Here is a 57,671-nt window from a genome sequence, read left to right as displayed (position 1 = left end):
TCGAGCGAACCAGCGGCGATCGCCGGTCGATCACTGACGAACCACTGATCGCCGCGACTCGAAATCGAGGCCTGCGAGCGGTTGGGTTTTTCGATAGCAAGACGACCGCGCGTTCGCACGGCAGCAATCGAGGCAACTCCGACGCGATTCGGTAGGCGGTCGCGGTCGGATCCAAGTCGGCATGAAAGGCTCGTAGCGCAGAGCGAATGCCGCGGGAGGAATCGAAAGCGTTCACGAGCGACGGCGGTTCGGCAGCAGCGACGGACAAGGCTTGGGCGTTTGGACGTGGTTTCTTGGTGTCAGCATCCGCGATGTCTTCATCCGCGGTTCCCATCGTCTTCCGAGCCGCGGCGGCAAAATCTCCGAGTGACTTCATTGCCAACAACACATCGCCGGCGGACAGCTCCGATGTTTGGATGATCACCATTCTCGCGAAGGACGGAGCCGGGAAAATCTCCACGCCCAACGCGGTTGTGGTTCTTGGTCCTTCAGGGGGTGGACCAGCGTCGTTTTGGGACCGATCGCCGGTGGAGTGGTTCAGTGTGATTGGGAACGAAGCCACCGATGGCGAAACCGCCTCGATCTGCGTTCGCAACCGGGCTCGGTCCAGTCCCGCGGCCACGGACTCATTGCGAACCAACATCCGAGGTTGTGGGAACGACGCGTCCTGAACGGCCACGGCTGCCGCCGAAAAAGTCTCGGCCAGGTGGAGCGTGAACCGGTGCAGGAAATCCGCTTGATCGCGAGATTCTTTCGCGATCTGCTTGACCATTTGTTGTGGCGAGACCGTCCCCGCAGCGGATTGACCCGTCGGGGCGGAAGCAGCGGCAGGGGCATCGGGACGGTTCATGCCTCCAGCATAATCCAGCCCCCCGAAATTGTGGGGATTGTTGCCTTGGCTGGATCTAGAACTGATCGGCCTTGTTCCGGGCTCAGTCCAGGCGAGCGAAGCGGCCCTCGGACCCGCACGCGAAAACTTTTCTTTTGCCGACTGACAAGGCGTGGAAGCCAACGTCGGAGAAGGACGTCCAGTTTGTTCCATCACGAGACAGGTCGGTTCCAGCCGGTCCGACCGTGATCAAGGAGCGGGCCAGCGGGCTGCCTTCGGGGATCGCCATGACATCGCTTCGGAATGACTCCGGTTGAACGGTGACACGCTGCCAAGTCTTTCCGTCGTCCAGACTGATGCAGGCCGTGACCTTCGATGTTTCCGAAGCTCGGTAGTCACCGCCCACGCAGAACAGCGGACCGGCGGCATCCACACCGACAATGGCTGGACCTCGGCAAACGGCGAAGATGCCGGAGGCTTGTGAGCTTGGCATGGGAACCGAGACAGGAACCCAAGGCTGATTCCAACCCGAGCGAGTGTACAACCGACTGGTGTCGGACGTGGCACCGCCGGTTCCAAACCACAATCGACCATCCTCACCGAGCAACAACGATGAGTTGCTGGCTGCGAACGCGGCTTCACCGAGACGGGAGAGCGGAAGTTCGGTGCTCAGCTTTTTCCAGGACAGTCCGCCATCGTTCGTTTCGACGACCAGCAATCGGCCATCGACGGGGTCGCTGACAGCCTGTCCGCGTTTGGCATCCCAAAACTGCATCGCGTCGAAGAAAGCCGCATCGGATTCGGCGCGATAGGTTTCCTTCCAACTGGTGCCTCCGTCTTCGGTTCGCAACAGCACGGCGGGCGTTCCTGCACTGGCGATGCACGCATCGTTGGCACTGAACGCACAAACGCAGCGGAACTCCAGGTCGTCATATCCATCCGGGCCACACGAATGCCAAGTCTCGCCACCATCGAGCGAGCGGATCACGGTTGCCTCCGCTCCGCTGGCCCAGATGACATCATCATCGACCGCGGACAATCCACGCAGGCTGACGTTCGTGCCCGTCTCGCTCAGCCGCCAACCGGTCGCTTGAGAATCCTCGCCGGACGAAACTTGGGCAAGCGAGGTTGTTGTCATGGTCGCAGTCAGGACAACCAAGAGGGCTGCCGCAGCGATGGATGTATGGTGCGGCATCAATTTCATTCCCGGCAGTTTGAAAACGCGGAAATATGAAAACGAATCCACTCCGCGACTCGGATTCTACTCTTCTGGATCCCCTGTTTCCTTGTTCCCAGGCTCTGCCTGGGAACACACTGTCTTGGAGGCTCCGTTTCCCGATTCTGTCTCAGCAGGCGGGGGATGTCGATTGATGAAGGGCAGCATTGGGTAGTGGACGAGGCAACGAGTCCCTTGCGTGGGGAAGGACTCGTCACCTCGTCCACTACGGTTCAGGTCCTGGGCGAAGGACGCCTCGAAGAACGTCAGCAATAAAATCGACATCCCGAGCCACTGCATGGGATAGCCTTGGGTCTCAACCCAAGGTTTGGGATGGTTGCTTCCTTGCTGAACATCGATCAAACGCGATCGATGTACTTGTTGATCATGTGCTCGAGGTACTCTTGGCGGCCGCTTTGGTTTGCGTCGACGTCGCCCTTTTCGAGCATGTAGGCTTCCAGTTCAGCGAAGCCGACTTCACCGGCCTCGATCTTGGCACCGATGCCGGAATCCCAGGTCGAGTAGCGGTTCTTCACGAAATCAGCCAATTCGCCGCTGGCACGAATCGCCGCGGCGATCTTCAGACCTTTCGCGAACGCGTCCATGCCGCCGATGTGAGCGTGGAACAAATCGATGGGCTCGAACGATTCCCGACGCACCTTGGCGTCGAAGTTCACGCCTCCGGTGCCGATGCCTCCGTGCTTCAGAATCATCAGCATGGTTTGCGTGGTCAGGTAATAATCGGTTGGGAATTGATCGGTGTCCCAGCCCAACAGCAAATCACCCGTGTTGGCATCGATGCTGCCCAAGCCATCTTGCATGCCTGCGTAATCCAGCTCGTGCATCATCGTGTGACCAGCCAGCGTCGCGTGGTTGGTTTCGATGTTCAGCTTGAAGTGCGAATCCAAATCGTAGGCACGCAGGAAGTTCATGCACGCGGCCGCGTCGCTGTCGTACTGGTGCTTGGTGGGCTCTTTCGGTTTGGGCTCGATCAAGAACTGACCGTCGAATCCAATCGATTTGGCGTAGTCGACTGCCATGTGGAAGAACTTGGCCAAGTGGTCCAGTTCTCGTTTCATGTCGGTGTTGTAGAGGTTCTGATAGCCTTCACGCCCGCCCCAGAAGACATAGTTTTCACCACCCAGACGTTTGGTGACTTCCAATGCCTTTTTGACTTGAGCCCCCGCGTAAGCAAACACGTCCGCGTTGCAGCTCGTCGCGGCCCCATGCATGAAGCGGGGGTTGCTGAACATGTTGGCGGTGCCCCACAGCAACTTCACGCCGGTTGCTTTCTGCTGTTCTTCCAGCACGTCGGCGACCGCATCCAGGTTCGCGTGCGTCTCTCGCAAGCTGGATCCTTCGGGTGCCACATCGCGGTCATGCCACGCGTAGTACGGCGCTTGCAGTTTGGTGAACAATTCAAAGGCGACGACGGCACGCTTCTGTGCATTTTCGACGCTCTCGGATCCGTCATCCCAAGGGCGAACCGCTGTTCCGGGGCCAAACGGGTCGGCTCCCGTTCCGCGGAACGTGTGCCAATACACGATGCTGAACCGCATGTGGTCCTTCATCGTTTTGCCTTCGATGACTTCGTCGGGGTTGTACCAGCGGAAGGCCAACGGGTTGTCGGACTGGGGACCTTCGTACTGAACGACAGGAACATCGGGGAAAGCGGTCATCGAACGGATTCCGTGGGTGCGACGGGGGAAAAATGCAAATCAATGGAGGGACCCAATATCAGAAGTTGGCCGAAACGCGACAAGGGGGTGAAACCGGTTTCAGTCGCTTAATGGGGCCTGCGGCGATATTCGAGCGTGTTTTAGGGTAATTAGGACGCTTTTGAGATGGCCGGGTCGCACCGGTTGATGCGGCAATCGACGCTGGTTCGCCAATTGGGGGCCGATCACCAGCGGCTTCGTCGAATCCAGATTGCCAATTTTGCTTCGGACTGCGAAACTGGCGTCCAGCGTCCCGCCGCCTGGAGGTGGTGGCTTTCGAAACTCGCACCGGCAAATGAACGACGTGTCTTCTGCTCCCTCTGAATCGCTCACCGAATTTTTCCCCGAAGATCTGCTGCACGTGGTTCGCGAAAACCAACCGCTGCGTGAAACGTTGTGGTTGGGCATTGGTGGCCCGGCTCGATTTTTAGCCGAACCGGTTGAGATCGATCAGATCGAAAAACTGTACGCCGTTGCTCGCGAAAAACAGCTGGTGCTGCGTGTGCTCGGTCAAGGCAGCAACGTGCTGGTCCGCGAAGCCGGATTCGATGGTTTGGTGATCACCTTGGCTGCCCCGGCGACCAGCGGGTTGGAAATCCAGGGCCAAAAACTGATAGCGGGCGCCGGAGCCAAGTTGACTCACGCGGTGATCAAAACCGTTGGCGAAGGCCTGGGCGGGTTGGAACACCTTGTCGGCATCCCCGGCAGCATCGGTGCCGCCGTCGTTGGAAACGTCTCCGCCGAAGGACGTGACATCGGATCGGTCGTGGAGTCGGTCGAACTGATCGACGAAGATGGCAAGCGCAAAACGATCACGGGCGAGGAAGCCGGATTCGCTCACCGCCAATCAACCCTGATGGGCACCGTGGTTTTGTCCGTGACATTCAACTTGGAACCCAAGGATGTCTCGGCGCTGACCAAGCGGATGCAGAAATTGTGGATTCATCGTGGCCAACGCCGGCCGTCGGAATCCAATCGAATCGCGATGCCGTTCATCGATCCCGATTCCATTTCCGCTTGCGAGTTGATCAACAGCACCGGATTGGCAGGCATTCGTGAAGGCGATGTCTCGCTGGATTCCGCTGAACCGCACTACTTGATCGCTCATGAAAACGCGACCAGTGACCAGTGTGTGAAACTGATCGGCCGAGTTCGTGAACAGGTCTTGATGCAAACCGGGATCGACTTGCAGTTGAATCTGCAAATTTGGTAAGCGTACTCGGATGAGCGAGACGTCCACCGCCGAAAAACGACCGCGATTGATTCGTCGCAAACGCGACTTGAACGCGGATGAGCCGACCACGGTGGGATGGGTGCGCAGTTTGATTGGCGCACCAGCGGTCTTGTCGATTCTGTGGCCTGCGATTTTGCTGGTCGCTGGGTATGCCGCTTGGCAAACCTGGTGGGCGGACTACTTTGCCGTCACGTTCCACGGCATCAACGCTCAACAAATCTCGGTGACACCACCGCCGGATTACGTTCGCACCGACATCATCGACGCGGTTTACACCGAAACGGCGATGAAAGACATGTCGCTGCTCGACCCTCAGGTGTCTGCGAAAGTGGCGTCGGCATTCGCCAGTCACCCCTGGGTGCACCGAGTCGTGGGGGTTCGCAAAAAAGCTCAGGGCAGGCTCGACGTGCGGTTGGACTACCGATTGCCAGTCGCAATGGTGTACGTCGTTGACCCGAAGACCGGTCCAGGTTTCTTGGTCGTCGACGGCGAAGGCACGCTGCTGCCCAGCGACTTTGCCCCTTCGGAAACCGATCACTACCTGCACATCATCGTTCCCGGCGCGTATCACACTGGCCGCTTGGGGTCTCCATTCGGCGACACCCGAGTGCATGCCGCGGCCCTGTTGGCTCGATTGTTGGCACCGCATCGCGAAGATCTGAAGTTGCAGAGCATCGGGGTGCACGGTGATTTGCGTCAAAACCCGATTGTGCAGCTGGAAATTGCGAATCAGGACGGTGAACGTTGGTTCTGGGGCAGTCCGCCTGGCGAAGAAGTCGCCGGCGAAATCCCCGCAATGATGAAACTACAAGCGATGCTGGCGGGAGTTCCCACGGGCACGGATCTTCGCCAAGTTCAATTGCAACCCTAGCAGGTACGCAGGTGTCATCGGGTATGTGAGCCGTTGGCGTTAGCCACGGTTTTCACGCGCAACCGGGGCTAGCGCCCAAACGGCTCACATGGTTGTGCCCGATCATTCCAGCCGACCTGCTTAGCAAGCACGCTGGCATCGGCCCGGCTAGAATCTTCCTTCGCAGTCAGTTTCTCTCGCGGAAGGAATGTTCGTTTGTACCGAATCCAGCTCGCCTTGTGGTTTGCCGTCACGCTCTCGTCGGCGAATCTTGTTGTCGCCGACCGCCCCAACGTCTTGGTCGCGATTTCGGATGATCAATCGTTCCCGCACACGTCCGCCTACGGGTACCAAGCGATCCAGACACCTGCGTTTGATCGCGTCGCACGCGCTGGCGTCCTGTTCAACAACGCGTTCACCCCGTCACCGGGTTGCAGTCCCATGCGGGCGGCGTTTTTGACCGGACGCAATATCTGGCAAATCGAACACGCCGGAACCCACGCCAGTTCTTTTGCAACGAAGTACGAGGTCTACCCGGACCGGCTGGAAAAGGCCGGCTACTTTGTTGGGTACACAGGCAAAGGGTGGGGGCCGGGGAACTGGAAAATCAGCGAGCGTTCTCGGAACCCTGCTGGGCCGGTTTTCTCGTCCAAGAAAATGAAGTCACCCGGCGGAATCAGCAGCGTTGATTACGCCTCCAATTTCGAATCGTTCCTGCAGCAAAAACCAGAGGACGCACCGTTCAGTTTTTGGTTCGGATGCCAAGAACCTCACCGCGTGTTTGAGAAAGGCATCGGGCTGAAAAATGGCATGGATCCGGCGAAGGTCGTCGTGCCGGAGTTCCTGCCCGACACACCGGAAATTCGAAGCGACATTCTGGACTATTGCTACGAAATCCAGTGGTTCGACCAACACCTCGGTCGCATGCTCGACACGCTTGAGAAAGCCGGTGAACTGGACAACACAATCGTGATCGTGACCAGCGACAACGGCATGGCGTTCCCTCGTGCCAAGGCGAATGTCTACGAGTACGGGATCCACATGCCGCTGGCAATCAGTTGGCCAGCCCAGGTGAAGGGCGATCGAACCGTTGATGACCTGGTCAACTTGATCGACGTGACCGCGACGATCTACGAAGCGACAAGCGTGGAGCCTCCGGCGAAAACACCTTTGAGCGGTCGCAGTCTGGTTGGGTTGCTCCAGTCGGGCAAACAGGGAACCGTGGAGTCGAATCGCGAGGCGATTTTCTCGGGGCGCGAACGGCATTCATCGGTTCGATATGAATCGCTCGGCTACCCACAACGCTGCATTCGGACGGATCAATATCTGTTCATTCGTAACTTCCGTCCGGAGCGTTGGCCCGCCGGCGCGCCGCAGAAATTTGGCTCGGGAGCCTACCCAAAGAACAAAGCGATTCTTGCCGAAGAGTTGGGGCCGATGCACGAAGGCTATCATGACATCGATGGTTGTCCGTCGCTCACCTTCCTGGTCGAAAACCACGATGACACGGAGCTTGCCAAGTACTTGCAGTGGGCCGTTGCGAAACGCCCGGCGGGAGAGCTTTATGACATCCAGTCCGACCCAGCCTGCTTGAATGATTTGGCCAACAAGCCCGAATTTGCAGAGGTCAAGCAGACTTTGAGTCGACGTCTAAACAATTACCTCGCTGAAACCAACGACCCACGAGTTTCCGGGCCCGACGGCGGCGACATTTGGGAGACTTACCCGCGATACAGCGGTCTGCGTTGGTTCCCGAAACCGGAGTGGGCGAAGCAATCGCCCGACCGGGTTCCAGAGCTGGATTGGTTGGACGAGCGTCGCCCAAAGTAGCCGCTCGTTCGGCAGCCATCGAATTCAGCTCGGTTCCATCTCAGCGTTCTGTTCGCGAACGTCGGCGTAGACAATCGCGGACAGCCAAACCAAGCAGATGACCTGGCCCACGAGCGCTGCCGCCGCGATTGCGATTGCACCATAGGTGCCCACGAAGGCGGCGGTCAAACCCAGCATCACGATCGCTGCGACGATTCGGCAACGAATCGGGGCCAGCGGTTTGCCTCGGCCTTTGACGTAACTGTCTAGCCCTTGCAGGATGCCTTTGATCGCCGAGACCGGTGCCAGCCACCAAGCGAACACAATCGCGGGTGCAAATTCCTCGCCGTAAACCAGACGCACCAACGGACCGATCACGATCATGAACGCGATCGTGGACACCGTTTGAATTGCGATCGAACCACCGAGGATCCGGTGCACATCCGATGTCTGCAAACGCTTGCTGCGATCGGCAGCGGTGTTGAACAGGTAAATTCCCAGTGTGTTGGGGATCACCGTCAACGGGTAAACGACCGGAACCATCGCCGCGTAGAAACCCTGCGTCAGCAACGGCACCAACCACATCACCAGCAACAAATCCAACCGCTCGAACAGATCAGTCGCCAACATGGAAACCCCGTAGGGGCGGCTTTCCTTGAGCAACTGGTTGACCGGCGGTTCGCTCTCCCCGGTGGCGATTTGAGGCAGTCCAACCACGCAGGCGGCCATCGAAAGCGCGGATGCGATGACGAACAGCACGCACGCGAGGGTCAGCGTCACTTCGGTTACCAATGCTGCGACCAACAACAGGGCCGGGAACGCTGCGGCGGCGATGAAACGGCGGACGTTGTACCGGGTGAAGTCGCCCGCTCCACGATCGACGGCGGTCATAATCAGCATCACGTGTTGGCCGATGACACTGAACGCACACAGGCAACCCAACGACATCAGGTACGCTTTTTCGTCGGGCAAGGCGATCACGTTGCAGGCCACAACCAATCCGGTCGTGATGACTCCGGTGGTCAGCCCCAACCACATCGCCGCTCGTCGAAGTTTGATTGTCTCAACGGTGCGATCCGCTGCGTAGCGACAGATGACTTCGATCCCGCCGAACAACCCGACGTAGAGCGCCATCTGCACGTACAACACTGTCGTTGCGTACTCGCCTCGCCCGATCGGGCCCAGCAATCGGGCCAACAAGATGCCTTGGCCCATTTGCAGAGCGACAATTGCAAACGCGAACCCAACCGTCTGGCTAAACGAAATCGCTTTCGCGAGTTTGCTGCGGGCTGGATTGCTGTTGTTTGGTGCTTCCGAGCAGATGCCATCCGCCGGCCCTGGCGTTGCCTCGCCAGCGATCGCCAGGCCAGAATCAGAACACGAAATCGAGGGGGAGCAGGTGCTGGTGCCTGAGCTGGATCCGTTGCACGACGCCGATTTCTGATCGAAGACGTCAGACCGATCGCCCGGGTGTCCGGACGGATCCGGCGAGTTCGGGTCGGTAGAGAGGGGATCTGAGGTCATATTGCGGAGCAGTATAGTTGCGATCAGTGCATCCGCCTTGACCCCCAGTCGTTCGAATCCATCAGTCAATTCCGTCGACAATTCGAACGTCGGGACCCTGCCAAAACTGCATGACTTGGTAGCCACCCAAGCCGAACAAGGCGATGGTCATCACGAGCGCGGCGAAAATCTTGATTTGGTTTCGATCGACCAACCTGGAATCGGTTGCATTTAGAGAAGGGGACTTTTGAGTGCCCTGGTTCTTCTCATGATCCGGATTTTTCTCGGTGGCATGTCTGTTCCCAAAGTCCTGGTTGGCTTCAGGATTTGGATTCTTGGAGTCTGTCATCTGGGGCGCGGCGTTGATACTCGATGACGATTGATCGGAGTCTTCCGCCGTTTCGTCATCGGAAAAGTCTTCATCGCTCTCGAAGATTCCCGATTCAGTTCCTTGTGGGGCGGGGTTGGAGGCATTGGCGCGGATATCGTCGTGACCAGCTTTTTGCGTGACCGTCGGGGCAACCTGTAGAAACGATGCGATGTCGATTTCTTGCCACGCGTCTCCCTCCAACATCGAAGCGTTTGCCGCGGTGGCAGCGTCGGCTGTTTCTCCAGTCGGGGCCTCCCGATCATCCAGTGAACACCGGGAGTCCGCGTTTCCAGCCGCAGCGATCGCGAGGGCGAACGTGATCTTTCCGCAACGAAGTTCGGCACCGTCAATCAACTCCACCCAGGTTCGGGCGGGGATGCGAGTTCCGTTGACCCGCGTGCCACTGGTGCTGTCCAAATCAAAGATGCGAAACCGAGGTTCCGAATCCGTGGGCGTTTCCCAGTGCAACAGGCAATGTTTCCGGCTGACGGAACGACTCTTGGGACGAATCTGGCATCCGCGGTCCCGACCGATCACGTAGTAGCCGGTGCGAATGGCGGCGACCAAGCCAGCTCGACTTCCGGAGGCAAGGATCAGTTGTGCGGAGCTTTCGGACACCAGTAACAATTGTTCGCGTTTTGGAGGAGAAGATCTGGTCCGACCGCTCTGTGGTCGTCCGCGAATTATGCAAAACCTCTGGGGAGGATCTCTGGGGAATCGATTTTGGCGTCTTCTGTCTCAACGGCGGTGTGTGTTCCTTCGGATGACACGCCGGACGGGTCCCGCCACTCCCCGATGACGAGACGATCCCAGAGAGAGGGATCATAGCAAAAGCGAAACTGATTTGCCGGTTTTTCGCGTCTGGTTGCCTTGCGTTTGACCGTCGGTCCACTTGGATCAGCTCAGCCGCCCGAATCAAGCTCATCCAGTTCAAAGACTTCGTCCGTGTAATCCACTCGGCACAGAAACAACCCCTGAGGCGGAGCGGTTGGACCGGCCTGCTTGCGATCGCGACTGGCGAAGACCTCGTCGATCCACTCCAGCGGTTTGCGGCCGCGTCCGACTTCCAGCATCGTGCCGATCAAGTTGCGAACCATGTTGTAAAGAAATCCCTCGCCTTCAATTTCAAAGCACCAGTGTTCGCCATCGAGTTCTGCCCCGGTGGGATCATTCGCGGTTCGGCGGAACCATCTGGCTGAATGGATCGTTCGCACGGTGGAGGGCCGTTGGGCACCCGTTCCTTGAAACGCGACGAAGTCATGGCGTCCGACGAACTTGGCCGCCGCCGCTTGCATCGCGGCATGATCAATCGGGCCGCCGACGCGGTGCACGAATCGATTGGCGAAAGGATCACGTCCACCACCAATTTGCACCATGTATTGGTATCGCTTGCCGGTGGCATCGGCGATGGGGTGAAACCGTTCTCGCGTTTCGCGGACGGCTTTGACGCGAATGTCGTCGGGCAACTTGCTGTTGATCGCTCGCAGCAAGGCGACCGGACCGGCGTTCCACTTTGGCAGCACGCACCGTGCGACTTGCCCGATCGCGTGGACGCCCGCGTCGGTTCGACCGCTGCCCAATATTCGAACCGGGCGTCCTGCCAGCGGCTGAATCACGCGTTCCAGTTCCGATTGGATCGACCGCTGGTCAGGCTGGACTTGCCAGCCACAATATTCGGTGCCGTCGTATGCCACCGTCAGATGAAACGTGCGAGGACGAGGCGTGCGAGTTCGATCGTTGGCTTGCAATTCAATTCTCTGTGGAGACCGGATCTCGATGACTCACCGCATTCGATTGCGCCGCCCCTGGACCCGCGAAATTTTTCGCGATGGACAATCGCTTCATCGAGCCGAGCGTGTCCATGTGCCGGACGCTTCGGCGAACGACGAGGTCTCGATGGCCGAAGTCTCTCGCGCCGAGAGCGGCAAGGGCGATCAATCGTCGGCTGAATATCATGCCATCTATCGCCGGCATTTCAATTGCCCCACGGGACTGGAAGAATCCGATCAGCTCTCGATCGAAATCATTCCCGCCTTGAAGGACCATTTCGTGGTTCGATTGAACGAAGTCGTCATCGGCTCAGGTGGCCCGGCAGGAGCTGGACAGCAGGAATCAAACCTGTTGCCGGTGCCACAACCGCGGAAGGGGCAAAACCAGATTGAGATCGAGCTGCGAGCTCAAACGCAATCGGACCTTCCACGCTGCGTCGCAGAAGTCGCCTTGCGAATCGACGCTGCAAGCTGAGGAAGAAAGTGGCATACGCTTCCAGCCTGTGACGGAACCGGAAGGTGTGCTGCTCGATCACAGGCGGAATCGTATGCCAAATTCGTTCCTACAGGTGTTGCTCGATCAATCGAATCATCGCCTGGGAAGATTCCACCGCACCCACGGTCGTTGTCTTTGGGAACAGTAACTTGGGGATCGTTCCCGAGCCCGCTCGTTGATACAGCTGCACGTGCTTTTGGATGTACTCGGTCGGGGTGGGACTGCTCATGGTTGATTTCAATTTCGCATCGTCGACCAATTGCGAGGCGTGTGACGTGGCTTGAGCAAGCGTCGGCTTGGATTCGAACATGTACGAATGGAATTCAGCGAACTTCTCCCGGTCGACGATCCAGACAGCAACCGCCAGCTTTGCCAAATCACAAGCTTCGCGGTGCATCGCGTTGGTGCTTTGAATCGCAGGGTTGCAGCGACCGTCCAAAGGAACCGGCAACACGATCACTGCCAATCGATCACCAAAGTGTTCTTGGGCGGCTTCCAGCGACTCGTGAGTGCGCTGGCAATGCGGGCAGGTGTAATCGAACATCTCCACCAGCACCATCTCCGCATCCGGCTTTCCGATGAGCGGCCAATCCTTGGTTGCCAACCGAACTCCGCCAAGAATCTCAGCCGTCTTCGGGGTCTGGTCTGGTTCCGCGGCAACCTCCGAGGTCAGCAACGACGCGGGATAAATCAACGCCATGGCCAAGCGAGAGGGATCGAAGCTAGCAACTTGATCGAGCCATTCGGTTGCTTCCCGGTTTGTGCTGACCGATTCGGGGGCAGCAAACAAGCCTTCGATCTCGCCACCTTGAGCGGATTCGCCGCTCGCAGGGGCTTCGAACACGCCCGGTGCTTCGAATGTTCCTGGCGATTCAACCGTTCCCGGCGCCTCAAACATGGCCGGTTGGGCGCTGTGATCGATCACCTCAAACGTCGGTGCCGGTTCCGTTGCCACTTGCAGTGTGATCATCGCGGCCAACCCGACTGCGGCGACTGAACACAGCAGACGCAGCGGCGGTGCCTGCGCGGGGCGGCTGTAGAGGAACGTACCCGCCAAGACGATTCCCGCGACGTGAGCGACCATGCAATACGGGCAAAGGTGGCCCAGAGCAAAGACTTGCAGTCCAATGAACCAAATCGCGGCTCCCCCGGCCGTCAGAGCAACCACGCCGAGAGCGCCCCAGCGAATGCGTTTCCAAAAAACGCTGATCGGACGGAACAGCAGCAGCGAGATCACGCTGAGATGAGTCAGGATGGCTGGCACACTGACCGGCAGGGCTCCCACCTTGGACCAGCGACTATGTAGCACGTGGCTGCAATCAAACAGACTCCCGCCGCCGCATCCTGCCACAGGGGACGACGTGAACGCTGTGAACGCGAGGTAGCTGCTCGTGCCCAACGCAACCATGCTGCACGCCAGCATCGTCCACCACGCACTGACTCGAATCCTCGGCAACGACGCACTCCCATCGAATCTCTCACTCCACGGGCGTTGGTGCTCGCGGGACTGCGAATGATTGCCGGCGGAATGCAGGTCGACGGTGGCCATGGTGGATCCAAGTGAATGTCTGGTGAGAAAATCTGGTTGCGTTGGATCGCTTGGATTGCAGCTTGTGTGCCAATGCCTGAACGACTTGAGGGAAATCGCCCAGATTGCTGAAAACGCCAGGTTTGACGCTACCAAGGGGACTTGCTCGGCCCCTCCGCAACCGATTTGAAAGCAAATGAACCAAACAGTTCCAGTTCGGCACTCGAACTGGAGTCTTTCGGTCCATCACGCCCGTCCCGAGTGTCGTCGAAAGTGTCGCATTTTCGGCTGCCATCCGTCTCAATTTGGGAACTTTCGGTGCGGCCTTTGCGATTCAAACCATCGGTAGGTCCCGGCGTTCACCGGGCAACGGCAACGTTCCAGCCTGTCTCAATCCAGCTGCTGTCTCACTCCAGCGGACTGTACATGCGACGATATTCCGTCGGAGTGATCCCGGTCGAGGATTTGAACTGCCGGGTCAGATGGCTCTGGTCGTAGAAACCAGTGCTGGCAGCGATCACTCCGACGGCTTCTTGGGTGGTCTCCAACAGGTGCCTGGCCACACCCACCCGGACTTCCCGAATGTAGTGGTTGGGTGTGATTCCAAACAAACGAGTGAATTCACGGTGCAATTGGCTCTGTGACAGGTTGGCTTCGCGAGCCAAATCCGACACCGAGATTTCATCGCCGTAATGTTGCGTCACGAACTGGACCACTTTCAACAGTCGCAAGTGCCCGCTCTCCGGTGCCTCGGAATCATGGTACGGCCGTTTCACTCCTGCCAACGCCACCACGTCGCCTGCTTGGTCGAGCAGAGGGATCTTGTTGCACGAATAGATCTGCGGCACGCCGCGACTGTCGGGAACCAACCATACCTGATCGGTCAGCGTTGCCCCCGATGCGACCACTCGCCGGTCCTCTTCGACGTACTGCGTCGCGATGGCGGGTGGGAAGAAATCGAAGTCGGTCTTCCCAATGATCGCCGATTCATCGTTCACCCCCACAACCCGGCAGACCACGCGATTGGCTCGCAAGTAACGTCCATCGGCAGCTTTGACGTACATGTAAACCTGTGGCAAATAATCGAATAGCTCCAAGCATGCCAAGGGATTGACAATGCTTCCGAAGACTTCGTTTCGCCAGTCTGTGACGTCAGGTGTGGGTTTGGCCATGCGAGGATTTTACAAATCGATGCAATGAATCAGCAAGACATCCACTCGTGAATGGACAATAATCAAAGCCTGAACGACGCCGTATCGCTGACTCCACAGTTGTCTCCGTTTTGCGTTGTTTGATCGTTCCCTGCCCTGTCACACCCATTGCATGAGTGAACTCATCGTCCCTGATCGCAGATGCCCGAACCAGTCGCCTGTGTCCCGGCAACCATCGTCACGCGAGATTCAAATGTCCGGTGCAGTGAAGGGCATGCGGGCAAAAAACAAAAGTCCATTGACTTGCCGATTCAGAACTCTTTGCGGGGCGCTCGTCGTTCTGTTGTCACTTGGATCGATGGATGCGTCCGTCGCTCCGGCCGACGAGGTTTCGTTTTCGCGTGACGTTCTGCCGGTTCTGTCGGATCGCTGCTTTCATTGCCATGGACCTGATGAAGGCAATCGCGAAGCGGACTTAAGATTGGACCTTGAATCGGCCGCCAAGGAAGACCGCGGTGGCTACGCGGCGGTGCAGGCCGGCGATCTCGACAACAGTGAGCTTTGGAATCGGATCGTTTCGGATGACGAAGACGCGGTCATGCCGCCGACGGATTCGCATCGGAAACCGCTCAGCGACAAGGAACGCGAGGCGATCCGGCAATGGATTCTGGATGGTGCCAAATGGGGAAAGCACTGGTCGTTCGAAAAGCTGACCCGGCCCAGCGTTCCTGACACGGCACCGCATCCGATCGACGCGTTTGTGGTCGAGAAACTCGCAGAGAACGGTCTGACGCTCAGTCCACTCGCGCCGCCAGTCACACAGTTGCGGCGTTTCGCGTTTGACTTGACGGGCATGTCACCGACGCCGGCGCAAATCGCGGAATTGCCCGAGGACATCGATGCGGCGTGGATGGATGCTCAATGGCCCCGGTTCGTGGATCAGTTTCTCGAATCGCCGCATCATGCCGAACGCATGGCGATGTGGTGGCTCGACGCCGCTCGCTATTCCGATTCCGACGGCTTTCAACAAGATGGGACTCGCGAAAATTGGCCTTGGCGGGATTGGGTGATCGAACAATTCGACAAGAACCGACCGTTTGACGAATTCACGATCGAACAATTCGCTGGCGACCTGTTGCCGGATGCAACCGCCGAACAAAAATTGGCGACGTGTTTTCATCGCAATCACATGACGAACGGCGAAGGCGGCCGCGACCCCGAAGAATCTCGCATCGACTACGTCATCGACCGAGTCAACACGACCGGCACGGTTTGGTTGGGGCTGACGCTCGGCTGCGTGCAGTGCCACACGCACAAATTTGATCCCATCACGCATCACGATTACTACTCGTTGGCGGCCTACTTCAATAGCATCGACGAGGATGGGCGAGCGGGGATGAAAGCAACGCCCTATCTCGATTTCGAATCCCCCAACGTTGATTCTCAAGTCCACGAATTCGCGACGTTTGTCACGCAGTGCGAAGAAGCCGAAGTCGCTGAGAAACAGTGTGCGGTGGAACGTTTCGAAAAATGGTTGTCAGAGTTCCGAAGCAATCCACGCTCCGAACATTCGGTTTGGCACACGCCGCCGCCGAAACTGAACAGCAGCGAGGGAACCGAGTTCGAACTCGAAGCCGATGCAATCGTGCAAACGCAGGGGCCAACGCCGGTTCAAGACGACTACCGAGTGGTCATGCAAATCCCCAGTGGCATGCCTCGTGTCACCGGGATCCGAATCGAAGTGTTTCCTCATCCGTCGCATGTGGACGGACGTTTTGCACGAGACGGCAACGGTGAGTTCACACTGACCAGCGTCCTCGCCATGGGCCGCCGCGAAGGCAGTCCCTCCGAGAGCCAACTGGATCTGTCTCAGGCAATCGCCGACTACGAAGCCGACAAAAAACGCGAAACCGACTGGGACAGCAAGTACGGCGGCATTCGCGAAACACTCAACGATGACGCTCGCGACGGTTGGACAACCGACGGTGCCGAAACCATTTCACAACACGTCGGTGTCTACGAACTGGATCAACCTTGGCAAGTCGAACCCGGGGACCAATTCGTCGTGTTGCTGCGTCATCGATCCACCCATGGGCACGCCAATATCGGCCGGTTCCGAATTTCCCTGTCATCGGAACAAGGCGAAACGGTTCGGCGGGTCGACGGCGGGTCTCCGATCTCAGAACTTGTTGAGCGTCTGAACTCCAACGAGCAAACAACTGACGCCCCGGTCGACGAGAAACTCCGCCAGCGTCTGCTTGACCAGTTTCTGTTGGGCGATGACGAATACCAGTTCGCATCCAATCGTTTGAAACGAGCACGGAAACAACTTGCAGATCTAAAGAAACAGTCCGAACCGCGAAAAGTCATGGTGTTGAAGGAACGCGAAAAACCGCGAGACACTCACGTGCTGTTGCGTGGCGTCTGGGATGCCAAGGGCGATGTGGTCCAGCCCGCGGTCCTGCCCAGTGTGTTGGATTGGCCAGCCGAAAAGGCTCGCACGCGGTTGGACCTGGCGAACTGGATCGTCGATCCCGAAAACCCGCTCACGGCTCGTGTTGCCGCCAACCACATGTGGCAACTGATGTTCGGTGCTGGGTTGGTTCGAACCCCCGACGACTTCGGCTTGCAAGGTGAACTGCCAACGCACCCCAAATTGCTGGATTGGTTGGCGGTCGAGCTGATGGAAAACGATTGGGACCTGAGGCACATCCTGCGGCTGATCGCGACCAGCCAGACGTATCGGCAGAGCAGTGTGGCAACGGCCGAGCTGTTAGAACGGGATCCCGAAAACCGATTGCTGGCCAGAGCCCCTCGGTTCCGTTTGCCTGCCTGGATGATCCGTGACAACGCCCTTCGGGTGTCTGGATTGCTGGATCCCACCGTCGGTGGACCGCCCGTTTATCCCTACCAACCGCCGGGCGTGTGGGCGGAGATCACCATGGGCCGGTTCGACTATCAACCCAGTCTCGGGGATCGGCAGTACCGACGCACTTTGTATGCATTTTGGCGTCGCAGCAGTGCCCCCACGTTTCTGTTTGACAGTGCCCAACGCCGTGTTTGCGAAGTCGGCGTTCGCCGCACCAACACGCCGCTGCATGCACTGACGCTGATGAACGACACAACCATGTTGGAATCATCTCGGTCCATTGCCGATGCGATCGTTGGCCAGGCGGAGTCGTCCCAGAAAACAACCTGGGAATCCAACGCGAATGAGCTGGCGAGTCGTGTTCTATCGCGAAAACTCAGCACGCAGGAATTGGCCGCGTTGCAATCCGTCTGGACCCGCGTGAATGAGCACTACGCAGACCATCTTGAAGACGCGATGGAGTTTTGTACGGTTGGGCAAACCGAGCCGCCTGGCGAAGGCGTGGCTGCCGAAACCGCGGCCTGGCAGACCACCGCCAGCCTGATTTTGAATTTGGATGAAGCCATGACACGTGAATGAGTCGCTTCGCCGGCCCGCCTCCACACAAACCACCAGCCTCGTCCCCACAACTCTCCGATTCCTATGAACCCTCATGAAATTCAACAACAGCTCGGACGACGCAGTTTCCTCCACCAGGCCGGGTTCAATTTTGGTGCGTTGGCGGCAGGGGCCATGCTGGGCGATGAGTTGGCCGCTGCGGAACTGAAATCCAGCCTGCCGCACTTTGCACCGAAAGCCAAGCGAGTCATCTTCCTGACCCAATCCGGCGGCCCCTCACAGATCGAACTGTTCGATCACAAACCCAATCTGCCCAAGCTGGCCGGTACGGAACTGCCCGACAGTGTTCGTCAGGGACAACGCCTGACCGGGATGACCAAGAACCAAAAGCAATTGATTCTTCCGGCGATCACCAAATTTCATCGCCACGGTGAATGCGGGCGATTGATCGGCGAGTGGTTGCCGCACATCGGATCCATTTCTGATGAACTTTGCTTTGTCAAATCCATGGTCACCGACGAGATCAATCACGCGCCCGCGATGACCAAGTTTCTAACCGGCCACCAGCTGCCAGGACGTCCCAGTTTTGGTGCCTGGGCCAGTTACGGGCTGGGCAGCATGAACAAAAATCTGCCCGATTACGTGGTGCTGATTTCGAAAATGAAGCGTCCCAGCGACCAACCGCTGTACGACCACTACTGGGGCAGTGGCTTTTTGCCGTCCAAACATCAGGGCGTCAAGCTGCGCAGCGCAAAGGATCCCGTCCTGTACCTGAACGATCCGGATGGTTTCCCGCGAGAACTGCGGCGTGAAATGCTGGACGGGTTGGCGTCAATGAATCGATCGCATCACCAGCAGACCTTGGATCCTGAAATCGAAACCCGGATTTCACAATACGAAATGGCGTTCCGGATGCAAACCAGCATCCCAGATCTGACGGATCTGAGTGATGAATCCGACGCAACCTTCGAACTGTACGGTCCCGATTCGCGTCGGCCCGGCAGCTACGCCGCCAACTGCATTCTGGCGCGTCGTTTGGCCGAGCGTGATGTGCGGTTCATCCAATTGTTTCACCCCGATTGGGATCATCACTCGCGGCTCAGTTCTTGGTGCGTTTCGCGCTGCGTTGACACGGATCAACCGAGTGCCGCGTTGGTCAAAGATTTGAAGCAGCGCGGTTTGCTCGACGAAACGTTGATTATTTGGGGTGGTGAATTTGGACGCGGAGTCGCGGGGCAAGGCAAATGGGATTCACCCGAAGCCGGTCGCGATCACCATCCTCGCTGCTTCACGATTTGGATGGCGGGTGCCGGCATCAAACCTGGGACGTCTCACGGGCAAACCGATGACTTCAGCTACAACGTCGTCGAAAATCCGGTTCATGTACGCGACTTGCACGCCACTGCACTGCATGTGTTGGGCATCGACCATGAGCGTTTCACCCACCGCTACCAAGGCCTCGATTTTAAATTGACCGGCGTGGAACCCTCCCAGGTCGTGCACGACCTCTTGGCTTGATTCGGTCGTCCGGGCGTGGGCAATCCGCGCCGCTTCCCATGCTCGGCCCCCTCCCTCGCGTACGCCTGAACGGCGTCGCTCGACCTCCCCCCAAACTTCGTTTCGGGAGAGGTTCTCAAATGCTGAAACCCGCTCAAACGCGGCCTCGATAAACTGCACAACCTCCTTCGTCGGGCGGGGGGCTCATGACGCTGCTGGCCCAGCACCTGAAAACGGCATGGTCTCTGCGATCAGGTGGGGGAATTCAAACTTCCGAGCACGCCGTTTGCAATTTGTCGATCCTCGGAGCGGGGCGACTGCTCGCTTCGCAGGCCGGCATCAACCAAGTCTCGTGCGAGATTGGTGCGGTTTCCCTTGTTTGAACGTGGCGATCGGAGAAATTTCATTTGTTTGAAATCTTTCTGCATCCAAAGCCTGCCTGGCTGCGAACTCTCAAACAACCACGCAGAAGAGACGTGGTTTTGGAAATTCAAAACATTCGTTTGAGAGACAGAAAGATGAAAAAGACACTGACCAGTTTGTTCGCCGTGGCTCTCATTGGCATGAGTGCCGCATCAGCAACTGCCGCCGACATTGTTGATACCGCAGTTGGTGCGGGCAAGTTCAAGACACTTGCGGCTGCACTCGGTGCTGCTGACCTGGTCGACACTCTAAAGGGTGACGGTCCATTCACCGTCTTTGCACCGACGGACGCGGCTTTCGAGAAGCTGCCAGCCGGCACGGTGGAGACATTGCTCAAGCCTGAAAACAAAGGCAAATTGGCTGGCGTCCTGACGTACCACGTCGTCGCGGGCAAAGTGATGGCGGAACAAGTGGTCGGCTTGAAGGGTGCCCAGACCGTCAACGGCCAACGAGTCGACATCAAGGTGGATGGTTCCAGCGTCATGGTCGATGGTGCCAACGTTGTGACCACGGACATCGTTTGCGACAACGGCGTGATCCACATCATCGACAGCGTGATTTTGCCAGCCGACAAGACCATTCCAGAGACTGCGGATGCGGCAGGTAGTTTCAAGACGTTGCTTGCTGCAGCGAAGGCTGCTGGACTGGCCGAAGTGCTCGGCAGCGAAGGCCCCTTCACTGTCTTCGCACCGACGGACGAAGCATTCGCGAAGTTGCCCGAAGGGACGGTTGCGTCTTTGTTGAAGCCAGAGAACAAGGAGAAGTTGGTCGCCATCTTGAAGTACCACGTTGTCGCGGGCCGCGTGTACTCGGAAGACGCTGTCGCAGCGAAGTCTGCCAAAACACTTCAAGGATCGCCAGTTGCTATCAAAGTGACTGACGGTGGTGCCATGATCAACGACTCAAAGGTGGTTGCGACCGATGTGGACGCTTCGAACGGCGTCATCCACATCATCGATGCGGTACTGCTTCCACCAGAGAATGCTGTCGACGCTCGTCGAGTGATTGAGAACACGGTCGCTCAAGGTGCTCATTTGTTCAACGCCGGCCACCACGCTGCATGTGCAGACTTGTACCACAACACGATGACCGAGCTGATGTCTGCAAACCTTGGCGACTCGCTGAACAGTCACATGTCGACTGTCTTGACGAGTGCCAACCACACCACCTGTCCGACCCAGCGTGCTTGGACATTGCGAACCGGCATCGACCAGATGTACGGTCAGATTGTGGCCAACCGCTAAGCTGCGAGCATCGATTTCTGCTTCGTCGTCGACCCAAATCGAACGAGCGAGTTTCATTCACATTGAAGCTCGCTTGTCCGTTGCGCGGCAGAGCAGCCAGGGTATACTGCACGGGCCGTGACGAACGAGGGGATTCAAATGTTTGGCCCCATGGTGTTGTGTGAGCCAGCGTTCATGCTGGTGGAACACTTGTTAACAAGACCTGAATTCAACTGAGCGAAGGCGGACTTGAGCAACTCAATTTTAGAGCGAATCGCTGCGGGAGAGCATTCTGCAGTCGGAGATTGCCTGGACCAATATGGGCGTCTCGTCTGGTCACTTGCCCGGCGATTGGCACCCACGGCCGAAGACGCGGAGGATGCGGTCCAGGAAGCGTTTGTTTCCATCTGGCAAAACGCGGCTCGGTTTGATTCCGAAAAGTCCACCGAGGTCACATTCATTGCCATGATCGCTCGACGCAGAATCATTGACCGAATGCGTCGTGGCATTCGTCCGACTGAGTGCGAGGTTGGTGGCGGTGATTTACTCGTCAATGAACAGGCGGATGAATCCGCAACGGCAGGCAGCCGCGCAGCGGAGCTGGCAGACGAGGCCCGTAAAGCGGACAGTTGTTTGAGGAAGTTATCCGTTGAACAGCAGAAGGTGATTGATTTGTCGATTCATCGAGGGCTGTCGCACGGAAGAATCTCCGAAGTCATCGGCATGCCGCTGGGGACGGTCAAGTCAAACGCGAGGCGAGCGTTGCTCAGTCTGAAAGAATGCATGAATCGACAAGGTCGCAGCCCGATTGTTGCGGCTGCTGATCAAAGCGGGGGTGGGCTATGAGTGAGCGACCAGACGACTTCCAGCCGACCAACGATCCAGGGGATCCCGGCAGCGACGCTTCCAACAACGACTTGCGTTTACCGCGTCGTGCGCAGGAGCTCTTGGCGGGGAAAGTCCTTGGTGATCTGTCTGATCAAGAGCACGACGAAGTTTCGAACTGGCAGGAGACCGAGGCCGATTTGGCGACGTTCTTCGAGCTGGAGAAAACGGCGGCCGCGGTGGATATGGCTTTGTCCTTTCGGCGGTCTCAAGATTCCGACACCAGCCCGGATGCGGAACTGCCCGCCGGCTTACGCGAGAAGATCCAAGCTGACGCAGGACGCGTTCTCGCGGAGGTTTCTGCAACAGGAATCGGAAGCGAGCAACGGACGGACGATTCGGTGGACAACGCGGTCACGCCTGCCCCGTTGGAAATGGTCCAGCCTCGAAAGCGAACCGGTATGAGACCCCGCGAAGCTGCCGCTTGGCTGGCGTTCGCTGCCTCCGCCTTGTTGGCGTTGGGGCTGTGGCGCGGGAGTGAGTGGGATGGTCTTGGCAATTCCGAGACGACCGCCGCGGCGGAGCGTTTGTTGCTGTTGAACGAAGCGGAGGATGTGGTCCAAGTTGCGTGGGGCGATGGCAAGCATCCGTTCCAAACGGAAGTGAAGGGGGACGTTGTGTGGAGCAACGAATCCCAAAACGGTTACATGCGTTTTGTCGGGATGCCCGTGAACGATGTGACGGTGGAGCAGTATCAGTTGTGGATCATTGACCCCGCGCGGGATGACGAACCGATCGACGGTGGCGTCTTCGACATTGATTCGACCGGGGAGGTTGTGGTTCCGATCACAGCGAAATTGAAAGTCCTGGATCCGGTCGCTTTCGCGATCACGGTTGAAAAGCCGGGCGGGGTGGTCGTGTCATCGCAAGAGAATTTGCCACTGTTGGCTTCGGTCCAGTAGTGCCGGTCAACGCATCGATCCGGCCGAGGTGATCGTGTTGGGGCATTCAAAGCCGGCGCATTCAACCGCGGAGCGGTGACAGTTGCCAGCCTCGGGTTTCAACCCGAGGTTAGAGAGGCGTCACCCGCAACGGACAAGCCGCGGAGCGGCGACAGTTGTTCGGAACGTGTTCCCGGCTGTCGTCGCTCCGCGACTTGGCAGGCGTGTTGGGGTGTCGGGGACCTTGGGTTGAAACCCAAGGCTGACGGATTTCGTCGCTCCGCGACTGGTTCAACCGCGGAGCGGTGACAGTTGGTAGCCTCGGGTTTCAACCCGAGGTTAAAGAGGCGTCACCCGCAACGGCCAAGCCGCGGAGCGGCGACAGTTGTTCGAAACGCGTTCCCGGCTGTCGTCGCTCCGCGAATTGGTGAACACGCTGGGCGTTGGGGACCTTGGGTTAAAACCCAAGGCTGACGGATTTCGTCGCTCCGCGACTGTGGTGCGGAGACGCCGCATGCGGGAACCGCGGGGCGGTGACAATTGCTGGCTCACTTGCGTGCTTGCACTTTTGCTTCCATCTTTCGCAGCTTTGCGTCGAGCTCTTGGATCGCGGGCTGCGCTTCTGGTTCGCGGATCAGGTTGTGGTGTTCCCCAGGATCGGACTGCAAATCATAGAACTCGTCGCGTCCTTCATTGTGTCGATCGCGAACGAGTTTGTATCGCGGGGTGCGGTAACCTCTCAGGGACGCGGTCGTGTAGCGGATCATGTCGTACTCGGTGTACAGTTCCTGTTCCCAGTTCGGGGGCGATTCACCTTTCAACAGCGGTGTCAGGTCTCGGCCCATCAAACCTTCCGTTGCGGACGCATCACCCGCGACGGCGCACAGCGTCGGGAACCAATCCAAATGAGACGCGGTGTGCTCAATCACGGCGGAAGGTTTCACCACGCCGGGCCATCTCACGATCGCCGGCACACGCAGTGAATGGTCGTAAAGATTGGGGCGATACTTGTCTGAGATCACGCGAGTGCCTTGGTTCATTTCGCCTGGCGGCTTTTGTTTCGTCGCCCAGATCCCATTGCCTTTGTGCCAGATGCCATTGTGGCCCATGTTGAATCCGTGATCCGACGTGAAGATCACAATCGTGTTGGAACTCAAGCCTCGGTCGTCGAGCGTTCGCAGCAATCGCCCGAGGTTGCGGTCCACGCCGGTCGTGCTGGCCAGATACTCCTTCATCATTTTGCGAATTCTCTGCGAATCCAGGCCGGGGTACTCCGGGATAGTTGGATCCATCGTGTCATACGGTTCCCAGTCCTCCGGCGCGACTGGCAGCCAGCGCCCATGGGGAGCACGAGTTGACAGGCACAGAAAGAACGGACGGTCCGCGTTGTGTTCCACAAACTCGATGGCATGATCCGTCAGGATGTCCGTTGTCAGTCCCTCGAAAGTCTGGACTTTGCCGTCGAGTTCCAGTTCCGGGTTGTCCGGTGACGTCCCGCCTCCCGTCAGCCCCATGAACGAATCGAACCCATGCTGGGTCGGGTGTTTGTCGCGATCCTCCGGTGCCATCCAGTCGCCGAGATGCCACTTGCCGACCAAACCGGTGCGATAGCCCTGACGTTGGAGCACTTCTGCGAAGGTGACGGTCGTGTTGGGATCCAGATAAATCGGAGCGTCGGGATCGTAGAGTTTGTGGCCCGGCTGCGGGATGAAGTCGGTGATCCCGAATTCACTGGCGTAGCGGCCTGTCATCAAGGTCGCACGAGCGGGACTGCACACTGGCGTCGTGCAGAAGAAATTCCGAAAGACGGCTCCTTCTGCCGCCAAGCGATCCATGTTCGGTGTCGAAGGAATCGGGACGTCATCAAACTGCCCGGAACGAACCGCTTCGGCGAACGCCCACGGGGCTTGGTCGTCCGTCAAGATCATCACCACGTTCGGCTTTGCGGCCGAGGACGCCCGTGTCTCAAGTGCGCCGTGAAGAGCAAACAAAGTCGCCCACGTGAGAGCCAACGATTTCCAGCGAATCAATCCAAGCATCATGGTCAAAGCAGCAATCAAAGAAGTGTCGGTGAATCGAGTTTTCGGCACCATCATATCCGCTCTCCATTTCTTGTGGAGGCAAGCGGCGCGTTAGGGAGTTGGTCCCCGACAGTGCGATTCCAGGGTTTGAACAGGTCAATCCGCCTGTCTTGTTTCCGCACAAAACGATTCGACGCCACACGTCAAAGTTCCGAAGAATTGCCTTCCAAATTCGTCGTGCGAAAAAAGCGTTTGGATGAGCGTGTTCGAAATGAGGTCTCGCCTGGTCCGTTTCCTCAATCGAAAAATGAAGTTTGGGCGAAGGTTGGTGGGGCCCGGGGGTTTTTGAGTTTCCGAGCAAATGGGGGCTCAATATGCTACCCCGCCAGAAGTTGAACTGTTGATCACTCCCCGCTCTTTTTCGATTCCACATGACCGAAACCTTTGCGATCGTTGGCTTTCTGTTGGCGGCCTATTACATCGTGGCGAACGATGCGATTCAGACGTTGGGCACGTTTCTGAGTTCCAATGCCAAGCGACCGTGGTGGTTGCTGTGGGCGTTCGCCTGTACCGTGCTGATGATCGTGTTCGTCTATGGCTGGATCTCCAATGACGGCGACGTGTCGTTCGGTCGTCTTTCGAAGTTCCCACAACCGGCCGGCGGGATCACTTGGTTGCATATCATTCCGCCGATCATCATTTTGTTTTTGACGCGATTCGGAGTCCCCGTCAGCACCACGTTTTTGGTCTTGGCTGTTTTCGCACCTGGCAACATGACATCCATGTTGACCAAGTCGATGCTGGGATACTTGGTGTCGTTCTTCGTCGCCATCGGTGTTTATGTGCTGATCGCGAAGACGTTTGAAAAGAAAATCGCTGACTCCAAAGACAAACCCGCCGCGAAGCCTTGGTATATGCTTCAGTGGGTGTCGACGGCGTTCCTGTGGAGCCAGTGGTTGATGCATGACTTGGCAAACATCTTTGTGTATTTGCCGCGAAAATTGGACGCACCATATTTCTTCTTTGCCGCCATCGTGATGCTCGGCTTGCACGCGTTCATTTTTTCGCGTCGCGGCGGTGAAATCCAGCAGATCGTGACCAGCAAAACCAACACCGGGGACATTCGATCCGCCACCGTGGTTGATTTCATCTATGGTTTCATCCTGGTGATCTTCAAGGAATACAGCAACATGCCGATGAGCACGACGTGGGTGTTCTTGGGATTGTTGGCCGGCCGCGAAACGGCAATCTCATTGTTGTTGAAGGCTCCGCCATTGAAGGAGACAACAGGCATCATTTTTCGGGACGCTGGCAAGGCAACGATCGGTTTGGCGGTCAGTGCGATGTTGGCGCTTGGGTTGCCGATTTTGGCGAGCAGCATCAACGGAACGGCAACCGCATCGTCCGAGCCCAAGGCGACTGTTTCGGCGCCCAGCGGCGAAGGGTTGGCTGGTCTCGCTTCGTTTGAACCGGTGGAGGTTCCTGCGGGAACACTTCGGATCGCCGGATCCGACACGCTCCGTCCGGTGGCGTTGGGATGGATTGAAGAATTCAGTCGATTCACACCAACGGTGTCCATGGAACTGGAATCGAAGGGAACCGTTTCGGCAATTCCTGCATTGATCGCCGGTGAAGCTGAAATTGGTTTGATGAGTCGGGCGCCAACCCGTGATGAATTGGCAGCGTTTCGGAAACAGTTTCAAACACCGCCGGTCGTCGTTCAGGTTGGACTGGATGCTTTGGCGGTTTACGTGCACCAGGACAACCCGTTGCGTGGGCTGACGCTTGCGGAAGTCGCCAGCATCTTTGGCCCGCAAAAAGCAGGACGCGAATTGACGTGGGGCAAGTTTGTTTTGCCTCCGTTCCCCGATGAGCCGATTTCGGTTTACGGACGAAATGAGCTGTCGGGAACGCGAGACTTTTTCGTCGATGTTGTCCTCGACGGCGGCGAGTTTCGTCGTGACTACCAACCCCAAGAGGACTCGGTCGCAGTCGTGGATGAGGTAGGTGGTTCGTTGGCCGCGATTGGCTACGCGGGATTGGACTTTTCGGTGGATTCGGTTCGCCCCATCGCAATCGCACAGAACGACGACGAACCGTATCGCCAATTCTTCAACGAGCGACACGCGAACGACCCGTCTTTGCAACGCCGTTTCAAACCGGTTTATTCGGGGCAGTATCCGTTGGCGAGACATTTGTACGCGGTCGCCTTCAAACCAGAAGGCAAACCGATGGACGAAGCGACCGCCACCTTCCTGCGATATGCGATCTCGAAGCAGGGGCAGATCGTGGTCATCAACACCGGGCTGATTCCGCTGGATCAATCGATGCACGAGCAACAATCCTTGAAGTTGACAGAAGGCTACCGACCGAGTTTCTGACCGCGCGGAACCATTTGCACTCTGCAATCGCATCTCTTCTGGGCCGTCGCGAAGAGACGACAAGCGCCAGAGTAGAACCGTTGTCCCCAACTGTTTCGTCGAGCAGCTTTCAACTGCCAAGCCAAGCCGAACCCAAGTCCACTTGGAATCGTTTGAGTCACGCCGCGATACAACACAGTGTCTCCGACGACGGCCCCGTCCGGGGCGAGATTCGGTTGTTCGTTATCATTCTCGGGGCTTCCGCCCCGAGCTAAGAACGGCGGCCCCGTCCGGGGCGATGGGAAGAGACGACAAATGCCAGAGTAGAACAGTTGTCCCCAACTGTTCCGTCGAGCAGTTCTCAACCGCCAAGCCACGCCGAACCTAAGTCCACTTGGAATCGTTTGAGTCACGCGACGCAACAACACAGTGTCTCCCACGACGGCCCCGTCCAGGGCGAGCTTCCGTTGTTCGTCATCGTTCTCGGGGCTTCCGACCCGAGCTAAGGACGGCGGCCCCTTCCGGGGCGATGGGAAGAAGCGACAAGCGCCAGAGTAGAACCGTTGTCCCCAACTGTTCCGTCGGGCAGCTTTCAACCACCAAGCCACGTCGAACCTAAGTCCACTTCCCATCCTTGTGCGTCGTAGGACGTTCGTCCTGTATGATCTGGGGGGACTCAATCTGCTTCTGTTCATCATCCTTCGCCAGTTCACTGAAAGACGAATGTTTCAATTCTCGATTCGCTCGCTCCTTTTTTGGACGCTGTTTGCGGCGTTGGCTTGTGTGTTTTGGCTGGAGGGTGTTTTGCCTGCGGTTTTGACCGTGCTGGCCTGGCTGCTTCATTTCTGTGCGATGTGCATTCTTCCAGTGGTCGCTTTTGAAGTGCATGGCGAGCGACGGCGGTTCTTTGTCGCTGCTTTTGTTTTTGATTTTGCTTTCTTACTCTTGAATCACCGACACTGGGATGACGACGCGTTTGGTGTGATCTCACTGTTTGCTTTGGCGGGGGCCTATGTCGCCGGCACCCTTTCGGCTGCGGCCTACTGTGCCATCGCGTTGCCAGGAGAACCGCGAGGCTATTGGCGGCCTCTGCACTTGGTGACTCGTGTTCTGATCTGGTGTTTGGGGACGAAACCAGACACCGAAGATGGGGTATGATTTGCGCAGGCACTGGGGCGATGGGTTGCCCAGAGGTTTTGGGAAATATTGAGGGAAAGGCAAAGATGTTCCGTGCGTTGACGATGTTGATTCTGGTGGCGGTCGGTTCAACGGTGGCGCTCGGGAAAGAGCCCGCGGATACCAACTATGATGAAGCGAAGGTGCCTGCCTACGATTTGCCGGATCCGTTGATTGACCACGCCGGGCAGTCGGTGGGGCGAGAGGAATGGATGATGCATCGGCGTGGGGAAGTGCTGCGGATGTTTGAAGAATCGGTGTATGGGAAGACGCCGAGTCAGGAATTGTCGGTGCGGTATGAGGTGATGGAGACGGATCCGAACGCTTTGGGTGGGCGTGCCACGCGAAAACAGGTGGCTGCATTCTTTGGGGAGGATGCGTACCGGATTGATATCTTGATTTATCTGCCGAACGCTCCGGAGGCTCCAGTCGCTGGGTTTGTCGGCTTGAATTTCAATGGGAATCAAACGATTCATTCTGACCCGGGAATTTTGGATCAAGGAACGGGGAAGGAACGTGGTTCTTCCGCCAGTCGTTGGCAAGTGGAAGAAATCATTGATCGAGGGTACGCGGTTGCCACGATTCATCGTGACCAGGTTGATCCTGACAATTATCGCAACGACTTCACGGACGGCATTCACCCGTTGTTCTACCGGGAGGGACAGACCAAACCGGAGCCGACGGAATGGGGCTCCATTGGTGCATGGGGTTGGGCGTTGTCGCGAGTTTTGGATCGCCTGGAAATGGAGCCACGCGTGGATGCGACGCGAATGGCGGTCGTGGGGCATTCGCGGTTGGGCAAAGCTGCCCTTTGGGCGGGGGCTCAAGACACTCGATTCGCGATGGTGATCAGCAATGATTCCGGCTGTGGTGGAGCGTCGCTCTACCGGCGTTGCTTTGGGGAACGGATTCATCACATGATCAAGCCGGTGGGATATTGGTTCTGCACCAATCACCATCAGTACCAGCATCGGGAAGACGCGTTGCCGGTGGACCAGCACATGCTGCTGGCCCTCGTCTCTCCTCGGCCGTTGTATGTTGCCAGTGCCACGAACGATCGTTGGGCGGATCCCAAGGGAGAATTCTTGGCGGCGAAACATGCCAGCCTGGTTTATGAACTGTTGGGACAACCTGCTTTGACACAGGAGGATTTCCCTGCACCTGGGCAACCGATTCACACGACCATCGGCTATCACTTGCGAGAAGGTGATCACGATATCACTGCGTACGATTGGGAACAGTATCTCAGGTTCGCGGATCAGCATTTGAGTCGTTAGAAAAACGGTCGGGAACGACTTCGATCATTCACGGAACCGGGGCTAACGCCCAAACGGCTCACATGAGAGGAACCGGGGCGAACGTCCAAACGGCCGACATGACAGATTGGAGCGTGACTCAATGAACAGTCCGGTTGCGTCACTCTGCTAAGACGGAGTGATTGACGAACGGTTCCCGCGTGGTATCAGCTTGTGCTGATCAAGCGTGTTTTTATCTTTCCTTTTTAGGTCGTTGCCCTGTCATGATGCGAATCTTCACCTTGGTTTTTTGGCTGCTTCTGCCGGTCGTTCCTGCCCTATCGCAATCTGAGCGGAATGCGAGGCCGCTGACTGCGAAGGCGAGCGAAAAATGGGTGATCAAGTGGAACCGTTCGGATGACTTCAAAGGCGAAGAGGTCGATTGGCGAAAGTGGAACAAGCGTCCCGAGAACTTTGGTGCCTGGACGTGGGACAACGATTCCAACGCCACCGTGGCCAACGGAGTGCTCACGCTGACGGTTCGGCGTGTTGATTCGAAAGAGGGGGCCACTGATGTGTTGCGGGACCAAAGTGGGAATCCCACCCCGTTCACATCCGGCATGCTGAAGTCGTATGCGGTTGGAACCTATGGGTATTACGAAGCAAGGATCAAGGGATCGTCGGTGTTTCCCGGAGTGTGCCCATCGTTCTGGCTGTACAGCAAGATTGATGATTCGATCGTATCAGCCGGCGAGGTTCGCTACAGCGAAATTGACATCGTGGAATTGTCTCAGCGGGGAGACCGAGTCGAGGGGAATCGACGGATCATGGATCACAACCTCCACGCGATCGTGTCGAATGGCAAGCCGGGAATCGCTGGGCGAGGGTGGCAACGACCGAATGATGAGCGCTTTCAAGACACCCAGGCAAACGAATACAAAGCACCATTCGATCCGGGAGAAGATTTTCACACGTACGGATGCCGTGTCGGGCGTGACGAGATCGTTTGGTATGTCGATGGCATCGAAGTGGGGCGCAAGAAAAATGTCCACTGGGATCGAGAGATGAACGTGGCAATTTCGCTTGGGCTGCGTGCACCGTTTGCGGTGTTTGCGGACAATCGTTTGCGGGCCAATGTTGCTCATCCAGCCACTGAACTTCCCACCACGATGGAAGTCGATTACGTGCGGGTTTGGGAATTCGAAGAGTGAGTGGTGATGTGCGTCCGGGGCTTTCGATTGAGGGTGAGGGAATGGATCTCGATCTGTCGAGACGAGGACAGTTTGCTTTGGTTCTGGCGACCGTGCGAAGGACGCAGTCACTTCCCGGAGGTCAAATTCGCGGTCTGCCGAATGGGCGTGTGGTCAGCGGTTTGACGGGGTTTCATCTGTTCGCTTGCCGGCTTGCCGAAGCCGAGAAGGAGGATCAGCAGGGGCGGACACACCAATCGTTGGATCAGGTGAATCAACTGAGAAACGAGTTCAGCGTGACCGCCAGTCGATGGCAATCCTTGGTAGGCGGATTGTTGCAAAGCATCCGGTCAGGTCAGGACGTGAAGAACCTGGAACGTCTCAAGCGAATGAAAGCTGCCCAGGTAGAAATGGGGCGTTTGATCGACGCCGCTCAAAAGGCATTCAAAGACTTGATCGCGAATTTGAGCAATGCGGGGGCTCAATCCGACAAGCGGCCAGAAGAAGACGCGGGATGATTGGCGAGCTGTTTGGCATGCTTGCGAGCGATTTCAGGGTGTTGCTCAACGACGTTTTGGCTTTCGGTCGGGTCGGTGCGATGATCGTAGAGTTCTTCCGCGATGATTTGATCGTCCTGGATTGATCGCCACTGGGTGTATCGCCAATCTGGCGATCGAACGGAGTAGCCCCACGCGATCCACTTTTCGCGAGGTGCGTAAAACGGATGCTGGTGCTGGGTGAAGGCGGCGACCTTCAGCATTTGGTTTGGGGTCGTGAGCAGCGACGAGAGGTCGGATCCTTCCAAGTTCTCGGGGAGGTCGTCAGCGATGCCCGCGAGAGATGCAAGGGTGGGGTAGAGATCAACCAATTCGGTCAGGCAATTGGTTCGCTGGCCCGTCTGGTCGGTGCGTGGATCCGCGATGATCAGAGGAACTCTGGCGTCGAGCTCGAAGTTGCTGGTCTTGCCCCACAACGTTTTTTCGCCGATGTGGAATCCGTGGTCCGAAACGAAAGCGACAAGTGTGTTGTCTTGCTGGCCGCTTACTTTGAGTGCATCCAAGATCAGCCCAACTTGGGCATCGAGGAAGCTGATCGAAGCGTAGTACCCATGGCGAAGATGTCGTTTCAGTTCCGGTGACAACTCGGCTTGCTTGGGGACTCCATCGTACCCGTGAAGTTCCCGCGAAATGTGCATCGCGATGTCGGGGACATCGAGCGGTTTGGATTCGAGTTCGGGAGCGGTGATTTGCTCCGGATCGTAGAGGTCCCAGTACTTCTTTGGTGCAACGAAGGGCAAATGAGGACGCCAGAATCCGACGCCCAAGAAGAACGGGGCAGAGTCGCGGGGGTAGTCGCGAATCACGGACGCAGCCAGACGCGAGATCTGGCCATCGCGATAGGCGGTGTCGGGCACGTCGAGCGCTTCCGTCACCGGTGCCTTCTTGATCTTGCGAGCACGCAAGGCGACGGGTGTGTTGGAGTGCACGGTGTCGGCGGCATGCGTTCCTGCGTGGAAGGCTTCGTCCATCGACCATGATTGGCGGTCTTGGGTGTCGCCCATGTTGTGAAAGATCTTGCCAATGTCTTGGCAGAAGTAGCCATGGTTCTTGAAGTGTTGCGGCAGCGTGACCAGCGAGGCGCCGTTGGGAGCGGTCTCGCGAAAACTTTTGCGTAGGTCATCGACGCCCACTGTGTCAGGACGCAGTCCGGTCAAGAACGAGGATCGCGAGGGATTGCAGACGGCTTGTTGGCAGTAGGTTCGATCGAACACCAGCCCGCGTTCCGCGAGTGCATCCAGGTGGGGCGTGATCGCATTGGGGTCGCCATAGGGGCCGATCGCACAATTCAGGTCATCGGCGATGATCAGCAAGACGTTGGGGCGTTCTTCGCCGAGAGCTGGGCGGATGAAGAACAGTGCGAGGGCGAGTGCGCCGACCCGTTTGGCTGTTTCAGCGATGCGATTGGAAGCGAGTTTTTGGCGGAACGAAAGCAACCTGGTCACCTGGGCAATCGGGAGTCAAATGTGGGGCATGGGAGTTTGTCCACAAGTGTAGCTGAACCGTTTGGGAGACGTTGTCACCGATCAGTGGGCGATGGCAGTTCGACTGCCGGAGCAGCGCCGAAGCGGCTTGATCCGGCCTACCAGCGAAGATGGACGAATGAATTCGTCAGATGCTTTTGGGGGCCAGTGCGGCGATGGCCATCCCGGTCAGCAAACCACCGACGTGGGCACCGTTGGCGATGCCCTGAATCAGCGGCGTCATGCAGGCGAACATGAATCCGAGCATCAGGTAGACATTGAATGGCGGGATGCCAACCGGATAGGACGGGTGAAATTTTGGACGGATCCAAATGAATCCGAAGACCCCGAACACCGCTCCGGATGCTCCGATCGCCATGGGGCCTTCCAGCCAATCGGGCAGGACGACTTGAACGATCGTTCCGACGAGATGAGAAATCAGCAGCAGTCCCGCGATGAACAGCGAGCCGTGCAAACGTTCGACGACACTGCCCAGCGTGAACAGGGCCATCATGTTGAAGACCAGGTGCATGGGCGAACCGTGCAAGAATGCGGGGGTGATCAGTCGCCAGACCTCCCCCTTCTTGATTGATACCCACGGGTCATCTGTTTTTTTGTAGTCGACCTCCCCGGCCAGGGTCAGGCCGAAGAACAGCTTCTGTTCGAATGAAAAATAGTCGCCCTGTTCCCATCCTTCCATTGTCATTTGGTCGGGAAGGTTGCGAAGCGGTTTGGGCTGGGCAAAGTTGGTGGCGTAACTGATCACGCCACAAATCACGATCATGCCGATGACGACGGGGATGTTGCCGGACATGGCGGTTCGCCCTCCGAACGCCCCCGATGAACTCCGCAGCTTTTGCTGCGACTTCTTTTGCAATGCGAGCTTGCGCTGCTTTTCCGCCTCGTCTTCTTTGCGCAAGCGAGCGGCTTCGGCGGAAACGTTGAATTTGGCTGCACCGGGCGACTGTTTGAACTCTTCCATGGCTTCTCGGGCCGCCGCGACATCTTTCTCGTCGCGGATCCAGATATCATGGGAGTTTTCGTCGTGGTCGACTTTCGCAGGAATTCTCTGAGTCTGCAGGAAGTCGTTGAATTGGTCCGCCAATTTGGGATCGGAAAAATTGCCGATTCGCCGCATATCAATCTTTCTTGTTCGAAACGAAAATGACTTCCATGTTCTACGTTGATCTCGCGGAATTTGCACGGGTGGGGGCGCGACGCAGCGGGCTGCATCTTGCGTCGTCCTGTCGCCAAACACGCGGGCTGGCGTGGGGGATTGGCTTGCTGGCGAGCCTGGTCGTCAGTTCACCTGCCTTGGCCGATGAGTTTCCTGCGCCGATCAACACAGAACCTCTCGCAGAATTGGACGCCGATGGCAAGCTCGCAGGTCCACCCCTGCTGTCGCCTCAGGAGGCCGCTGACGCGATCGAGATGCCAGAGGGATTTTCGGCGACCATCTTCGCGAGCGAACCAGACGTCCAGAATCCGATCGATTTGGCGTGGGACCGGAAAGGGCAGCTGTGGGTCGCGGAGAACTACACGTATGGACAGCGTGGCGTGTCGTGGCGGGACGATCAACGCGATCGAGTTCTGGTCTTCAAGGATGAAAATCTGGACGGGGTCGCGGATTCACGATCCGTGTTTTTAGACTCGGTGCAGCATTTGACCAGCGTCGAGGTGGGGCGAGGCGGTGTGTGGTTGATGTGCCCGCCACAACTGTTGTTCGTGCCGGATGCGGATGCGAACTCGGTTCCAGATTCGGCTCCTCAAGTCATCTTGGACGGGTTCACGATTGCAGAGCAGAACTATCACAACTTGGCCAACGGGTTGCGTTTTGGACCGGATGGCTGGCTGTACGGGCGTTGTGGTGGATCGTGCACAGGGCGGATTGGAGTGCCGGGGACTCCTGATGGCGAGCGGACTGCGCTCGAGGGCGGCATCTGGCGGTACAACGTGGACACGCACCACTTCGAGGTCCTGTGTCACGGGACGACGAACCCCTGGGGACACGATTTCGATCGCAACGGCGAGTTGTTTTTCATCAACACCGTCAACGGACATCTGTGGCATGGCATTCACGGGGCTCATCTTCACCGACCGTTCACTTTGGACCCGAACCCGAACGCTTATGAGTTGATTGATCAGCACGCTGATCACTATCACTTCGACACCTCCGGAAAATGGCAGGACTCACGTGACGGGGCCGCCAATGACTACGGGGGCGGGCACGCTCACGTGGGCATGATGATCTATCAAGAGTCGACTTGGCCGAAGGAATACCAAGAAGACCTGTACACGCTGAATTTCCATGGACGTCGTGTGAATCGCGAACGATTGGAACCGCACGGAACGGGTTATGTCGGCAAGCACGAGAAGGACATGTTCCTGAGCGACGACGTTTGGTTCCGCGGGATGGAGCTGTCCGCGGGTCCGGATGGCAACGTGATTGTTTTGGATTGGGCGGACTTGGGCGAGTGCCATGAGCACTCGGGAGTTCACCGGTCGAGTGGCCGCGTTTTCCAAATTCGCTATGAAGCGGGAACTCCGGACGACGTGGCTGATCGGCTTGCAAAGCTGAACGAACCCGGAATCAACGTTGAGCAAACGATCGCATTTCAATTGGCGGGCGATCGTTGGTTTTCGCATCAGTCTCGATTGCAAATCGCGGAAGCCGTTGCCGGAGGTGCCGACGCCAGCGAACTGAACGCGGCGTTGTTGAAACAATTCAAAGATGTCGAGGGAACCAATCCGCAACAACGCTTGCGGATGTTATGGACGCTGAACGTTTCTGGCGGTTTGACTCGCAAGGTTTTGCTTGAAGGTGTCGCTGATCCGTCGCCGCACGTTCGCTCATGGTGCTTTCGCTTGATGACGCAACATTGGCCGATCGACGATGTGTTCGGGCCAACTTCGGCGAGTGTGGCAGCGGAGGAGAAGGTGTACGACGAGTACCGTGCTTATGCGAGCGATTTTCTGAAGCATGCGGAGGCCGATGTTGCTTCGGTGCGATTGACGCTCGCGTCGATTCTGCAGCGATTGCCGTTGGGGTTACGAAGTGAGTTGGCGGATTTCTTGACGGAGTTGGATTCTGGCATCGAGGACGCGGACGATCACAACCAGGGAATGATGATTTGGTACGGGTTGATGGCGTGCGCGGACGAGCACCCCGATGAGTTGCTCGTTGGCGGGGAGCAATGCCAAATTCCAACCACCACACGACTGATTTCGCGAGCGTTGGCCGAACGAGTCGACCAGCACCCGAAGGTGTTTGCGAGTTTAGTGACGTCGGTGACACGACGCCTGCGCGGCGATCATGATTTGGATGGCAAAGCCAACGTGGCGTGCGCGGATGCGTTCTTGGAAGGTGTGTCAGCTGGAATTGTGGGAGTGCGAAAGGCGGAGCGTCCGGAAGACTGGGGCGATTTCCAAGCGGTGTTGGCGGCTCATGAGGACTTGCAGACCAAACACGCGGAAACCCTTCGTAAGTTGAACACGTTGTTCGGCGAAGGCCAAAGCGTTGGTGAGATGGCGGCGGTCGCGGGCGATGGTGACGCGGATATTCTGGAGCGATTGGCCGCGGTTCGAGGGCTGATTGAAACCAGAGGGACGGACGATGCCATTCCCGATTCCTACATCGTTCGGTTGGCAATGCCTTTGATCAAGGATCCACGCGTCAACGCGAAATTGGCTCCCGCGTTGTCAACGATTGAGATGCCAGCGGTGGGAAGTTTGTTGCTTGACAACCTGAATCGGTTTCGAGCCCCGCGCCGTTCTGGCGTGGTGGGGTTGCTGTGTTCCCGAGCCGTTTTCGCGGACGTGTTGCTGACGGCGATTGAGCAGAAGAAGCGTCCCAAGGACATTTTGACGGCTTCTCACGTGCGGACGATTCTTTCGCTTGAGAACGATGAGTTGACCGAGCGAGTCGAGAATGTTTGGGGGCGAATCCGTGACACGCCTGACGATCGGAAGCAGGAGATCGAGCATTGGATGCAATCCTTGACACGCGAGCGGTTGGCCAAGGCGGATGCTTCGGCCGGGCGGGCCTTGTTTCAGTCCGCGTGTGCGAATTGCCATCAACTGTTTGGAACGGGCGGCAAGGTGGGGCCGGATTTGACAGGGGCTCAGCGGAGCGATCTTGGTTACTTGTTGCATAACATCATCGACCCGGACTCCGTCGTGGGGGCGGACTACCGAGCGACAAAAATCGTGACGGCCGATGGGCGATTGTTGGTGGGCTTGGTCACACAGCGGACCCGGCAGACCACCACGATTGTCGCCGCGGATCAGACCTGGGTGTTGGCAAACGACGACATTGATTTGGAGGCCGTGACCGAGCAATCACCCATGCCTAGCGGTTTGCTGCAACCGATGACGGAGCAGCAAGTGGTTGATTTAATCGGCTACCTGCAAAGTCCGACGCAGGTGGCGTTGCCGGACGAAAAGTAGGTTCCCGTCGTAGCGGAAGTCGTCAAGACTTTCGGTTTTCCCGCGATCGACGAAACTCTTGACGAGTTTCGCTACCCTTGGATTGAGCGATCAACGAAACGGTTGACGAGTTTCGTTGCCCTCGGATTGAGATGAACAGATCACTCGTTTTCGAACTCGGTGTCGCTGAGTTCGAAAACGACTTGCACCGATGCGGAGAGTGTCATCAGGCCAGCTTCGATGGAGTTGCCCGATGATTCGGTTCCAAACAACTGCATGCTGTTGCTGAATGGATCGGAGCCTCGGGAGGTTTCCTGAACGCTTAGCACGCGAGCGACCTTGGCATCGAGGGCCCCGGCCATGTCGTTGGCCTTTTCGCGAGCGGCAGCAATCGCTTTGATGCGAGCGGCGCGGCGATGTTGGACTTGATCAGAGTTCAGCCACTGGATCCCAGCGATGGAGTTGACTCCGCGTTCCAGGATTCCGGTGTAGACCGTTTCAAACTGCTTGATGTTTCGGACCATGATCGTCAGTTGGCGGCTGGCGGAAAATCCGATGGGTTGGTTCTGCTGCAACTCATCGCGAACACTCGGCTGGGGAGCTTCGGTTTGGGTCGCTCGTTGTGGTGTCGAGTCACCAAAAAGATCGCTGAGTCCTTGGGATGCCTGCATCGATGAACGTTGCTTCGAATACTGACCCTTTTGACCTTGTGGGTAGATCGGTGAAAGGACAATCGATTCTGTCCGAATGTCCTTGGCTTCGATCCCTTGGTCCTTCAGAAACTGCACGACTTGAGCGATCTGCTCAGAGGTCTTTTGGGCCGCGTCGGTGACCTTTTCTTCACGTGATTCAATCGCGAAACGAAGGGTGACACTGTCGGGGGCGACCTTGGAGTCAGCCGTTGCTTGCACAGTCAACTTCGACCGAGTGTCGACGCCATCGGCGGCGCAAGCAGATCCAGGGTACGACAGCACGGAGGCACTGATGACAGCAGCAAGCAGGCATGATTGGCAGGCAATGCGTTTCAACACGTTGGGCTCCATTGATTCGGGAAACAGAAGGAGCCCGTCATTCTATGGCGTGACAGAAGGAAGAGGGGCAAAACGGCACGGTATCGTCCGACGCGGTGTTCGGCAGGTCGCTGCAGAGTAGAACATTTGTCCCCAAATGTTTGCGTGTTTGGTTCGATGTCGTTGAGCAGCGTGACGCGAATGGTGGCTGTCGTCTGGGGTTCGCCCCGGATGGGGCCGGCGTGGGATCTTGGGGAGTCCCTCGCTCACGCGTCGGGTTGTGATGGGGGGCTTGGCCGACTCGGACGGGCAAGAGTGCCCATCCTACATGCGTTGAAACGTCGTTGAGAACTGAGTCGACAAGCCGTCACCATTGACGCTTTGGTTGCTCATTTGGCGGCGGTTTGAAGCTCGCGCGCGAACTGTTGCACGACCGGTCGTTGGGTCAGACGCGGGTTGATGTGCGGTCGTTTTTCCAAGAGCCACGCTTGGGCTTGGTCGGGTGTCATGCCTTTGTGAGCGATCAGCCAGCAGATCGCGATCGTGGCGCTGCGAGCCCGTCCGGCTTTGCAGTGGATGTAGACCGCTTTGCCGTTTTCAACATGACGCTGAATGAAGGCGACTCCGGTCGTGACGTCTTGCAGGCTGGGGTGAGTGAAGTCCGTGATCGGCAGGTGCAGTTGTTCGATGCCGTGCTTGGCATACTCCTCGACCGGGCCGCAGTATTCCTCGCAAGTGTTGACGACTCCGCCAACGTTGAGCTTTGCCAGTTCCGCGACATCGCGAGCGAATGGGCGAGCGCCGACAATCACCAAGGGATCGATCCAGTCGAACCAATTGCGAACCTTGAGGACCCGTCCGAGCAGCATGTTCCACCACAGCGTCGGGAGGAACACGACGCGGGCGTACAGGCGTCTCAGCCATCCGGATTGAGTGGGCCCACTCACGCCGTGTGGATCGCTCGGTCGTCGATGGCCATCGCGGCTTCGTGCACCGCTTCGGACAACGTCGGGTGAGCGTGGCAAGTGTGCACGATGTCTTCGCTGCTGGCACCAAATTCCATGGCCGCAGCGGCTTCGGCGATCATGTCACCGGCACGCGGGCCGATGATGTGCACGCCGAGGACTCGGTCTGTCGTGGCGTCCGCCAGGACTTTGACGCGGCCGTCAATGTCACCCAGCGTCCGGGCGCGTCCGTTGGCACCCAGAGGGCAAACACCCTTTTTGTAGTCGATGCCGGCTTCCTTGAGTTCTTCTTCGGTTTTGCCGACCATCGCGATTTCGGGATGAGTGAAGACGATCGCGGGGATGACTTCGTAGTTCATTTCCGAAGCGATCCCGGCCATCTGTTCGACGCAGACGACGCCTTCTTCCATCGCTTTGTGAGCCAGCATGGCGCCTCCGATGCAATCGCCGATGGCGTAGATGCCAGGAACGGAGGTTTCGAACTGATGGTTGACTTGGATGAAGCCACGCTCATCCAATTTCACGCCCGCGTTTTCGAGTCCCAGATTCTTGGTCGCGGGAGCACGCCCGGTCGCGAGCAGGACTCGGTCGCAGCGAATCGGATCGCCGTCTTTGATTTCAACGACACAGGGTTTCTTGTCGCCCGGGTTGGGATCCACTTTGGCGGAGGCGACAAAGGTTCCGGTGCGAATGTCCATGCCTTGTTTTTTGAAGCTGCGATGAGCCAAGGTGGCCATCTCTTTATCGAGCCCTGGCATGATTCGGTCAAAGGCTTCCAAGACAACGACGTGGCTGCCCAAGCGATTCCAAACGCTGCCGAGTTCCAGGCCGATGTAACCGCCGCCGATGACGACCAATTCTTCTGGGACTTCGGGGTAGGAGAGTGCAGCGGTGCTGTTGCCAACGAGATCGCCGTCTTCTTCCACGAACGGCAGCTGGGCAGGCACGCTGCCGGGGCAGAGCATGATTTGATCGGCCGAGACCAAGGTCGGTTGATCGTCGGCGGCCCCTTCGCTGGGCGTGATCTCGACGGTTTCTGCGTCGCGAAGGATGCCTCGGCCGTGGTAAGCGGTCACGCCACGGCGGTTGAAGAGCATGTCGATGCCACCGGTCAGCGACTCGACGATTTTCTCTTTGCGTTTCATCATCACGCTGAGGTCCAACTCCAGCTTGCCGACGTTCAGCCCATGGTCAGCAAATTTGTGTTGGGCTTCTTCGTACAAGTGGCTGGATTCCAGCAGTGCTTTGCTGGGGATGCAGCCGACTCGGACACAAGTCCCGCCGAAGCGAGGGTTGTCGTCGATGCAGGCAACGTCGATGCCCAGTTGAGCAGCGCGAATGGCAGCGACGTAACCGGCTGGGCCACCGCCCAAAATGACGAGTTCGTGACGAGCCGTTTTCATAGCAATTGAGTTGGAGTGCGGGTCGAGAATCGTGACAAATCAAGATGAATTGTCAGATACGCCAAGCAGTTTGTCGACCGGAGCGCCGTTGCTTTGCAGAGACAAAGGGCTGTCCGCGTCGGTCGGTCAGGAACCAGTTGGGCCAAGCATCAGGATCTTGCCCGTGAGGCTCACTGACTGGCGATTTTGCCGTCCATCGCAATGGTGTCCGCGAAATCGTACGGGTGGAAGACACGGCCGATGCGTTCGGCGAGCATCTGCAAGTACAGCTTGCGGAACTTGGATTCCGTGGTTTCGCTGGTGTACTGTCCCGCGGTCGCAGGGAACATGAATTCATCGATTTCTTTGCGGAAGACGACGGCTTCGGTTTCAACGTCCAGAACCGTCAACGTTACCGCTGCGGACCCGCGATACAACGTTGCTCCTTCGCGGAGCTTCATGCCGGTCAGTTCAATGGCCAGGACCTTGTCCGCTTCGACCCCCTTGCCGATGTCGAGGAAGTCCGAGTTTTCCCAGCCGTGTGTGTCGCGAAACTCTTGGATTTCGTCTTCGCGAACCAAGCGGATGTCTTTGATTTTGTTCAGCAGGATGTCACTGACTTTACGTGACAGGGTCCGAGCAGCGATGTCTTCGCTGTACTGGCTGCGATCGGTGAAGGTCACGACAGCAACCTTGGAATCCTTGAGCAGCTCACATTCCGCGGGCACTTGGTCCGCCCCGACGGCGTGCATCAGATTGGCCATCAGCCCCAAGCAACCGGTTTGGGTGGTCAGGAGCAATCCGGAAATCAGCAACGATGAAACGGTGCAAATGAGAGCGGTGGATCGAGCTGGCATAGTGAACGTCAAAGGGCAAGCGGCTAGGAAGACGACCTGATGCTTGGTCGTAGGCACTGCCGCCATTTCGACGCCACCCCAATCTGATCTGGTTCGTCAAATGCGTCCGGAATTCCGACTGGAGTGCTCGCTTTCCGACTGCTTCCCATGCGCGGCCCCCTCCCTTGCGTACGCCTGAACGGCGTCGCTCGACATCTGTCCCAAAGTTCGTTTCGGGGGAGGTGTGAAATGTGAAAATTCGCCGAAACGCAGCACCAAAAAACTGCCCGACCTCTTCACGGGCGGGGTTCTCGAGATGTGACGAGCTCGGCGTTTAGAAACCACACGACCTCGTTGCGGGCGAAACTCCCCAACATCGCCCCAGGTGGGGCTGTCGTGGGGATAGCGAAGTCGTTCTTTGCTGACGCGTCGGGGTTTCTTTTTCAATGGTCGACGGCTTGGGAGCCCATCGGACGGGGGCGTGAGGGCCTGGAAGGTTGCCAGGACGTGGTCGCTAAAGGATGGCCGGGGCGACGAGCAATTCGCGTTCGATTTGGAACAGCGTGACCTGCCAGTCAGCGGATTCGTCATCCTTGGTTGGGTGCCATTCCATTTCGATTTGGATCACGCCAGAGAACGATCCAGTGGGGTCGCGCCAGTACGTGTCAACCTTTTCGCGGCCGTACTTTTGGAACACGCGAGGGCGGCGATCAAGTTCCCATTGGATGTCCGGGCCGACCTTTTGAACGTCGGCGTAGGCGCCACCACGGAAGTTGTCGAGTTGCTCTTGGGCGGATTGGTCGAGCTCGTAGGCTGCGTCCAGCTTCATCGTGGAGACTTGGCGGTTGGGGGCTGACTTTTGCAGTTCCAGTGCCAGGGCTTCTTCGCCGTTCGCGGCCAATTCCAGGTATTCCTGGGCGAAGTAGACGGCTTGGTCGCCAAGGGTGCGGTATTTCAGATAGTGGACAAAGAAGCCGGTCGCCCCAAACAGGCAGGCCAGGACGAGACCGATTCTGGCAACCGTGGTTCCGACGGGTTTGGCGGCCCCAGAGTGCTTTCGCAACGCGAACAAGCAGAATGCGATCGCCAGGACGGGCAGCACCAGCATTGGTTTGCCAACGGCTGCGGTGAAACTGGCGATTGCGATGAAGAAGCCGATGAACGCACTGATGCGAACGGGAGCGACATCTTCGACGACAACCGCTTCGTAGCCTGCTTCCGCTCCCATTCTGGGAACATCTTTTTCGCGATTGGCGGCAGTCGCTTTGGCGGCACCGCCCAAAAACAACGACTTGGACGATTCAGGCTGGTTCATTTCGGCGTGGATACGAAAAGAGGACCGCGGGAAGAGATGGACCCGGGCTGTTACGCAGCTCGTCGCGTTTGGGTTTGCACTGCGTGAGAATTCTTTTCCGGTGCTTCGTCGGCGGCTTGGAACAGCTTGGATCGCAGGAGTTCAGCCGCTCGGGCGGACGCTCCCGGGCTCGCGTGTTTTTCCCGCAATTGCTGCAGGTCGCGTCGGGTTTTTGCGTAGTAGAAGCTGTCCTGCAGCATCGCTCGCATGGTTTCGGTCAAGAAATCGACCGCGGGGGCTGGGTCGCCCACCGAGATGAATTCGGGATACAGCTTTCGCCCGGCCATCAGGTTGGGGAGTGTGACGCTGTCGATCTTCAAGACGCGTTTGCCGACCGCATGCAGCACTCGCCCGACTCGGTAGATCACCGCCGCGGGTGTTTCGCGAGCCAGCAGTTCGAGGCTGACGCTGCCGCTGACCATCATCGCGCAGTGCGCTGCTTCGATGATTTCCGAGGTGCAGTCCACGTAAAAGTCAATCGGCAGGTCGGTGTCATTTTCGGTGAGTTGTTCACGGCACCAGAGGCATTGCTTGTCTCGGTAGGCAGCGACAGCGAATCGCACGTTCTCACCCGTTTCGCTCAATTCACGGTGCAGGCGACGGATGGTCTCGAGCTGGATCGGGAAATTCGAGCGGACTTCGTGATCGCGAGATCCTGGCAGGACAGCAACAATTCGCTCGCCTGATTGAGTTTGCTGGTGGAAGCGTCGCATCACCGCGGTGTCGAGTTGCTGTTCCTCGACGGCGTCGAAGAACGGATGCCCAACCAGGCTGACGGGAATGGCGTGCTGGTTGAAGAACGACTCTTCGACCGGCAGCACTGCGACGACATGATCGACCGTGCGTTTCATTTTGCGGACTCGCCATGCACCCCAGGCCCACAGTTGCGGCGGGCAATAGTAGTGGACGGGAATGCCGTGCTTCTTGGCTCGTTTAGCGATGTGCCAATTGAAGCCGGGGAAGTCGACCAGGACGACCGAGTCCACGGAACCGGACCGAAAGATGGCCTCGGCTTGGTCAGCAAACCGGAAGAATTCGCGGATTTTGGGCAGCACTTCCACAATTCCGACGACAGCGTGCCGGGTCAGGTCCAGGTCAACGCGACAACCGGCGGCCAGCATGGATGGGCCGCCGAAACCGCGGCAGATGATTCGTTCGTCGTTTTGGATCGCGAGCCCACCTGGATTCGTCAATTGGCGAATCAGTCGAGCGGCGTGTTGGTCGCCGCTCGGTTCTCCGACGGAAAAAAAGATGGTCTTGGTCACGTGTGACGGTCCCCGGCGATCGTGGAGCAAAGTTCAGGATGGGGGTATAGAAAATCGCCCTTCTGTAACGCAAGTTCGATCCGCTCTTGCCACTCCGCGACGCCGGCGATACGCTTCGAAATGTTGAACAGGATGTTTCACACCGTAGTGGTCAAGGATGCCGATTCGGATGCGAAAAAACAGACCTCATGAGGCGGGCAGTCTTGCTGCAACGCAACCGCCGGCGCCTCTCTTTGGCTCCGAAACGGATGAACGCTCTGCTGACGGGGCGACCATTCCGATGCCGCTCCACGAGTCGGCGTCGAGTGATTCCAACAATTCCCCGTCTGGCGAATCCCTGTTCACGGCCGGGGAGGCTCCCTCCCAGCAGAATCGCAGCGACGGGCAGGAATACTCCGCCGAAAAAGCTGCGGCAAAGTGGTCCAGCCGAAAGCGTCGCTTCCGCACTGACTCCGGAGTCTGGCGTTTGGCACCGCGAGGGAAGTTCCCCAAGCTGACATCGATTCAAGGCAAGCTGCTCACTGGAACACTGGTTTTGGTCGCTTTGGTGATCACGCTGGGCGGTGTGGGGATTCTGGGGCTGTATCAATATCGAAACTTGGCCGACGCGATCAGTTCGCGAGCGAAAGAGTTGCCGATGGCAACACAAATGGCCCAAGCCGCGGCGAAGGCTCGGGACAGCAACACGCGGCTGTGCCAGATGCGAGCCCAGGCGACGATGATCAATGCATTTGGAATGCCGCACTCCGATCTGCAGTTGGAGAACGAGACATTCCGGGAAACGATCAGCGAACTCGATCGCGCCCTCGAAACCTACGCGACGATGGTGAAGGTGAAGGTCGAGCAACCGCAGGATGTGGAAGCCGGTGCCACGTTGATCAATCCGGAAACGCAGCACGCGTCGTTGGGCACCGTTCGCGAAATTCTCAATGAGATTCGAGACAACCAGCACAATTTGGATTACCTGGTCATCGACCGGCAAACCAGCCGCAACAAGCTCGATGAACGACTGGAAAGCTTGGTTGGCGAAACTCGCGCTCACTTGGTTTTGATTCACAGCCAAATGGCGGCGTTCAGCGACCACGTGAAGAGCCGCTATCGACTCGGCATTGGCGTCGCTTGGATTGCCTTCGCTGCCGCGATGGTGATTGCCGGGGTGATGGTTTGGATCTTTCAGACCAGTGTGCTGGCACCGTTCAATAACTTGGTCATTGGGGCGCGCCTGGTCGCTCGCGGCCAGTTCGAGCATCGAATCGACCTGGGCACCGGGGACGAGCTGGGGGAACTTGCCGTGATATTGAATGAGATGACGGATCGCTTTCAAAATAGCTTGGCCCACATCGAAAAGATGTGCGATGAACTGGACCAAGAGGTCAAGGTTCGCTCACAAGAGGTGATTCGCAACGAGCAACTTGCTGGGGTCGGTTTCTTGGCCGCCGGTTTTGCGCATGAAATCAACAACCCGATGGCGGCGATCGCTTGGAGTGCCGAGGCGATTGAGTCACGCATGAATGACTTGATGATGCTGCCCGACGATGAGCGTTTGCTTGATGGCGAGATGACCGAAAACTGGCGTGAGAACTTGCAACGCATCGAAGGCGAAGCGTTCCGGTGCAAGTCGATCATCGAAAAGATGCTGTTGTTCAGTCGGATGGGACAAGTCGAGAAAACCGAATTTGACATCGTTCCCTTGGTCAACGACGTGATCGAAATGGTCGGGACGTTGGGCAAGTACAAATGCCAATCCGTCCGATTGTTCGGCGACGACTCGGCCACGGTGTACGCCAACGATCAGGAGATTCGCCAAGTCATTTTGAACTTGGTGACGAACGCCTTGGAAAGTGTTGATTGCGACGGCAGCGTCGACATCTTCATCAGCCAAGGTCTGAAAATGTCGAACGTTCGAGTCAAGGACACTGGGTGCGGGATGTCCGCCGAAGTCCAGGCTCACTTGTTTGAGCCGTTCTTCACCCGCCGTCGTGATGGCACCGGCACCGGATTGGGTCTCAGCATTTCGCACCGCATCGTTTGTCAGCACGGCGGTCAATTGGTCGCTCGCAGCGAAGGCGAGAACCATGGCAGCGAATTTGAATTGCGATTGCCTGTTGCCGCGATCACCGAAGAAGTCACCTCCCCCGCGTACGAAAGTTGGAAATTCCAAGATGCCCAGCAAACCCAAGCAGCCTAAGCCCGACGGCATGCACATTCTTTTCGCGGACGACGAGCCTCAATTGCAAAAGTTGATGGGCACGGAATTGCCGCGGATGGGATATCGCGTGACGGTGTGCCCGGACGGCGAAACCGCCGTTGAAGTGTTGTCCAAAGAACCGATCGATTGCTTGCTGGTCGACCTCGATATGCCGGGGATGAGCGGGATCGATGTGATTGCTCGCGCTCGCGAAATTCGACCTGAAATCGAAGCGGTTGTGATGACGGGCAAACCCAGCCAGGAGACCGCGATCGAAGCACTTCGCCACGGCACGTTTGACTATTTGATGAAGCCCTGTCGATTGGCGGATATCTCTGCTTTGATGGGCCGCGTCAGCGAACGCCGTGAGTGGAATCGATTGGTGGCCGCGCTGCGTCATCGGCTGCAGCGTGCCGAAGGTGATTCCAATTTGATTGGTGAAAATCAGTCGATGAATGCCGTCCGCAAGCTGATTGCGAAGGTCGCCCCCACTGAATCGACCGTTTTGATTCGTGGCGAGACCGGATGCGGCAAAGAATTGGTCGCTCGCGCGATCGCAGACGAAAGCCTTCGAAGTGAACAACCATTCGTTGCGATCAACTGCGGTGCGCTGCCAGAAACTTTGATTGAAAGCGAACTGTTTGGGCACGTCAAAGGTGCCTTCACGGGAGCGGACTCAGGACGGATGGGGTTGTTCGAAGTCGCCAGTGGCGGCACCCTGTTCTTGGATGAAGTTGGCGAGTTGCCTTTGGCGGTCCAAGCCAAGTTGCTTCGCGTGTTGGAAACGGGAGACATCCGCCGGCTCGGTGACAATCAGAGCATCAAGGTGGATGTCCGAGTGGTCTGCGCGACGCACCGTGATCTCGAAAAGATGGTCGGTGAGGGCTCTTTCCGCGAGGATTTGATGTTCCGCATCAACACGTTTGAGTTGCAGTTGCCGGCGCTCCGTGATCGCATTGACGATTTGCCGGCGTTGGCTGAGCACTTGCTGCGGCGGCACCGTGCCGATGGCGGCGACGGTCAGCTGTTCACCGAGGCTGCGATGGCTGAATTGCAGGCTCATCAATGGCCGGGCAATGTTCGAGAGCTGGCCAACGTGATTGAGCACGCTTCGGTGCTGTGCGACGCCTTGCCGATCGACGTGGAGCATTTGCCGCAACACTTTGCCCGACGTCAGCTTCGTGCCGACCTGGCTGATTCTGCTCCGATGACGATGCGCGAGATTGAGCAGCTGGCGATTGAGCGTTCGATGACTCGTCATAGCGGCAACAAAAAGGCAGTCGCGGAAGAGCTGGGCGTGTCACTGAAGACGCTCTACAACAAATTGAACGCGGCTTCCGAAGCCGCCGACGCAGCGTGACCTGAAGCCGGGGCGTTCTGACGGGCCTGGCGATTGCAAGTGAATTTGGTTGACACCGGCTGTTGAGGTTAAGATATTTGCGCTGCTGCAAAAATGGTTTTGCTGGCATCCTCACCGCAATCATCCCCTCGACGCCTGGTTTCCATGCATTTCGCTCTTAGAACCATTGCCATCGCCTGTTTGCTGTTCGCGTTTCAGCTGTTCCCGATTGGAATGGAGGCATCCGCCGATACACCACGTCCGAATGTTCTGATCGTCATGGCGGACGATTGCACGTACAACGACTTGCCAATGTACGGGGGCGAGAATGCGAAAACGCCTCACTTGGAAGAGCTCGCCAACCAGGGTCTGACGTTTGATCGAGCGTTCCTGGCTGAGGCGATTTGCCAGCCCTGTCGTGCGGAGCTGTACTCGGGGTTGTATCCGATGCGGAACGGTTGCAATTGGAACCACTCCGCTAGTCGCGGTGACATCGAGAGCATGCCGCAACATCTTTCGCGGCACGGGTATCGCGTGGGGTTGGCTGGCAAGGTTCATGTCTCACCTCGATCGGCGTTTCCGTTTGAGGTGGTGGATGGTTGCGACAAGAACTGCGTTCGCAATCCAACGCGACCGATGCAGCTTGACTCCATTCGTGAGTTCATGGATCGCGATGACGCTCAGCCGTTTTGCTTGGTCGTTGCCTTGGTTGAACCGCATGTGCCTTGGGTGATGGGTGACGCCAGTGCGTATCCGCCTGGAAAGCTGAAGTTGCCGCCCAACATTGGCGACACGCCGGAGACCCGGTCCGCGTTCGGTCGCTACTTGGCGGAGATCACTTACATGGATGGCCAGTTCGGGCAAATCATGAGTGAGCTGGATGCGGTTGGAAAAACGGATGAGACAATGGTGTTGTTCACCTCTGAACAAGGCTCGCAGTTCCCCGGCAACAAATGGACGAACTACAACACGGGCGTGCACACTGGGTTGATCGTGAAGTGGCCCGGCGTCGTCGCGGCAGGAACGAGGACGGATGCCCTGGTTCAGTACGCAGATGTGTTGCCGACGTTGATGGACATCGCAGGGGCGGAGCCTCGTCCGGAGGCGTTTGATGGATCCAGCTTCGCCGGTGTGCTTCGCGGTGAGAGCGATGCCCATCGCGAATATGCTTATGGGACTCACAACAATGTGCCGGAGGGGCCTCCCTATCCCATTCGGTCGATCACCGATGGTCGGTACCACTACATCCGCAATTTGCAGAACGAGAATCTGTACATCGAAAAGCACTTGATGGGTATCAAGGGCAAGGGCGAACTGAACAACAAGTACTGGCAGACGTGGGTGTACCAAAGCTTCGAACAGCCTGAGGTGTTGCGGCTGATTCAGCGATACCAGTTGCGCCCCGAACAAGAACTCTACGACCTAGCCAGCGACCCATACGAGATGAACAACTTGATCGAAGATTCCAGTTTGACAGGGGTCCGTCAAGAACTCAGCGAAGAGCTGGACCGATGGATGAAATCGCAAGGGGATCCAGGGAGCGAGCAAGACACGGTCGAAACTCATCGAGCGGCCAAGAATGGCGAACATCGATTTGGTATTTAGACGAAGTTGGTTTGATGCGGCCCGCGATGAATGGGGCGTCTTGTTGGAAGTCGGGCGTTTGTATGGGCCCGAGTGACTGTCGATTTGCTTTTGCCCGCCGAGTGCGGGGGCGAGCTTTTGACAGTTTGGGCCTGGGCCGTTCTGCTAAGCCGAAATGATCAAAGTTTCTTTCGGCGACCCCGCATGAATGTGTTTCAAAGTTTGGTGTCCAGTTGGCAGTTCTGGGCGGTGTTGTCGGCATTGGCTGCGGCGCTCACGGCGGTGTTTGCCAAATTGGGTGTGAAAGGCGTGCCGCCGGACGTGGCCACGTTTGTGCGGACCATTGTGATTTTGGTCTTTGTCTCCAGTCTGTTGTTTGTGAGCGGACAATTTTCAATCGTTCGCTCGTTGTCACGGCGGTCGGTTGGTTTTTTGGTCCTGTCGGGACTGGCAACGGGAGCGAGCTGGATTTGCTACTTTCGGGCACTTGATCTTGGCAAGGCCGGGCAGGTGGCGAGCATCGACAAGATGAGCGTGGTGTTGGTGGCGATCATCGCGTTTCTGTTTTTGAATGAGCGGTTGTCGATGTTGGCAACGCTCGGTGTGCTACTCATTTCGGCTGGCGCCATTTTGGTCGCGGTCGCTGATTGAGAGGCAGGTCGACTTGTTCATCTGATGGACCACTTCCTTGTGAGCTGACTGTCACTTTTCTACGAAGTGGTTGGTTGTTGGGCCTTTGCTTTCTCTGGGCAGTTGGGTTTGCCAATTCAACGAGTCAGATCTTCGCAAGCTGTTCTTGAGCCCACGATGCAGTTGGTCGCTCGACTCATTGGAGGTCCATCGCTCAAGCGGAGGGAATGGTTTCGAGTTGGCGCATTCCGATCCGAGTTCCGATCCGAGTTCCGATGCAATTCAATCCCGGGTGCCAGATCAGATGACGGGGCAGACGTCGAACCATTCGCGTTTCTGGTCGAACATCCACTGCGAGCATTCTTCGGGGCCCCACAGTCCGGTTGGGTAGCTGTGCAGCGGCGGGGAGGCCGGGCTTCGCCAGGCTTCGATAATCGGGTCGATGATGCTCCAGGCGAGTTCCACTTCGTCACCACGGGCAAACAGGCTGGCGTCACCCTGGACCGCGTCGAGTAGCAGTCGCTGGTACGCATCGGGCATCTCGTCGCCACCGATCGAATCTTGGAAATTGAACTCCAAGTGATTGGTGCGAGTTTTCATTCCTGCATCAGCGACCTTGGTTTCAAAGTGCAATTGAATGCCTTCGGCCGGTTGGACTTGGATGACCAAGCGGTTGCCCAGTTTGTTGTGGCGTTTGGATCCGCCGAACAATTGGTGAGGAACGTTTTTGAACTGGATGACGATCTGGGTGGTGCGGCATGACATGCCTTTGCCGCTGCGCAAGAAGAACGGCACACCCTGCCACCGCCAGTTGTCGCAATAGAGTTTCAAAGCGGCGAACGTCTCAGTCTGGCTGTCCGGTGGCACGCCTTCTTCTTGCAAGTAGCCATCGTATTGGCCGCGAACGGTTTGGGCCGCGAAATCGCCGCCGGTCATTTTGCGGACGCTATGAAGCACCTTGACCTTTTCGTCTCGAACCAAGGTCGCGTCGAATTTTGCCGGCGGTTCCATCGCCGTGATCATCATCAGTTGCAGGATATGGTTTTGGAACATGTCGCGGAGGATGCCGCTGTTGTCGTAATACCCTGCCCGGCGGCCAATGACGACTTCTTCGGCCACGGTGATCTGAACGTGATCGATGTAATTCCGATTCCAGAGTGGTTCAAAGATGCTGTTGGCGAACCGCAGTGCAAAGATGTTCTGAACCGTTTCCTTGCCCAGGTAGTGATCGATCCGATAGATCTGGTCTTCGCGAAAAACGTGGTGGATCGATTCGTTGAGGTTTTGAGCCGTTTTCAGATCGGTGCCGAATGGTTTTTCGATGATCACGCGTCGAGCGCCGTTCTCGTCGCGTGCCAATCCTGCGTCACCGAGTTGTTGGATGGCTTCTTCGTACAACTGCGGCATCGTCGACAGGTAATAAACACGACCGGTCGGTTTGCCTTCTTCGATTTCATCCAAGAACTTCGCGAGGGATTGGAACGAGTCCGCGTCTTTGATGTCGCCAGGCTGATAGTAGATGTTGGGCGCGAAGGAGTCCCATGCTTCAGCGCGGAATGATTTGCCGACGTACTTCTCCGTCGTTTCGCGAAGCGACTCACGCCACTGGGAATGTTCGTAGGGGCTTCGCGAGACGCCCACGATGCGAGTCGATTCCGGTAACCGTCCGCGAGAGAAGAGCCGGAAGAGCGCGGGGATCAGTTTGCGGCTGGTCAGGTCGCCACTGGCACCGAAGATGACAATTGTATTGGACATGGTCTGCGCTGCGGGTCAAAAAGGATCGCGGTCAAACGGAAATAGAATCGAGATGAGCGTTGGTTTGCCGGAACCGACGTTTGCCGCAGGGAGTTTTGCTGAGGAGGTGTCCAGCGCATTCCAAGGGGTCAATCGTCGTCGTCTGGTTTGTCAGGGTCGAACGGCTCGGAATCCAGGTACTCCGTGCCACTGGGATCGAACCCGCCGGAACCAAAATCATGATCGTCCAAGAAGGCTTCGTCGACGTCATCATCGAACGCCGAAAAGTCTTCGTCGATCGTCCCGGGGTCCAGCAGGTGTTCGGGGATCTCGCGACCGTCTTCTGGGATCCAGCGAATCGTGGGGCGAGGCGGATCGGAGAGCGATTGGTCACATTCCATCGCCAACCAAGTCTGGCCTCCAGGGCCGTCGGCCGTGTCACCCGTCGTCACTTCTTCGTCGCCCGCTAACAAATACAGCGAGGCGTGGCGGAGAAATCGCTCGACATCTTCGGCAACGTATTCCGACAGCGGGAACACGGCTTCCATGTCCGGCAGATCGAACTGGCCGTTGCCGACGGTGTCCATGATCGCAAATCGATTGTCATCAACGTACACCCGGACATTCGTCCACATGTCCAGCGGTGGCAGTTCCAGGTTCCAAGCGTGGTTGAGTCCTTGGCGAAGAACGTTTTCGTCACACAGGACTTCGCCGCCGGGATTGAAGTAGCAAATCGCGTCGGGCGACTCGAGCAGCGCGGCAACGGCTTTGGTCAAGAAATGCAATTCGTCGATGGCTTCGTAGTCATCGGGAACGAGAGGCAGATCATCATCGTCCTCCTCTTCGTCTTCTTCGGTGCCCAGCACGTAGCTGATCAACAACCGGATATGGCAGGTGTGCTCGGATTGGATGTCCGGCATGTCGTCCCAGTGCCGCGTTTGGTCGCAAGCTCGCGAGAGGCATCCGGGGAATGCGAGTGGTCCGAATTGGCCGAGTGACCAAGCGACGAATCGCTCCGGTGATTCATCTGGATCACCCATGTCATCGGGCCAGGGGATCGATGCCGGCGTGACCAGCAAGTGGCCGCCCACTTCCGGCCGGAATTCGTAGATCAGCGTTTCAGGGGAATCCTCATCCTCCAGCGATTCCTGGCGGCCGGCCAACTGGAACTGCTTCAGGCGTGATTGGATTTCGTCCAACTCGAGCGGACGGCGCAATAGCACGCACATGCCCTGGGTGAACAATCCTTTCGCCATCAATCCAAATCTCCGAATCCGGTGGGTTCCAAACCGCGGAGTTTACCCGCATTGCATCGGTCTCACGACCCCTGCATCCAGTGCCCGCGTGCAGATCCTCTCGGCGACAGTGGGGGCAGGTTTCGGATCAGCCCAGGCGTCGGGTGAAGCGATCCGCACGACTAGCTCCGTCGAGGTGTGCGCGCCTGGTGAGAATAGGGGCCGCCTGATTGGGGTCTCATGTCGCGAATGTGGTCGCATTCTGAGACCAGTGTGGCCATTTTGGTGGCGGCGATGCTCGGGGATCCGAATTTCTCGTTCAATTCTCAAAAAATCGAGGTTGGCGGCTCGTGGTCCGGCAAGCGAATGCCATTGTGGGGGCATTGCAACCTTCGTTTGCTATCAATGTTAGATCGTTGTCCACTGGCCAATCGAACGGCGAAGTTTGAGTAAAATTTTTACTCTCGGCGTAGCAACTAAGATCCTTTCTTGCGGACTGGCGCAGACAAAGAAAAAAAAACGAGCTGAGTACATTTTTCCGAAGGCCAATTTGCGCATTTTTTTCGTATTCTATTTTTGCCGCAAAACGGCCGAATGCATCGGAGTCATCAAGTCGATACAACGTTTTTAAATGCTGTAATCCCGTAAAAAACGAAGTGAACGCGATCCTTGGAGGGGGTCGCCGCGTAAAAGAACCTGTTCACGGGCTGGCTAACGTGGCGGGGCGGTTTGCCCTTCGGCGGCGGACGAGAATTTGACTCAGCCATTATCGAGAAATCGATTTTTGTGGCCACCGATTCAAACTCTAAGTCTGCCAGTCTTGTGACATGAAACGATTAGATGCACCCTATTAGGGAAGTGTTCGTCTCTTTCGAAGGGGGGTAAAATTGAGCGTTGCTCAATTTGCTAAATATCTCTTTCGCTGGAGGGGATGGGTTGAAACCCCCGTTTTTGCTTGCATTGCGAGTTTTTCGGCATTTCCGGCATAGGGAGTGCGTAAATGACATCGCTCGATTGACCGGAGCGTCACTGGCCTATTGGTGTTAATAAGCTAAGGTTTAGACGTGCAAAGGATCGTGCGGTGCAAAGTCGATGGACAGATGAGTCACATGTCAACTATGCCGGTTTTCGCCGTTAGTTGTTTGAGTTACAAACCATTTTACCCACTTCGATTGCCCAGCAGCCCACCACGGCTCCCGCTCATACCTCTTCTCTGAATGGAATTTACTGATGTCAAAACGCTTACTGATTGTCGACGACCACGAAGTCTCCCGGCTGGGGACTCTCTCCGCCCTCGAAGGGACTGGGATCGAAGTGGTTGCGCAAGCCGACAAGGCTGCCGACGCTCTTGAGATCGTCTCCAGCACCCCCCTCGATGCCGTGTTGCTTGACATCCGGATGGAGGGCGGTGACGGTTTGAACACGCTTGGCCGTATCAAGCTCGATCACCCTGACCTGCCGATCCTGTTGTTCTCGGGCTATGACAACCCAACCTACGTCGCGCGTGCAGTTGCTCTCGGCGCTTGTGGTTACATCCTGAAGACGGCCCCCGTCGAACGATTGATCGAAGCCTTGAACTTGGCTTTCGACGGTCAGCAATCTTGGACACGCGAAGAGCTTCGCCGCGTCACAGGTGCCTTGGCGACTCCTCGCATGAACCAAGACATCGACGTGCCATTGACTCAGCGCGAGAGCGAAGTGCTGCGTCAAATGGCGTTGGGGCTGACGAACAAAGAGATCGCCAAGATGTTGGGCATCAGCTACGAAACCGTCAAAGAGCACGTGCAGCACATCCTGCGTAAGCTCGGCGTTTCGGACCGAACCCAAGCCGCCGTATGGGCCGTTCGTAAGAACTTGGTCTGAATTCGATCCTGGAAGAGAGGTCGTCCTTGGTCCCTGCGATTGGGGCGACCAGTGAATTCAACAGACGTCTCGCAATTCGGCAAAGCCACCTTGCTTCGGCCGAACTTCTGTTTCGCGGACGTGTCTGACATGGGGCGAGTCGATCGATTCCTCGTTCTGGTGGGCTCATGCGGCCTGCCTTCGTGAGTGAGCCCTGCCTGGAACCGTCACTGCTAGGTGATGATCCGTGCGCACGCATGGCGGGTGCCGCAGACTGTTCATTTCGACGCCATTTTGGGCCGTGAAATGTTCTGGAAAAACGCTAAACTGCTCGCTTGTTCCATCTACTTCTTTCTTGACTTCTGTTCCGGACGTGCTTGATGTCTCCTAGAAAAGGCAGCGATTTCGCTGGTCTGTCTACCGCCATTGTGACCCCCTTTCGCGATGGACAAGTCGACGAGAAACGTTTGGCTGAACAAATCGATTTTCAAATCGATGCTGGCGTGACTTGCATCGTGCCGTGCGGAACGACGGGTGAGTCACCCACGTTGACCCACGAAGAACACGAACGCGTGATCTCATTGACGATCCAGCATGTGGCGGGGCGTGTGAAGGTCATGGCTGGCACGGGCAGCAACAGCACTGCTGAAGCACTGCGTTTGACTCGTCGTGCCGCCGCCGAAGGCGCTGATGCAACGTTGCAGGTGGCACCTTATTACAACAAGCCAACGCAAGAAGGCATGTTCCAGCACTTCCGTGCTGTTGCAGAATCCGTCGACATTCCAGTTTGCGTCTACAATATTCCTGGCCGCTCGGCAAAGAACATCGAAGTCGACACGATTGTGCGATTGGCAGAGTTGCCAGGGATCACGATGGTCAAAGAAGCGACCGGTTCTTTGGATCAATGCACGGCGATTTTGGGCGCGACGAACCTGACCGTGTTGTCGGGTGACGATTCGTTGACCTTGCCAATGATGAGCGTGGGTGCCGAAGGCGTGATTTCAGTTGCTGCCAACTTGGTTCCCTCCGTGATGTTGGAAATGGTTCAAACCGCAGCAGCGGGTGATTACACCAAAGCGGCGGAACTGCATCATCGTTTGTATTCGTTGTGCAGCAAAATGTTGGGGCTTGCGACCAACCCAATCCCTGTCAAAGCTGCGATGCAAATGGTCGGTCGCGACACCGGCGAGATGCGTTTGCCGATGGTGCCATTGGACGATGCAGACCGAGCGACCCTGCAAGAGACGTTGATGAAGTTTGGCATGGAGTCAGAAATCGTCGGGCAATTGCAAACCAGCGGTGCGTGAGCACCTGGTGACTCGAGGCCACTGAGTGGAAAGTGTGCGGCGTCCGAACGGATGCCGCATTTTTTGTGCGCTCGCAGGGATGGGCAACCGAATTCATGGATGGTGGATGGCACCAATCGGCACGCTCGCTCACCAGTCGCGGAGCGACGACAGCCGATAGCCTTGGGTTTCAACCCAAGGTCACCAACAACGCGACACGTCCCCCAAGTCGCGGAGCGACGACATCTGGGTACGCGTACCGAACACCTGCCGCCGCTTCGCGGCTGGTCCGTTTTGATGCTGGCTCACGAGACCTCGGGTTGAGACCCGAGGCTACCAGCTGTCACCGCTCCGCGGTTGAATTTGTGAACGCAGCACGCATTCACAGGCACGCGTGCTCACCAGTCGCGGAGCGACGACAGCCGAAAGCCTTGGGTTTCAACCCAAGGTCACCAACAACGCGACACGTCCCCCAAGTCGCGGAGCGACGACATCCGGGAGCGCGTTCCGAACGCCTGCCGCCGCTTCGCGGCTGGTCCGTTTTGATGCTGGCTCACGAGACCTCGGGTTGAAACCCGAGGCTACCAGCTAGCACCGCTCCGCGGTTGAATTTGCCAACGCAGCACGCATTCACGGGGCCAAACGCCCGCCACAGCGGGGGCGCGGAAAGCGTGCGCGTCGCGGTCGCCGTCAGGCGCCGGCCAGTTCCGATTGGGCGTCGACGCTTTCGCCGGATTGCCAGACGGTGAAATCGTTTTCGTCTCGGATCACGCGGTTGTAGGTCGTGTCGCGTTCAATCGGATCCCGGCCGGCTTCGCGAATCAGGTCTTTGATTTGGTCGACGGACATGAACTCGGGAGTCTTGGCACCGGCGTCGTGATAAATCAACTCATGCCGGACGGTTCCGTCGATGTCGTCCGCACCGTAAGCCAACGCGGTCTGCGCCGTTTCAATTCCGAGCATGATCCAGTAGGCCTTGATGTGCTGGACGTTGTCCAGCATCAGGCGGCTGATCGCCATGGTTCGAAGGTCCATCAGGCCCGATGGCTTCTTCAGGTCCGAGAGCTTCGTGTTGTCGGGGTGGAATGCCAACGGGATGAAGACTTGGAACCCGTTGGTTTTGTCCTGCAGTTCTCGCAAACGCATCAAGTGATCGATGCGGTGGAAGGCTTTTTCCACGTGGCCATAAAGCATCGTGCAGTTGGTCTTCAGGCCAATCCGATGGGCAGTCCGGTGAATTTCCAACCATGCCGGTGTGTTGGCTTTGTGTTCGCAAAGTTGGTCGCGAACCTCGGGGTGGAAGATCTCAGCTCCGCCGCCAGGCATGCTGCCCAGACCCGCGGAACGCATGTCGTCCAAGACCCACTCGAATGACTTCTTGGTTTGGAATCGGAACCAATCGATTTCAACGGCGGTCCAGGCTTTCAAGTGAATCTTGGGGTAGTTCTCTTTCAGCATCGAGATGATGTCGCGATACCACTCGTATTTTCGTTGGTGGTGCAGTCCACCGACAATGTGCATTTCGGTGCAACCGTTGGCCGTCGCTTCGGCACCTCGATGCAGGATCTGCTCGTCGGTCATCGCATAGCCATTCTCGTCGCGAAGGTCTTTGCGGAACGCACAAAAGCGGCATCGGTACACGCACACGTTGGTTGGGTTGAGGTGCGTGTTGATGTTGTAGTAGCCAACGTTGCCGTTCTTTCGTTCGCGAACGAAGTTGGCCAATTCGCCGACCTGTTGAATCGACACCTCGGGATCGTACAGGAACAAACCGTCTTCCATTGA

41 protein-coding genes (2 of these 41 cut by a window edge) are annotated in these 57,671 nt (G+C 57.4%); 21 read left to right on the top strand and 20 right to left on the bottom strand.

The window, feature by feature from the left end:
- The 3 genes from RISK_RS20725 to xylA form a co-directional block, all read right to left on the bottom strand.
- Positions 1-850: the start of an efflux RND transporter periplasmic adaptor subunit gene (locus RISK_RS20725; RefSeq protein WP_047816229.1), read on the bottom strand. It extends 1,319 nt beyond the left edge of the window; 850 of the gene's 2,169 nt are visible here — the first part of the coding sequence; the start codon lies at positions 848-850; the stop codon falls past the left edge of the window.
- A gap of 82 nt (positions 851-932) precedes the next feature.
- Positions 933-1,967, bottom strand: coding sequence for a WD40/YVTN/BNR-like repeat-containing protein (locus RISK_RS20720; protein WP_047816314.1), 1,035 nt, complete (start codon positions 1,965-1,967; stop codon positions 933-935).
- A gap of 437 nt (positions 1,968-2,404) precedes the next feature.
- Complete coding sequence (xylA, locus tag RISK_RS20710; protein WP_047816227.1) at positions 2,405-3,724, bottom strand: xylose isomerase; 1,320 nt, start codon at positions 3,722-3,724, stop codon at positions 2,405-2,407.
- A gap of 334 nt (positions 3,725-4,058) precedes the next feature.
- On the opposite strand from xylA, the gene RISK_RS20705 reads away from it, so the two are divergent.
- From RISK_RS20705 to RISK_RS20695, 3 genes are all read left to right on the top strand, one after another.
- Positions 4,059-4,976 (top strand): UDP-N-acetylmuramate dehydrogenase, encoded by a 918-nt coding sequence (locus tag RISK_RS20705; RefSeq protein ID WP_236696524.1) that lies wholly within the window; start codon positions 4,059-4,061, stop codon positions 4,974-4,976.
- Positions 4,977-4,986: 10 nt separating this feature from the next.
- Positions 4,987-5,868: a cell division protein FtsQ/DivIB gene (locus RISK_RS20700; RefSeq protein WP_047816225.1), complete on the top strand. Its 882-nt coding sequence runs from the start codon at positions 4,987-4,989 to the stop codon at positions 5,866-5,868.
- A gap of 195 nt (positions 5,869-6,063) precedes the next feature.
- Entirely contained in the window at positions 6,064-7,677 is a 1,614-nt protein-coding gene (locus tag RISK_RS20695; protein WP_047816224.1) for a sulfatase family protein, read from the top strand.
- 24 nt (positions 7,678-7,701) lie between these two features.
- Here RISK_RS20695 and RISK_RS20690 read toward each other — a convergent pair whose 3' ends face one another.
- The 3 genes from RISK_RS20690 to truA all read right to left on the bottom strand — a co-directional run bounded on the left by RISK_RS20690 (position 7,702) and on the right by truA (position 11,277).
- Positions 7,702-9,180, bottom strand: coding sequence for a lipopolysaccharide biosynthesis protein (locus RISK_RS20690; protein ID WP_047816313.1), 1,479 nt, complete (start codon positions 9,178-9,180; stop codon positions 7,702-7,704).
- 61 nt (positions 9,181-9,241) lie between these two features.
- Positions 9,242-10,147: an FHA domain-containing protein gene (locus RISK_RS20685; protein ID WP_236696523.1), complete on the bottom strand. Its 906-nt coding sequence runs from the start codon at positions 10,145-10,147 to the stop codon at positions 9,242-9,244.
- A 284-nt stretch (positions 10,148-10,431) separates the two neighbouring features.
- Entirely contained in the window at positions 10,432-11,277 is an 846-nt protein-coding gene (gene truA / locus RISK_RS20680) for a tRNA pseudouridine(38-40) synthase TruA (protein WP_047816222.1), read from the bottom strand.
- 28 nt (positions 11,278-11,305) lie between these two features.
- On the opposite strand from truA, the gene RISK_RS20675 reads away from it, so the two are divergent.
- A complete protein-coding gene (locus RISK_RS20675; protein WP_047816221.1) occupies positions 11,306-11,773 on the top strand; it encodes a hypothetical protein in 468 nt (155 codons plus the stop codon).
- An 88-nt stretch (positions 11,774-11,861) separates the two neighbouring features.
- Here RISK_RS20675 and RISK_RS20670 read toward each other — a convergent pair whose 3' ends face one another.
- Positions 11,862-13,217 (bottom strand): vitamin K epoxide reductase family protein, encoded by a 1,356-nt coding sequence (locus RISK_RS20670; protein ID WP_047816312.1) that lies wholly within the window; start codon positions 13,215-13,217, stop codon positions 11,862-11,864.
- 512 nt (positions 13,218-13,729) lie between these two features.
- A complete protein-coding gene (locus RISK_RS20660; RefSeq protein ID WP_047816219.1) occupies positions 13,730-14,494 on the bottom strand; it encodes an AraC family transcriptional regulator in 765 nt (254 codons plus the stop codon).
- A gap of 337 nt (positions 14,495-14,831) precedes the next feature.
- Between RISK_RS20660 and RISK_RS20655 the strand changes: the two genes are divergently transcribed.
- The 5 genes from RISK_RS20655 to RISK_RS20635 all read left to right on the top strand — a co-directional run bounded on the left by RISK_RS20655 (position 14,832) and on the right by RISK_RS20635 (position 22,830).
- A complete protein-coding gene (locus tag RISK_RS20655; protein WP_236696521.1) occupies positions 14,832-17,921 on the top strand; it encodes a PSD1 and planctomycete cytochrome C domain-containing protein in 3,090 nt (1,029 codons plus the stop codon).
- 63 nt (positions 17,922-17,984) lie between these two features.
- A complete protein-coding gene (locus RISK_RS20650; RefSeq protein WP_047816217.1) occupies positions 17,985-19,418 on the top strand; it encodes a DUF1501 domain-containing protein in 1,434 nt (477 codons plus the stop codon).
- Between the two features lie 497 nt (positions 19,419-19,915).
- Positions 19,916-21,064 carry a fasciclin domain-containing protein gene (locus RISK_RS20645; protein ID WP_047816216.1) on the top strand — a complete coding sequence of 383 codons (1,149 nt, stop codon included), beginning with the start codon at positions 19,916-19,918 and terminating at the stop codon, positions 21,062-21,064.
- 228 nt (positions 21,065-21,292) lie between these two features.
- The gene (locus RISK_RS20640; protein WP_047816215.1) at positions 21,293-21,889 is read left to right on the top strand and encodes an RNA polymerase sigma factor; all 597 of its coding nucleotides are present in this window, start codon (positions 21,293-21,295) and stop codon (positions 21,887-21,889) included.
- Positions 21,886-22,830, top strand: a complete 945-nt coding sequence (locus tag RISK_RS20635) for an anti-sigma factor (protein WP_053061251.1) — start codon at positions 21,886-21,888, stop codon at positions 22,828-22,830. Before RISK_RS20640 ends, RISK_RS20635 begins: the two co-directional genes overlap by 4 nt.
- Before the next feature lie 527 nt (positions 22,831-23,357).
- Here the strand turns inward: RISK_RS20635 and RISK_RS20630 are convergent.
- Positions 23,358-24,905: a sulfatase family protein gene (locus RISK_RS20630; RefSeq protein ID WP_236696520.1), complete on the bottom strand. Its 1,548-nt coding sequence runs from the start codon at positions 24,903-24,905 to the stop codon at positions 23,358-23,360.
- Positions 24,906-25,261: 356 nt separating this feature from the next.
- Here RISK_RS20630 and RISK_RS28705 point away from each other — a divergent pair, with 356 nt between their 5' ends.
- From RISK_RS28705 to RISK_RS20605, 5 genes are all read left to right on the top strand, one after another.
- Positions 25,262-27,211 carry a substrate-binding domain-containing protein gene (locus RISK_RS28705; protein ID WP_063838446.1) on the top strand — a complete coding sequence of 650 codons (1,950 nt, stop codon included), beginning with the start codon at positions 25,262-25,264 and terminating at the stop codon, positions 27,209-27,211.
- Between the two features lie 702 nt (positions 27,212-27,913).
- Positions 27,914-28,348, top strand: coding sequence for a hypothetical protein (locus tag RISK_RS20620; RefSeq protein ID WP_047816214.1), 435 nt, complete (start codon positions 27,914-27,916; stop codon positions 28,346-28,348).
- A gap of 65 nt (positions 28,349-28,413) precedes the next feature.
- The gene (locus RISK_RS20615; protein WP_053061258.1) at positions 28,414-29,643 is read left to right on the top strand and encodes a glucuronyl esterase domain-containing protein; all 1,230 of its coding nucleotides are present in this window, start codon (positions 28,414-28,416) and stop codon (positions 29,641-29,643) included.
- Between the two features lie 353 nt (positions 29,644-29,996).
- A complete protein-coding gene (locus RISK_RS20610) occupies positions 29,997-30,812 on the top strand; it encodes a family 16 glycosylhydrolase (RefSeq protein ID WP_236696519.1) in 816 nt (271 codons plus the stop codon).
- A gap of 41 nt (positions 30,813-30,853) precedes the next feature.
- On the top strand, positions 30,854-31,309 hold the full coding sequence (locus RISK_RS20605; RefSeq protein WP_236696518.1) for a hypothetical protein: 456 nt from the start codon (positions 30,854-30,856) through the stop codon (positions 31,307-31,309).
- Here RISK_RS20605 and RISK_RS20600 read toward each other — a convergent pair.
- Entirely contained in the window at positions 31,273-32,793 is a 1,521-nt protein-coding gene (locus RISK_RS20600) for a sulfatase (protein ID WP_047816212.1), read from the bottom strand. The genes RISK_RS20605 and RISK_RS20600 overlap by 37 nt on opposite strands.
- A 166-nt stretch (positions 32,794-32,959) precedes the next feature.
- A complete protein-coding gene (locus RISK_RS20595; RefSeq protein ID WP_047816211.1) occupies positions 32,960-33,949 on the bottom strand; it encodes a rhomboid family intramembrane serine protease in 990 nt (329 codons plus the stop codon).
- A 26-nt stretch (positions 33,950-33,975) separates the two neighbouring features.
- Between RISK_RS20595 and RISK_RS20590 the strand changes: the two genes are divergently transcribed.
- The gene (locus RISK_RS20590; protein ID WP_047816306.1) at positions 33,976-37,257 is read left to right on the top strand and encodes a PVC-type heme-binding CxxCH protein; all 3,282 of its coding nucleotides are present in this window, start codon (positions 33,976-33,978) and stop codon (positions 37,255-37,257) included.
- Between the two features lie 140 nt (positions 37,258-37,397).
- Here the strand turns inward: RISK_RS20590 and RISK_RS20585 are convergent, their stop codons facing one another.
- The 6 genes from RISK_RS20585 to lpxB all read right to left on the bottom strand — a co-directional run bounded on the left by RISK_RS20585 (position 37,398) and on the right by lpxB (position 44,048).
- On the bottom strand, positions 37,398-38,267 hold the full coding sequence (locus RISK_RS20585; RefSeq protein WP_236696517.1) for an SIMPL domain-containing protein: 870 nt from the start codon (positions 38,265-38,267) through the stop codon (positions 37,398-37,400).
- Between the two features lie 368 nt (positions 38,268-38,635).
- Positions 38,636-39,193 carry a phosphatidylglycerophosphatase and protein-tyrosine phosphatase 1 family protein gene (locus RISK_RS20580; protein WP_236696516.1) on the bottom strand — a complete coding sequence of 186 codons (558 nt, stop codon included), beginning with the start codon at positions 39,191-39,193 and terminating at the stop codon, positions 38,636-38,638.
- Positions 39,190-40,614: a dihydrolipoyl dehydrogenase gene (lpdA, locus tag RISK_RS20575; RefSeq protein WP_047816209.1), complete on the bottom strand. Its 1,425-nt coding sequence runs from the start codon at positions 40,612-40,614 to the stop codon at positions 39,190-39,192. The genes RISK_RS20580 and lpdA overlap by 4 nt, the downstream gene beginning before the upstream one ends.
- 170 nt (positions 40,615-40,784) lie before the next feature.
- Positions 40,785-41,516: a hypothetical protein gene (locus RISK_RS20570; RefSeq protein WP_047816208.1), complete on the bottom strand. Its 732-nt coding sequence runs from the start codon at positions 41,514-41,516 to the stop codon at positions 40,785-40,787.
- A gap of 427 nt (positions 41,517-41,943) precedes the next feature.
- A complete protein-coding gene (locus tag RISK_RS20565; RefSeq protein ID WP_047816207.1) occupies positions 41,944-42,744 on the bottom strand; it encodes a protein-tyrosine phosphatase family protein in 801 nt (266 codons plus the stop codon).
- Between the two features lie 50 nt (positions 42,745-42,794).
- Positions 42,795-44,048, bottom strand: a complete 1,254-nt coding sequence (lpxB, locus tag RISK_RS20560) for a lipid-A-disaccharide synthase (protein WP_047816206.1) — start codon at positions 44,046-44,048, stop codon at positions 42,795-42,797.
- A gap of 280 nt (positions 44,049-44,328) precedes the next feature.
- On the opposite strand from lpxB, the gene RISK_RS20555 reads away from it, so the two are divergent.
- The 4 genes from RISK_RS20555 to RISK_RS20540 all read left to right on the top strand — a co-directional run bounded on the left by RISK_RS20555 (position 44,329) and on the right by RISK_RS20540 (position 49,810).
- Entirely contained in the window at positions 44,329-46,236 is a 1,908-nt protein-coding gene (locus tag RISK_RS20555; protein ID WP_047816304.1) for a sensor histidine kinase, read from the top strand.
- Positions 46,237-46,246: 10 nt separating this feature from the next.
- The gene (locus RISK_RS20550; protein WP_047816303.1) at positions 46,247-47,596 is read left to right on the top strand and encodes a sigma-54-dependent transcriptional regulator; all 1,350 of its coding nucleotides are present in this window, start codon (positions 46,247-46,249) and stop codon (positions 47,594-47,596) included.
- Between the two features lie 144 nt (positions 47,597-47,740).
- Positions 47,741-49,180: a sulfatase-like hydrolase/transferase gene (locus RISK_RS20545; RefSeq protein ID WP_047816205.1), complete on the top strand. Its 1,440-nt coding sequence runs from the start codon at positions 47,741-47,743 to the stop codon at positions 49,178-49,180.
- A gap of 183 nt (positions 49,181-49,363) precedes the next feature.
- Entirely contained in the window at positions 49,364-49,810 is a 447-nt protein-coding gene (locus RISK_RS20540) for an EamA family transporter (protein ID WP_047816204.1), read from the top strand.
- 279 nt (positions 49,811-50,089) lie between these two features.
- Here RISK_RS20540 and zwf read toward each other — a convergent pair whose 3' ends face one another.
- Positions 50,090-51,544 (bottom strand): glucose-6-phosphate dehydrogenase, encoded by a 1,455-nt coding sequence (zwf, locus tag RISK_RS20535; protein WP_047816203.1) that lies wholly within the window; start codon positions 51,542-51,544, stop codon positions 50,090-50,092.
- A gap of 128 nt (positions 51,545-51,672) precedes the next feature.
- On the bottom strand, positions 51,673-52,779 hold the full coding sequence (locus RISK_RS20530) for a DUF4261 domain-containing protein (RefSeq protein ID WP_047816202.1): 1,107 nt from the start codon (positions 52,777-52,779) through the stop codon (positions 51,673-51,675).
- Between the two features lie 1,209 nt (positions 52,780-53,988).
- Between RISK_RS20530 and RISK_RS20520 the strand changes: the two genes are divergently transcribed.
- Together RISK_RS20520 and dapA are read left to right on the top strand one after the other, a co-directional pair.
- Positions 53,989-54,621 carry a response regulator gene (locus tag RISK_RS20520; protein ID WP_047816200.1) on the top strand — a complete coding sequence of 211 codons (633 nt, stop codon included), beginning with the start codon at positions 53,989-53,991 and terminating at the stop codon, positions 54,619-54,621.
- Positions 54,622-54,980: 359 nt separating this feature from the next.
- Positions 54,981-55,907 carry a 4-hydroxy-tetrahydrodipicolinate synthase gene (dapA, locus tag RISK_RS20510; RefSeq protein ID WP_047816198.1) on the top strand — a complete coding sequence of 309 codons (927 nt, stop codon included), beginning with the start codon at positions 54,981-54,983 and terminating at the stop codon, positions 55,905-55,907.
- A 669-nt stretch (positions 55,908-56,576) separates the two neighbouring features.
- On the opposite strand, the gene mqnE is transcribed toward dapA, so the two are convergent.
- A protein-coding gene (gene mqnE / locus RISK_RS20500; protein WP_047816196.1) for an aminofutalosine synthase MqnE crosses the window boundary here: on the bottom strand, positions 56,577-57,671 show its 3' portion. The gene runs 69 nt beyond the window's last position; the window shows 1,095 of its 1,164 coding nt (coding positions 70-1,164); the start codon falls outside the window, past its right edge — the gene reads right to left on this strand; its stop codon occupies positions 56,577-56,579.

The sequence above is a fragment of the Rhodopirellula islandica genome, from assembly GCF_001027925.1.
GTDB classification, from domain to species: domain Bacteria; phylum Planctomycetota; class Planctomycetia; order Pirellulales; family Pirellulaceae; genus Rhodopirellula; species Rhodopirellula islandica.
This window is presented reverse-complemented; position numbering and strand designations above follow the sequence as displayed.

Bases quoted from the DNA above. Each gene is read 5' to 3' on its own strand.
- RISK_RS20550 (WP_047816303.1), top strand. From the start codon at position 46,247: ATGCACATTCTTTTCGCGGACGACGAGCCTCAATTGCAAAAGTTGATG.
- RISK_RS20660 (WP_047816219.1), bottom strand. From the start codon at position 14,494: ATGGCCAAACCCACACCTGACGTCACAGACTGGCGAAACGAAGTCTTC.
- RISK_RS28705 (WP_063838446.1), top strand. From the start codon at position 25,262: ATGACCGAAACCTTTGCGATCGTTGGCTTTCTGTTGGCGGCCTATTAC.
- RISK_RS20545 (WP_047816205.1), top strand. From the start codon at position 47,741: ATGCATTTCGCTCTTAGAACCATTGCCATCGCCTGTTTGCTGTTCGCG.
- RISK_RS20520 (WP_047816200.1), top strand. From the start codon at position 53,989: ATGTCAAAACGCTTACTGATTGTCGACGACCACGAAGTCTCCCGGCTG.
- RISK_RS20635 (WP_053061251.1), top strand. From the start codon at position 21,886: ATGAGTGAGCGACCAGACGACTTCCAGCCGACCAACGATCCAGGGGAT.
- RISK_RS20555 (WP_047816304.1), top strand. From the start codon at position 44,329: ATGCCGCTCCACGAGTCGGCGTCGAGTGATTCCAACAATTCCCCGTCT.
- RISK_RS20655 (WP_236696521.1), top strand. From the start codon at position 14,832: ATGGATGCGTCCGTCGCTCCGGCCGACGAGGTTTCGTTTTCGCGTGAC.
- RISK_RS20540 (WP_047816204.1), top strand. From the start codon at position 49,364: ATGAATGTGTTTCAAAGTTTGGTGTCCAGTTGGCAGTTCTGGGCGGTG.
- RISK_RS20700 (WP_047816225.1), top strand. From the start codon at position 4,987: ATGAGCGAGACGTCCACCGCCGAAAAACGACCGCGATTGATTCGTCGC.
- lpdA (WP_047816209.1), bottom strand. From the start codon at position 40,614: ATGAAAACGGCTCGTCACGAACTCGTCATTTTGGGCGGTGGCCCAGCC.
- RISK_RS20650 (WP_047816217.1), top strand. From the start codon at position 17,985: ATGAACCCTCATGAAATTCAACAACAGCTCGGACGACGCAGTTTCCTC.
- RISK_RS20630 (WP_236696520.1), bottom strand. From the start codon at position 24,905: ATGATGGTGCCGAAAACTCGATTCACCGACACTTCTTTGATTGCTGCT.
- RISK_RS20720 (WP_047816314.1), bottom strand. From the start codon at position 1,967: ATGACAACAACCTCGCTTGCCCAAGTTTCGTCCGGCGAGGATTCTCAA.
- RISK_RS20590 (WP_047816306.1), top strand. From the start codon at position 33,976: ATGACTTCCATGTTCTACGTTGATCTCGCGGAATTTGCACGGGTGGGG.
- xylA (WP_047816227.1), bottom strand. From the start codon at position 3,724: ATGACCGCTTTCCCCGATGTTCCTGTCGTTCAGTACGAAGGTCCCCAG.
- RISK_RS20595 (WP_047816211.1), bottom strand. From the start codon at position 33,949: ATGCGGCGAATCGGCAATTTTTCCGATCCCAAATTGGCGGACCAATTC.
- RISK_RS20690 (WP_047816313.1), bottom strand. From the start codon at position 9,180: ATGACCTCAGATCCCCTCTCTACCGACCCGAACTCGCCGGATCCGTCC.
- RISK_RS20670 (WP_047816312.1), bottom strand. From the start codon at position 13,217: ATGCTGGCGTGCAGCATGGTTGCGTTGGGCACGAGCAGCTACCTCGCG.
- RISK_RS20570 (WP_047816208.1), bottom strand. From the start codon at position 41,516: ATGGCGGCAGTGCCTACGACCAAGCATCAGGTCGTCTTCCTAGCCGCT.
- dapA (WP_047816198.1), top strand. From the start codon at position 54,981: ATGTCTCCTAGAAAAGGCAGCGATTTCGCTGGTCTGTCTACCGCCATT.
- RISK_RS20675 (WP_047816221.1), top strand. From the start codon at position 11,306: ATGACTCACCGCATTCGATTGCGCCGCCCCTGGACCCGCGAAATTTTT.
- RISK_RS20565 (WP_047816207.1), bottom strand. From the start codon at position 42,744: ATGAACCAGCCTGAATCGTCCAAGTCGTTGTTTTTGGGCGGTGCCGCC.
- RISK_RS20705 (WP_236696524.1), top strand. From the start codon at position 4,059: ATGAACGACGTGTCTTCTGCTCCCTCTGAATCGCTCACCGAATTTTTC.
- RISK_RS20605 (WP_236696518.1), top strand. From the start codon at position 30,854: ATGGATCTCGATCTGTCGAGACGAGGACAGTTTGCTTTGGTTCTGGCG.
- RISK_RS20615 (WP_053061258.1), top strand. From the start codon at position 28,414: ATGTTCCGTGCGTTGACGATGTTGATTCTGGTGGCGGTCGGTTCAACG.
- zwf (WP_047816203.1), bottom strand. From the start codon at position 51,544: ATGTCCAATACAATTGTCATCTTCGGTGCCAGTGGCGACCTGACCAGC.
- RISK_RS20530 (WP_047816202.1), bottom strand. From the start codon at position 52,779: ATGGCGAAAGGATTGTTCACCCAGGGCATGTGCGTGCTATTGCGCCGT.
- RISK_RS20645 (WP_047816216.1), top strand. From the start codon at position 19,916: ATGAAAAAGACACTGACCAGTTTGTTCGCCGTGGCTCTCATTGGCATG.
- RISK_RS20620 (WP_047816214.1), top strand. From the start codon at position 27,914: ATGTTTCAATTCTCGATTCGCTCGCTCCTTTTTTGGACGCTGTTTGCG.